Origin of the sequence: Acidovorax sp. JG5, assembly GCF_017939685.1 — a bacterium.
Classification (GTDB): Bacteria; Pseudomonadota; Gammaproteobacteria; order Burkholderiales; family Burkholderiaceae_C; genus Acidovorax.
In genome coordinates this window covers 56,916-112,425 of record NZ_JAGKSE010000011.1, presented here as the reverse complement: position 1 = coordinate 112,425, position 55,510 = coordinate 56,916, and the positions used below count along the sequence as shown (strand labels likewise).

Annotated in this window: 46 protein-coding genes and 1 riboswitch (1 of these 47 running past the window's edge); of the genes, 17 read left to right on the top strand and 29 right to left on the bottom strand. The window is 65.5% G+C overall.

The window, feature by feature from the left end; genetic code table 11:
* Positions 1–24 precede the first annotated feature (24 nt).
* Positions 25–312, top strand: coding sequence for a single-stranded DNA-binding protein (locus J8G26_RS12785; protein WP_210569347.1), 288 nt, complete (start codon positions 25–27; stop codon positions 310–312).
* Between the two features lie 75 nt (positions 313–387).
* Here the strand turns inward: J8G26_RS12785 and J8G26_RS12780 are convergent, their stop codons facing one another.
* Positions 388–2,979, bottom strand: coding sequence for a [protein-PII] uridylyltransferase (locus J8G26_RS12780; protein WP_210569333.1), 2,592 nt, complete (start codon positions 2,977–2,979; stop codon positions 388–390).
* A gap of 67 nt (positions 2,980–3,046) precedes the next feature.
* The gene (gene map, locus J8G26_RS12775; RefSeq protein WP_087745443.1) at positions 3,047–3,862 is read right to left on the bottom strand and encodes a type I methionyl aminopeptidase; all 816 of its coding nucleotides are present in this window, start codon (positions 3,860–3,862) and stop codon (positions 3,047–3,049) included.
* A 204-nt stretch (positions 3,863–4,066) separates the two neighbouring features.
* Here map and purL point away from each other — a divergent pair, with 204 nt between their 5' ends.
* Positions 4,067–8,107 carry a phosphoribosylformylglycinamidine synthase gene (gene purL / locus J8G26_RS12770; protein WP_210569331.1) on the top strand — a complete coding sequence of 1,347 codons (4,041 nt, stop codon included), beginning with the start codon at positions 4,067–4,069 and terminating at the stop codon, positions 8,105–8,107.
* A gap of 87 nt (positions 8,108–8,194) precedes the next feature.
* Here the strand turns inward: purL and J8G26_RS12765 are convergent, their stop codons facing one another.
* Positions 8,195–8,893 carry a methyltransferase domain-containing protein gene (locus tag J8G26_RS12765; protein ID WP_087745447.1) on the bottom strand — a complete coding sequence of 233 codons (699 nt, stop codon included), beginning with the start codon at positions 8,891–8,893 and terminating at the stop codon, positions 8,195–8,197.
* Between the two features lie 222 nt (positions 8,894–9,115).
* On the opposite strand from J8G26_RS12765, the gene J8G26_RS12760 reads away from it, so the two are divergent.
* The 4 genes from J8G26_RS12760 to egtB all read left to right on the top strand — a co-directional run bounded on the left by J8G26_RS12760 (position 9,116) and on the right by egtB (position 13,389).
* Entirely contained in the window at positions 9,116–10,105 is a 990-nt protein-coding gene (locus tag J8G26_RS12760) for a DUF808 domain-containing protein (protein ID WP_087745449.1), read from the top strand.
* Positions 10,106–10,238: 133 nt separating this feature from the next.
* Positions 10,239–10,829, top strand: a complete 591-nt coding sequence (locus J8G26_RS12755) for an OmpW family outer membrane protein (RefSeq protein WP_087745450.1) — start codon at positions 10,239–10,241, stop codon at positions 10,827–10,829.
* A 359-nt stretch (positions 10,830–11,188) separates the two neighbouring features.
* Positions 11,189–12,106: an L-histidine N(alpha)-methyltransferase gene (gene egtD, locus J8G26_RS12750; protein ID WP_210569329.1), complete on the top strand. Its 918-nt coding sequence runs from the start codon at positions 11,189–11,191 to the stop codon at positions 12,104–12,106.
* Between the two features lie 26 nt (positions 12,107–12,132).
* Positions 12,133–13,389, top strand: a complete 1,257-nt coding sequence (egtB, locus tag J8G26_RS12745) for an ergothioneine biosynthesis protein EgtB (RefSeq protein ID WP_210569327.1) — start codon at positions 12,133–12,135, stop codon at positions 13,387–13,389.
* A gap of 202 nt (positions 13,390–13,591) precedes the next feature.
* On the opposite strand, the gene J8G26_RS12740 is transcribed toward egtB, so the two are convergent.
* A complete protein-coding gene (locus J8G26_RS12740) occupies positions 13,592–15,067 on the bottom strand; it encodes an NYN domain-containing protein (RefSeq protein ID WP_087748246.1) in 1,476 nt (491 codons plus the stop codon).
* A gap of 174 nt (positions 15,068–15,241) precedes the next feature.
* On the opposite strand from J8G26_RS12740, the gene J8G26_RS12735 reads away from it, so the two are divergent.
* Entirely contained in the window at positions 15,242–15,775 is a 534-nt protein-coding gene (locus tag J8G26_RS12735; protein ID WP_210569325.1) for an anti-sigma factor, read from the top strand.
* Between the two features lie 220 nt (positions 15,776–15,995).
* On the opposite strand, the gene J8G26_RS12730 is transcribed toward J8G26_RS12735, so the two are convergent.
* Positions 15,996–18,722, bottom strand: coding sequence for a cation-translocating P-type ATPase (locus J8G26_RS12730; protein ID WP_210569322.1), 2,727 nt, complete (start codon positions 18,720–18,722; stop codon positions 15,996–15,998).
* A 262-nt stretch (positions 18,723–18,984) separates the two neighbouring features.
* Entirely contained in the window at positions 18,985–20,988 is a 2,004-nt protein-coding gene (locus J8G26_RS12725) for a U32 family peptidase (protein WP_210569320.1), read from the bottom strand.
* 225 nt (positions 20,989–21,213) lie between these two features.
* Here J8G26_RS12725 and J8G26_RS12720 point away from each other — a divergent pair, with 225 nt between their 5' ends.
* From J8G26_RS12720 to J8G26_RS12700, 5 genes are all read left to right on the top strand, one after another.
* Entirely contained in the window at positions 21,214–22,362 is a 1,149-nt protein-coding gene (locus J8G26_RS12720) for a branched-chain amino acid ABC transporter substrate-binding protein (protein ID WP_210569345.1), read from the top strand.
* 121 nt (positions 22,363–22,483) lie between these two features.
* Positions 22,484–23,125: an FMN-binding negative transcriptional regulator gene (locus tag J8G26_RS12715; protein ID WP_210569318.1), complete on the top strand. Its 642-nt coding sequence runs from the start codon at positions 22,484–22,486 to the stop codon at positions 23,123–23,125.
* 1 nt (position 23,126) lies between these two features.
* The gene (locus J8G26_RS12710) at positions 23,127–23,387 is read left to right on the top strand and encodes a hypothetical protein (protein WP_210569316.1); all 261 of its coding nucleotides are present in this window, start codon (positions 23,127–23,129) and stop codon (positions 23,385–23,387) included.
* A gap of 65 nt (positions 23,388–23,452) precedes the next feature.
* A complete protein-coding gene (gene tadA, locus J8G26_RS12705) occupies positions 23,453–24,547 on the top strand; it encodes a tRNA adenosine(34) deaminase TadA (protein WP_210569314.1) in 1,095 nt (364 codons plus the stop codon).
* Between the two features lie 20 nt (positions 24,548–24,567).
* On the top strand, positions 24,568–25,554 hold the full coding sequence (locus J8G26_RS12700) for an LD-carboxypeptidase (protein ID WP_246881384.1): 987 nt from the start codon (positions 24,568–24,570) through the stop codon (positions 25,552–25,554).
* Positions 25,555–25,561: 7 nt separating this feature from the next.
* Here J8G26_RS12700 and J8G26_RS12695 read toward each other — a convergent pair whose 3' ends face one another.
* Complete coding sequence (locus tag J8G26_RS12695) at positions 25,562–25,909, bottom strand: hypothetical protein (protein ID WP_087745468.1); 348 nt, start codon at positions 25,907–25,909, stop codon at positions 25,562–25,564.
* A 265-nt stretch (positions 25,910–26,174) separates the two neighbouring features.
* Here J8G26_RS12695 and J8G26_RS12690 point away from each other — a divergent pair, with 265 nt between their 5' ends.
* Positions 26,175–27,104: an adenylate/guanylate cyclase domain-containing protein gene (locus tag J8G26_RS12690; protein WP_087745470.1), complete on the top strand. Its 930-nt coding sequence runs from the start codon at positions 26,175–26,177 to the stop codon at positions 27,102–27,104.
* Positions 27,105–27,371: 267 nt separating this feature from the next.
* Here the strand turns inward: J8G26_RS12690 and J8G26_RS12685 are convergent, their stop codons facing one another.
* The 6 genes from J8G26_RS12685 to J8G26_RS12660 all read right to left on the bottom strand — a co-directional run bounded on the left by J8G26_RS12685 (position 27,372) and on the right by J8G26_RS12660 (position 33,777).
* Complete coding sequence (locus tag J8G26_RS12685; RefSeq protein ID WP_246881383.1) at positions 27,372–28,061, bottom strand: hypothetical protein; 690 nt, start codon at positions 28,059–28,061, stop codon at positions 27,372–27,374.
* A gap of 46 nt (positions 28,062–28,107) precedes the next feature.
* A complete protein-coding gene (locus J8G26_RS12680; RefSeq protein ID WP_087745472.1) occupies positions 28,108–29,382 on the bottom strand; it encodes an acyl-CoA dehydrogenase family protein in 1,275 nt (424 codons plus the stop codon).
* Positions 29,383–29,425: 43 nt separating this feature from the next.
* On the bottom strand, positions 29,426–30,511 hold the full coding sequence (locus J8G26_RS12675) for a phosphotransferase (protein ID WP_210569313.1): 1,086 nt from the start codon (positions 30,509–30,511) through the stop codon (positions 29,426–29,428).
* A 23-nt stretch (positions 30,512–30,534) separates the two neighbouring features.
* Positions 30,535–31,254 carry a Crp/Fnr family transcriptional regulator gene (locus tag J8G26_RS12670; RefSeq protein WP_087745476.1) on the bottom strand — a complete coding sequence of 240 codons (720 nt, stop codon included), beginning with the start codon at positions 31,252–31,254 and terminating at the stop codon, positions 30,535–30,537.
* 160 nt (positions 31,255–31,414) lie between these two features.
* Entirely contained in the window at positions 31,415–32,194 is a 780-nt protein-coding gene (locus tag J8G26_RS12665; protein WP_210569311.1) for an enoyl-CoA hydratase, read from the bottom strand.
* A 59-nt stretch (positions 32,195–32,253) separates the two neighbouring features.
* Positions 32,254–33,777 (bottom strand): 3-hydroxyacyl-CoA dehydrogenase, encoded by a 1,524-nt coding sequence (locus J8G26_RS12660; protein ID WP_210569310.1) that lies wholly within the window; start codon positions 33,775–33,777, stop codon positions 32,254–32,256.
* Between the two features lie 110 nt (positions 33,778–33,887).
* On the opposite strand from J8G26_RS12660, the gene J8G26_RS12655 reads away from it, so the two are divergent.
* Complete coding sequence (locus J8G26_RS12655; RefSeq protein ID WP_210569309.1) at positions 33,888–36,059, top strand: hypothetical protein; 2,172 nt, start codon at positions 33,888–33,890, stop codon at positions 36,057–36,059.
* Positions 36,060–36,175: 116 nt separating this feature from the next.
* On the opposite strand, the gene J8G26_RS12650 is transcribed toward J8G26_RS12655, so the two are convergent.
* The 4 genes from J8G26_RS12650 to J8G26_RS12635 all read right to left on the bottom strand — a co-directional run bounded on the left by J8G26_RS12650 (position 36,176) and on the right by J8G26_RS12635 (position 39,332).
* The gene (locus J8G26_RS12650) at positions 36,176–37,105 is read right to left on the bottom strand and encodes a thiamine phosphate synthase (RefSeq protein ID WP_210569308.1); all 930 of its coding nucleotides are present in this window, start codon (positions 37,103–37,105) and stop codon (positions 36,176–36,178) included.
* A 5-nt stretch (positions 37,106–37,110) separates the two neighbouring features.
* Entirely contained in the window at positions 37,111–37,920 is an 810-nt protein-coding gene (locus tag J8G26_RS12645) for a thiazole synthase (RefSeq protein WP_087745482.1), read from the bottom strand.
* 84 nt (positions 37,921–38,004) lie between these two features.
* A complete protein-coding gene (thiS, locus tag J8G26_RS12640) occupies positions 38,005–38,202 on the bottom strand; it encodes a sulfur carrier protein ThiS (protein WP_087745484.1) in 198 nt (65 codons plus the stop codon).
* The gene (locus tag J8G26_RS12635; RefSeq protein WP_210569300.1) at positions 38,199–39,332 is read right to left on the bottom strand and encodes an FAD-dependent oxidoreductase; all 1,134 of its coding nucleotides are present in this window, start codon (positions 39,330–39,332) and stop codon (positions 38,199–38,201) included. The genes thiS and J8G26_RS12635 overlap by 4 nt, the downstream gene beginning before the upstream one ends.
* Before the next feature lie 271 nt (positions 39,333–39,603).
* Between J8G26_RS12635 and thiD the strand changes: the two genes are divergently transcribed.
* A complete protein-coding gene (gene thiD, locus J8G26_RS12630; RefSeq protein ID WP_210569298.1) occupies positions 39,604–40,458 on the top strand; it encodes a bifunctional hydroxymethylpyrimidine kinase/phosphomethylpyrimidine kinase in 855 nt (284 codons plus the stop codon).
* A gap of 107 nt (positions 40,459–40,565) precedes the next feature.
* On the opposite strand, the gene J8G26_RS12625 is transcribed toward thiD, so the two are convergent.
* The 12 genes from J8G26_RS12625 to J8G26_RS12570 form a co-directional block, all read right to left on the bottom strand.
* Positions 40,566–41,840 carry a cytosine permease gene (locus tag J8G26_RS12625; protein WP_210569296.1) on the bottom strand — a complete coding sequence of 425 codons (1,275 nt, stop codon included), beginning with the start codon at positions 41,838–41,840 and terminating at the stop codon, positions 40,566–40,568.
* A 68-nt stretch (positions 41,841–41,908) separates the two neighbouring features.
* Positions 41,909–42,013, bottom strand: a riboswitch (TPP riboswitch).
* Positions 42,014–42,205: 192 nt separating this feature from the next.
* Entirely contained in the window at positions 42,206–43,675 is a 1,470-nt protein-coding gene (locus tag J8G26_RS12620; protein ID WP_349238322.1) for a GGDEF domain-containing protein, read from the bottom strand.
* Between the two features lie 112 nt (positions 43,676–43,787).
* On the bottom strand, positions 43,788–44,828 hold the full coding sequence (locus J8G26_RS12615; RefSeq protein WP_210569294.1) for an NAD(P)/FAD-dependent oxidoreductase: 1,041 nt from the start codon (positions 44,826–44,828) through the stop codon (positions 43,788–43,790).
* A gap of 133 nt (positions 44,829–44,961) precedes the next feature.
* A complete protein-coding gene (gene fdxA / locus J8G26_RS12610) occupies positions 44,962–45,291 on the bottom strand; it encodes a ferredoxin FdxA (RefSeq protein ID WP_210569292.1) in 330 nt (109 codons plus the stop codon).
* A 122-nt stretch (positions 45,292–45,413) separates the two neighbouring features.
* Positions 45,414–46,793 (bottom strand): GTP-binding protein, encoded by a 1,380-nt coding sequence (locus J8G26_RS12605; RefSeq protein WP_210569290.1) that lies wholly within the window; start codon positions 46,791–46,793, stop codon positions 45,414–45,416.
* Positions 46,793–47,755, bottom strand: a complete 963-nt coding sequence (cysD, locus tag J8G26_RS12600) for a sulfate adenylyltransferase subunit CysD (protein ID WP_087745499.1) — start codon at positions 47,753–47,755, stop codon at positions 46,793–46,795. The genes J8G26_RS12605 and cysD overlap by 1 nt, the downstream gene beginning before the upstream one ends.
* A 19-nt stretch (positions 47,756–47,774) precedes the next feature.
* Positions 47,775–48,398, bottom strand: a complete 624-nt coding sequence (locus J8G26_RS12595) for a phosphoadenosine phosphosulfate reductase family protein (RefSeq protein WP_210569288.1) — start codon at positions 48,396–48,398, stop codon at positions 47,775–47,777.
* A complete protein-coding gene (locus tag J8G26_RS12590; protein ID WP_210569338.1) occupies positions 48,395–48,787 on the bottom strand; it encodes a DUF934 domain-containing protein in 393 nt (130 codons plus the stop codon). The genes J8G26_RS12595 and J8G26_RS12590 overlap by 4 nt, the downstream gene beginning before the upstream one ends.
* Before the next feature lie 33 nt (positions 48,788–48,820).
* A complete protein-coding gene (locus tag J8G26_RS12585; protein WP_210569278.1) occupies positions 48,821–50,602 on the bottom strand; it encodes a nitrite/sulfite reductase in 1,782 nt (593 codons plus the stop codon).
* Positions 50,603–50,611: 9 nt separating this feature from the next.
* Entirely contained in the window at positions 50,612–51,415 is an 804-nt protein-coding gene (locus tag J8G26_RS12580; protein ID WP_210569336.1) for a sulfite exporter TauE/SafE family protein, read from the bottom strand.
* A gap of 145 nt (positions 51,416–51,560) precedes the next feature.
* Positions 51,561–53,561, bottom strand: coding sequence for a tRNA (5-methylaminomethyl-2-thiouridine)(34)-methyltransferase MnmD (gene mnmD, locus J8G26_RS12575; protein ID WP_087745507.1), 2,001 nt, complete (start codon positions 53,559–53,561; stop codon positions 51,561–51,563).
* 19 nt (positions 53,562–53,580) lie between these two features.
* Complete coding sequence (locus J8G26_RS12570) at positions 53,581–53,853, bottom strand: oxidative damage protection protein (protein WP_010461281.1); 273 nt, start codon at positions 53,851–53,853, stop codon at positions 53,581–53,583.
* Positions 53,854–54,009: 156 nt separating this feature from the next.
* Here J8G26_RS12570 and J8G26_RS12565 point away from each other — a divergent pair, with 156 nt between their 5' ends.
* Positions 54,010–55,032 (top strand): sulfate ABC transporter substrate-binding protein, encoded by a 1,023-nt coding sequence (locus J8G26_RS12565; protein WP_210569277.1) that lies wholly within the window; start codon positions 54,010–54,012, stop codon positions 55,030–55,032.
* 70 nt (positions 55,033–55,102) lie between these two features.
* Positions 55,103–55,510, top strand: partial view of an NADPH-dependent FMN reductase gene (gene ssuE / locus J8G26_RS12560; RefSeq protein ID WP_210569275.1) — the 5' portion only. 183 nt of this gene lie beyond the right edge of the window; only the first 408 of its 591 coding nucleotides appear in the window; it begins with the start codon at positions 55,103–55,105; its stop codon lies off the right edge, out of view.

Genomic DNA, 55,510 nt, shown 5'->3' with positions numbered 1-55,510 from the left:
AATTGCTCATTCGGGGTAGATGGGTTGGCCGGACGGATACTGCGCATCGACAAGGCCGGCAAACCCTTTGCCGTGGCCAAGGTGTTGGCCAGCAGTAGCGATGGCGAAACGCTGATCGTGAATGTGATCGGTTTTGAGCCCGCTGTGTGCTCGGCCCTGCAGGCGCTGGGAGAGGGCGAACCCATTGCCCTGGCCGGTGGGCTTACGCCACGGGTCTGGACAGACAAGCAGGGCAACACCCGGCCTGCTCTGGACATGGTGGCGCACCGTGTGCTGACCGCTTACGACGCCAGCGACAGCCACCCGGCGTGATCGCCTGGAGATGCCTGGGCCCACCCGTCAACACTGCGTCGGCGGGCGGACACCCAGGCACACATTCAGACTCGCTCAGGCCGAGAGCGCCTGCAGCAACTCGGTCTCGATCTCGATCTGCCGCGCGTTGCTTTGCAGCTCGGGTCCCTGGATCAGAAAGGTGTCTTCGACACGTTCCCCCAGCGTACTCACCTTGGCCAGTTGCACGCTGAGCTGGTGGCGTGCCAGCACGCGCGCCACCAGATAAAGCAAACCGGCGCGGTCGCTGGCCGAGATGCCCAGCAGCCAGCGCTGGGCTTTTTCGTCGGGGCGCAAGGTCACCCTTGGTGCCACCGGAAAGCTCTTGACGCGGCGTGACACGCGCCGCACGGCCGGCTCGGGCAGCGGGCCACCGGTTTCGATGGCGCGCATCAGGTCGCTTTCGACCATGTGCGTGAGTTCGCGGTAATGGCCTGGCTGGGCAGAGGCCACCACCTGGAAGGTGTCGAGCGCATGGCCGTTGTTGGCCGTGTGCACGCGTGCATCCAGAATGCTGAAGCCGGCACGGTCAAAGTAGCTGCAGATGCGGGCAAACAGGTCTGCCTGATCGGGCGCGTAAACCATCACCTGCAATCCCTCGCCCGCGAGCGACTGGCGCGCGCGCACCACGGGCTGGGGTGCGCCGACATGGCGAGAGAGGTGGCGGGTGTGCCATGCAATGTCGGCCGCCTCGTGGCGCATGAAATAGCTCACATCCAGCGTTGCCCACAGCGCCTTGTGCGCCTCGAAGGGCAGGGCGTTGAGTGCCAGCAACACCAGCGCCTCGCGCTTGCGGGCCTCGATCTCGGCGGCTGCGTCGGGGGCCCGGCCACCCAGCGTGCGCAGGGTGGCGCGGTACAGGTCTTCCAGCAGCTTGCCTTTCCAGGCGTTCCAGACCTTGGGGCTGGTGCCACGGATGTCTGCCACAGTGAGCAGGTACATGGCCGTGAGGTTGCGCTCATTGCCGACACGTTGGGCAAAGGCGGCAATCACGTCCGGATCACTCAGGTCCTGCTTTTGCGCCACCGTGCTCATGGTGAGGTGCTCGCGCACCAGGAACTCGATGAGCCGGGCGTCTTCGCGGTCCACGCCATGCTGTCGGCAAAAGCGCCGCACTTCCATGGCGCCGATCTGCGAATGGTCGCCGCCGCGGCCCTTGCCGATGTCGTGGAAAAGGGCCGCCACATAAAGAATCCATGGTTTGTCCCAGCCAGCGGCAAGCTGCGAGCAAAACGGGTACTCGTGCGTGTGCTCAGCCATGAAGAAGCGGCGCATGTTGCGCAACACCATCAGGATGTGCTGGTCCACCGTATACACATGGAACAGGTCGTGCTGCATCTGCCCCACGATGCCGCGAAACGCCCACAGATAGCGCCCCAGCACCGAGGTCTGGTTCATCAGCCGCATGGCATGCGTGATGCCCGAGGGTTGCTGCAGGATGCGCATGAAGGCGGCGCGGTTGACCGGGTCGCGCCGGAAGGCGCCATCCATCACGCCGCGCGCGTTGTAGAGCGCACGCAGAGTGCGGGCTGAAAGATCCTTGAGCCCGGCAGTCGTCTGGTGCAGTAAAAAGGTTTCCAGAATCGCGTGTGGATCGCGCTCGTACAGGTCATCGCTGGCCACCTCGATGAGCCCGGCTTTCTCGAAAAATCGTGCGTTGATGGGGCGCGGTGCGTGGATGGAGGGATTCAGGCGCTCTTCGATGTTGAGCAGCAGGATCTGGGTGAGCTGCGACACGGCCTTGGCCGCCCAGTAATAGCGGCGCATCAGGGCTTCGCTGGCGCGCATGGGCAGGCCCGTGCCATCCGGAGCTTGCGAGCGGTAGCCAAACGATTCGGCCACTGCTGTCTGCAGGTCGAACACCAGCCGGTCTTCATGGCGCCCGGCAATGGCGTGCAGGCGTGCCCGCACCAGGCACAGCAGGGCCTCGTTGCGCTCGATCTGCCGCACTTCGAACGCCGTGGCCAGGCCGCTGGCAGCCAGCTCTTTCCAGGTATGGCCCAGGCCGGCGGCACTGGCCACCCACAAAATCATCTGCAGGTCGCGCAGGCCCCCGGGCGACTCCTTGCAGTTGGGTTCCAGCGCGTACGGCGTGTTTTCGTATTTGGTGTGCCGCTGGCGCATCTCCAGTGTCTTGGCCACCAGAAATGCCTGCGGGTTCATCTGTGCGCGGTATTGCTGCTGGAACTGTGCAAACAGCGCCGGGCTGCCGCAGACCAAGCGAGCCTCCAGCAGCGAGGTCTGCACCGTCACATCCTGCGCCGCTTCGGCCAGGCATTCCGCCACGGTGCGCACGCTGGAGCCAATTTCCAGGCCCGCATCCCAGCAGCTGCCAATGAAGCTCTCCAGTTGGGCGCGCAACTCGCACCCCGACTCTGTTGTGCAACCTTCGGGCAGCAGCAGCAATACATCGACATCGGAATAAGGAAACAGCTCATCCCGCCCGAAGCCGCCCACGGCCACCAGGGCCAGGTCGGCGGGGAGCTGGGCGCGCAGCCATAGTGCCTGCAGCAGCCCGCCCGCCAGGGTGGAGAGCTTGCGCAGCATCAGGCGGATGCCGCGGGTCGAGGCGCCGGTAGCCTGCATGGAGGCGAGCAGGGCCGTCTTGTCGCGGCGGTAGGCGTTCCGCAGGGCGTGAATTTCGGTCATGGGCAAGGGCAATGAAGGAAGCGGTGGGCCATGACCTGTACAAGCAAGAGTCGTGCGCGCAGGCGCTTCAGGTTTTTGTGGCGGTCACAAAGGCCGGCAGCGGGGGAGATCCGGCCGAGAGCGTCATCACCTCGTAGCCCGTTTCGGTGACCAGCACCGTGTGCTCCCACTGGGCCGACAGGCTGTGGTCCTTGGTGACGATGGTCCAGCCGTCGTTGCCGAACTCCTTGATCTCGCGCCGGCCGGCATTGATCATGGGCTCGATGGTGAACACCATGCCGGGCTGGAGTTCTTCCAGCGTGCCGGGGCGGCCGTAGTGCAGCACCTGGGGCTCTTCGTGGAACACCTTGCCGATGCCGTGGCCGCAGAACTCGCGCACCACCGAAAAACCATGCCCTTCGGCAAATTTTTGAATGGCGTGGCCAATGTCGCCCAGGTGTGCACCGGGGCGCACCTGCTGGATGCCCAGCCACATCGCGTCATAGGTGAGCGCCGACAGGCGCTTGGCGGCAATCGAGCACTCGCCGATCAGGTACATGCGGCTGTTGTCGCCAAACCAGCCGTCCTTGGTGATCACGGTGACGTCCACATTGACGATGTCGCCCTTTTTCAGCGGCTTGTCATTGGGGATGCCATGGCACACCACATGGTTGACCGAGGTGCACAGCGAGCCAGGGTAGGGCGGATAGCCCGGCGGCTGGTAGCCCACGGTGGCAGAAATGGTGCCCTGCGCGGCCATGCATTCGGCGCCCAGGCGGTCGATTTCCTTGGTGGTGATGCCGGGTTTGATGTGCGGTGCGATGTAGTCCAGCACTTCAGAGGCCAGGCGGCAGGCTTCGCGCATGCCGGCGATGTCTTCTGCGGTTTTGATGGTGATGCTCATGCCGCAATTATCCCATCGCCCCCCAAGCCTTGCTGGTCAAGGGCATGGGCTGTGCCCCGCTCCCGGTAAAATGGCAGGCTGCGCTACAAGCATCCCTTGCGTCATCAGGCCGGGCAGCGACCACCTTTGCAGGAGGGGCGAGCCCGGTGATGCAGGAGGACCGGCGCGCCTTACCCCCTCTCACATTCCGAACAGGCCGCTACCGTGACCTTGCACATGACCACGCTGGCGGGCGGCAACGCCCTCAGCAACTTTCGCGCACAGCAGCTTCAGCCCGCCCTGGAGGCCATTCACCCCAAAATCAGCGGGATTGCGGCACGCTTCGTGCACCTGGTGGCGACCGATGCCGCGCCCACAGCCCCCGAGCGCGAGCGCCTGGCCGCCTTGCTGACTTATGGCGACCCGTATGCGGGATCCGAAGACGGCGCCGTGATCATCGTCACGCCCCGCCTGGGCACGCTGTCGCCCTGGGCGTCCAAGGCCACCGACATTGCGCGCAACTGCGGCCTGGCCATTCGCCGGGTCGAGCGCATCACCGAATACCGCATCAGCCTCAAGGCCGGTCTGCTGGGCAAGGCGCCCGAGCTGACCGCCGAGCAACTGGCTCAGGTGGCGGCCTTGCTGCATGACCGCATGACTGAATCCGTGGTGGCCGACCGTGCGGCTGCAGCCGCGTTGTTCACCGAACTGCAGCCGGTGCCCATGGAGCATGTCGATGTGCTGTCCGGTGGCCCTGAGCAAGGCAGGAAGGCCCTGGAGGCCGCCAACATCCGCTTTGGCCTGGCCCTGGCCGATGACGAAATCGACTACCTCGTGACCGCCTTCACGGGCCTGGCGCGCAACCCCACCGATGTGGAGCTGATGATGTTCGCGCAGGCCAACAGCGAGCACTGCCGCCACAAAATCTTCAATGCGCAGTTCACCATCGACGGCGTGGCGCAAGACAAGAGCCTGTTCGGCATGATCCGCCACACGCACCAGCTGGCGCCGCAGCACACGGTGGTGGCGTATTCCGACAACGCATCGGTCATGGAAGGCCATCAGGTGGAGCGGTTTGTAGCCAAAATGGCATCTAGCGCTTATCCATCAAGCGCTAGCAGCTATCAAAAAAGTAGCGCAACCCACCATGTGCTGATGAAGGTGGAGACGCACAATCACCCCACGGCGATATCGCCGTTTCCGGGCGCCTCCACCGGAGCGGGCGGTGAAATCCGTGACGAGGGCGCCACCGGCCGTGGCTCCAAGCCCAAGGCCGGCATGACGGGGTTCACGGTGTCCAAGCTCTGGGGCAGCACGCTGGGCAAGCCCGAGCACATCGCCAGCCCCTTGCAGATCATGGTGGAAGGCCCGCTGGGCGGCGCCGCGTTCAACAACGAGTTCGGCCGGCCCAACCTGCTGGGCTACTTCCGCGAGTACGAGCAGACCGTGGCGGGCGTGGACCGGGGCTACCACAAGCCCATCATGATCGCGGGCGGCCTGGGCGTCATCGACGCCGAGCTCACCCAAAAAATCGAATTCCCTGCGGGCTCGCTGCTGATCCAGCTGGGCGGCCCCGGCATGCGCATCGGCATGGGCGGCAGCGCGGCCAGCTCCATGGCCACCGGCACCAATGCCGCCGAACTGGACTTCGACTCGGTGCAGCGTGGCAACCCCGAGATCGAGCGCCGTGCGCAAGAGGTCATCAACCACTGCTGGGCGCAGGGCGCGGCCAACCCCATCCTCGCCATCCATGACGTGGGCGCGGGTGGCCTCTCGAACGCCTTCCCCGAGCTGACCAATGACGCAGGCCGTGGCGCACGCTTTGACCTGCGCGCGGTGCAGCTCGAAGAATCGGGCATGGCGCCCAAGGAAATCTGGAGCAACGAGTCGCAAGAGCGCTACGTGCTGGCGATTGCGCCCGAATCGCTGGAGCAGTTCAAGGCCTTTTGCGAGCGCGAGCGCTGCCCGTTTGCCGTGATCGGCACGGCTACTGAAGAACGCCAGCTGGTGCTGCACGACCCCGCCGCCACGGCCGACGACCAGAAGCTGCCCGTGGACATGCCCATGAACGTGCTGCTGGGCAAGCCGCCCAAGATGCACCGCGATGTGAAGACCGTGGAGCGCCAGTTCGCACCGATGGACTTGACCGGCGTGCCGCTGCAAAAGGCTGTGATTGACGTGCTGGCCCACCCCACGGTGGCGTCCAAGCGCTTTCTCATCACCATTGGCGACCGCACCGTGGGTGGCCTGAGCCACCGCGACCAGATGGTCGGCCCCTGGCAGGTGCCCGTGGCCGATTGCGCCGTCACGCTGGCCGATTTCAAGGGCTTCGCCGGTGAGGCCATGAGCATGGGCGAACGCACGCCGCTGGCCGCCATCAATGCGCCCGCATCGGGCCGCATGGCCGTGGCCGAGGCGCTGACCAACCTGCTGGCCGCGCCGATTGAGCTGCCGCGCGTGAAGCTCAGTGCCAACTGGATGGCCGCCTGTGGCGAACCCGGCGAGGATGCCGACCTGTACGCCACCGTCAAGGCCGTGGGCATGGAGCTGTGCCCGGCGTTGGGCATATCGATCCCTGTGGGCAAGGACAGCCTGTCGATGCGCACGCAGTGGACTGAGCCGCAAGGCGAATCCGGTTCGGGCGGCGAAAAGAAAAAGGTCACCTCACCCGTGAGCCTGATCGTGAGCGCCTTTGCCTCGCTGGCCGATGTGCGCGGCACGCTCACGCCCCAGCTCAACGCCACCGAAGACGACACCACGCTGGTGCTGGTGGACCTGGGCAAGGGCCAAAGCCGCATGGGCGGCAGCATCCTGGGCCAGACGCTCGACCAGAGCGGCGATGTGGCGCCCGATGTGGATGACCCGCAAGACCTGGTGAACCTCGTCAACGCCGTGAACGCGCTGCGCGCCAAGGGCCAGATCCTGGCCTACCACGACCGCAGCGATGGTGGCCTGCTGGCCGCCGTGGCCGAAATGGCCTTTGCCGGCCATGTGGGCGTGGCCCTGAATGTGGACATGCTCGTGACCGAGGGCGACGGCATCAGCGACAGCCGCATGGAAACCGGCGACGCCAAGAACTGGGCGCAGCAGGTGAGCGCGCGCCGCGAAGAGCTCACACTCAAGGCCCTGTTCAACGAAGAACTGGGCGTGGTGCTGCAGGTGCGCACGGCAGAGCGCAACGCGGTCATGCAGACGCTGCGCGAGCATGGTCTGTCGAAGTTCAGCCACTTTGTGGGCAAGACGCGTCCGGCATCGTCCAGCATCGAAGCCGGCAAGGGCCAGCTGCAGGTCTGGCGCGATGCCAAGGCCGTGTTCAGCGCGCCGCTGGCCGACCTGCACCAGGTGTGGGATGCCGTGAGCTGGAAGATCTGCCAGCAGCGCGACAACCCCGCCAATGCAGACGCCGAGCACGCCGCTGCAGGCGCGCCCACCGACCCCGGCATGCATCTGCACCTCACGTTCGATGCCGTTGACAACGTTGCCGCGCCGTTCCTGAAACTCGCGCGCCCCAAGGTCGCCATCCTGCGCGAGCAGGGAGTTAATTCGCATGTGGAGATGGCCTACGCCTTCACCGAGGCGGGTTTTGAGGCCTACGACGTGCACATGACCGACCTGCAGACCGGCCGCGTGAAGCTCGAAGACTTCCAGGGCGTGGTGGCCTGTGGCGGTTTCAGTTACGGCGACACGCTGGGCGCGGGCATTGGCTGGGCGCGCAGCATTACCTTCAACCCGGTGCTGGCTGCGCAGTTCCAGGGCTTCTTTGGTCGCACCGACACGTTTGGCCTCGGTGTGTGCAACGGCTGCCAGATGTTTGCCGAGCTGGCCGACATCATCCCCGGCGCGCAAGACTGGCCGCGCTTCACCACCAACCAGAGCGAGCGCTTCGAGGCCCGCCTGTCCATGGTGGAGGTGCTCGAATCGACCAGCCTGTTCTTTGCGGGCATGGCCGGCAGCCGCCTGCCGATCGCCGTGGCGCATGGCGAGGGCTATGCCAACTTCAAATACCGCGGCAACGCGGCGCAGGCCATTGCGGCCATGCGTTTTGTGGACAACCACGGCGCGGCCACCGAGCAGTACCCGTTCAACCCCAACGGCAGCGCGGGCGGCCTGACAGCGGTGACCACGGCCGACGGACGCTTCACGGCCATGATGCCGCACCCCGAGCGCGTGTTCCGCAACGTGCAGATGAGCTGGACCAGTGGCGACCCGAGTGCCCTGAGCCCCTGGATGCGCATCTGGCGCAACGCCCGCAAGTGGGTGGGGTGATCGTTTTCTGACCGGCCGGGCTGCGCGGCCCGCGCCATGCGAAAAGGCTGGGTCCTCGTGGCCTGGCCTTTTCGCTTTTGGGGCACCTCAACCCTTGCGTTGGTACACCAGCAGGCGCCCCTTGTAGGCTGGCAGATCGCCCCGCACCGGGTGGTCCAGCCGCTCCTCGACCACTTCGAAGCGGTGGGCTGCCATCTGCTTGTGGAATGCCGCGCGGTTGCCGCGGTTGGGGTCCACGATCCAGATTTGTGCACCCACGCCCGCGTGGCGGTCGATGAAACCCGCCAGCGTGGCGCGCGCATCGCGCTCATACAGCACATCGCTGCCCATGATCAGATCAAACTGCCCCTGCACGGCGCTGGCCTCTGGCGGCGCCTCGTCTTCAGATGCGGCTGGCGCGCCCCATTGCCCCGTGCGGTATTTCATGGGCGGCAAGGCGTTGAGCCGCAGGTTTTCCAGCAAGAAGGGATTGGCCAGCGGGTGGCAGTCGCTGGCCGTCACATCGATGCCGCGGCGGTGGCACACCAGGCTGGCCAGCCCCAGGCCGCAGCCGATTTCCAGCACCCGCTCGTTCGTGCGCAAGGGGCGCAGGGCCATGCGCGCCGCCAGCTGGGCGCCTGAGGGCCACAACAGGCCAAATATTGGCCAGGCCGCCGACGAGATGCCCAGGCGTTCTGCCGCGCCCAGAGGGTCAAAAAATTGCTGGTGATCGCGCAGCGAACGGATCAGCAGGTTGTCCACGCCCGCAATCGGGACGCTTTCCTGTTTGGTGAGATAGCCTGGCATGGCGGGGCGCGAAGCCCATGTCAGGGGACCCCGAAGTGGTGGGTGAGCCGCCGAGTATGCGCTTGCCGGCGCCCGCTGTGTCCCGGCCCGTTGGTGGGACATGCGGCAGCGGGCTGCATGGGTTGCCACGGTGCGTTGCTATAGTGCACGCCACGCAGCGGATCTGACGGTTGCCCTTGACCTGCTCCCGCTCGTTTTCACCTGTTTTTACAAGGAATTTCCATGGCCGCTGGCAGCCTTCTCGCATTGTTGGACGATATTGCGACCATCCTCGACGACGTGGCCCTCATGACCAAGGTGGCGGCCAAAAAAAGCGTTGCCATGGCCGATGACGTGTCGGTCATGACCAAGGTAGCGGTGCAAAAAACGGCGGGCGTGCTGGGCGACGATCTGGCGCTCAATGCCCAGCAGGTCACGGGTGTGCGTGCCGACCGCGAGATTCCGGTGGTCTGGGCCGTGGCCAAGGGGTCGCTGGTGAACAAGGCCATCTTGGTGCCGGCGGCGCTGCTCATTAGCGCCTTCGCGCCCTGGGCGGTGACGCCGCTGCTCATGGTGGGCGGCGCCTTCTTGTGCTTCGAGGGGTTTGAAAAGCTGGCGCACAAGTTTCTGCACAGCCCCCACCAGGACGAGGCCGCGCACGAAAGCCATGTCCAGGCCAACGCCAATCCGGCCGTGGACCTGGTGGCTTTCGAAAAAGACAAGATCAAGGGCGCCGTTCGCACCGACTTCATCCTGTCGGCGGAAATCATCGCCATCACCCTGGGCACGGTGGCGGGTGCGCCGTTTGTGCAGCAAGTGGCCGTGCTCGTGGGTATTGCGCTGGCGATGACGGCGGGGGTTTATGGCCTGGTGGCGGGCATCGTCAAGCTCGACGACCTGGGGCTGTGGCTCAACCAGAAGCCCGGCGCTGCAGCCCGTGCGCTGGGCGCGGGCATTGTGCGCTCCGCGCCCTGGCTGATGAAGGCCCTTTCGGTGGCGGGCACGGCGGCCATGTTTCTGGTGGGCGGCGGCATCCTGGTGCACGGGGTTCCCGCGGTGCACCATGCCGTGGAGGCCATGGGCGCCGCGGCGGCCCTGTGGCCTGTTGGCGGCCTGTGGGCGGTGCTGGTTCCCAACCTGCTGAACGCCGTGATCGGCATTGTGGCCGGTGGCCTGGTGCTGGCGGGTGTGACCCTGCTGACCCGGCTGCGCAAGGGTGCCACGGCGCATTGAGGCACGGGTGGAGGCCGGGCAACACCCTATCGGGTAAATACCGACCTTTTGACCTGAGGCAAGGTTGACCATTTTGCTAACAGGCTCAATGGCGGTACGGGGGTCGTCCCCGTTCAACCGCATCGAGTTCTGTATGAAAAAAAATCTGCTGGCTGTCGCCGTTCTGTGTGCAATGACCTCTGGCGCTGCCTTTGCGCAGCAAGCCGAAAGCCCCTGGCTGGTGCGCGTGCGCGCCGTTCATCTGGACAGCGCCAACAAGGACAGCACGGGCCTGGGCCTGTCGGTCAACAACAAAACGATTCCTGAAGTGGACATCACGTATTTCTTCAACAAGAACGTGGCCGCCGAGCTGATCCTCACAGTGCCGCAAAAGCACGACCTGCGTTCCAACGGCACCAACATTGGCAGCCTCAAGCACCTGCCACCCTCGCTGCTGCTGCAATACCACTTTGATGCCCCCGGCTTCAAGCCCTATGTGGGCGCCGGTGTCAACTACACGCGCTTTTCGAGCGTGAACCTGCCCGCCGGCGTGGACATCGACCGCAACAGCTGGGGCGGTGCCCTGCAGGTCGGCGTGGACATTCCGCTGACCAAGAACCTGTCTCTGAACTTTGATGTCAAGAAGGTCTACATCCAGACCGACGTGTTCGCGGGCGGCGCCAAGGCGGGCACCTTCAAGGTCGATCCCGTGCTGGTGGGCGTGGGCCTGGGCTGGCGCTTCTGATGCCAGGGCGCTGAGCGAGCGGCGCCTTGTCAAACGACCCCAAGGTGAACGGGCTGGCGCTTGCGCCGGCCTTTTTTTTGGGCGATTCCCGTTGGGCAGAAGCGGTGCAGCAGACTGCGCGTTTTGCGCAGCGGTGAAGGGTTTGCTACTTAAATAATAGCTACTAGCGCTTGATGGTATTGGGCTGAAGCCGAAAAATAATGGAATTTTTGGAGAGCCCTTGTGATGAAAGGCTGCCCGGTGCAATTCCGTTTCGGTGTATTTCTGCACTTTCCGTCGTTGCTGGCTGTCACCCAGGGTGGGCGCAGTGGGGGTAGCCTGTGGCATCCTTTCCCTCCTGTTGCCAGACGCCCACCGCCATGCCTCCCACCTGCCACAACGACATCACCGACGGCCTGAGCCAGCGCCCCGCACGCATCTCTCCCAAATATTTTTACGACCAGCGCGGCTCGCAACTGTTTGAAGTCATCACGCGCCTGCCCGAGTACTACCCCACGCGCACCGAGAACGCCCTGATGCAGGCGCATGCGGCCGACATGGCGCAGCAGCTGGGCACGGTGCGCACGGTGATCGAGCTGGGCGCCGGCAGTTGCGAAAAGGCCCGCGCGCTGTGCCACTGGGTGCGCCCCGCCTGCTTTGTGGGGGTGGACATTTCGGTTGATTATTTACAGGAGGCCGTGCTGCGCCTGCGCGCGGACATGCCAGGGCTTGACGCGCGCGCGGTGGGCGGCGACATGACCCAGGGCGTTGTGCTGCCCGCCGACATTCCCCGGGCCCAGCGCCTGGTGTTTTATCCGGGCTCGTCCATCGGCAACTTCGACCCGCCGCACGCGCTGGAGCTGTTGCGCCACATGCGCGCCCTGGTGGACGCCGATGGCGGCCTGCTGATCGGAATTGATTTGCCCAAGGACGTGCAAGTGCTGCAGGCCGCCTATGACGACGCCGCAGGGGTGACGGCGGCCTTCAACCGCAACGTGCTCACGCACATCAACCGCCTGATTGGCAGTGACTTTGTGGAGGACCAGTGGGGCCATCGTGCTTTCTTCAACCAGGAAGAATCGCGCATCGAGATGCACCTGGAGGCCCTGGCACCCATCCGCGTGCGCTGGCCGGCGGGTGAGCGCGGGTTTGCCGCGGGCGAGCGCATTCACACCGAAAACAGCTACAAATACCCCCTGGGGGTGTTCACCACCATGCTGGCCCAGGCGGGTTTTTCGCGTGCGCAGGCCTGGACGGACGCGCAGGGCTGGTTTGCTGTGGTCCATGCCCGCCCCTGAACCCTCTGCTTTTGCGTTGTATGGCCATGAATTCCCTGCTTTCCCGTTACCTCGACATTCGCCGCCACACCACCAGCCTGGCAGCGCCCCTGTCACCCGAAGACTGCACCGCCCAGTCCATGCCCGACGCCAGCCCGGCCAAATGGCATCTGGCCCACACCACCTGGTTTTTTGAAACCTTTGTGCTGCAGGCGCACGAGCGCGGGTTTGCGCCGTTTGAGCCCGCCTTCAGGGTCTTGTTCAACTCGTATTACAACGGTGTGGGCGCTCGCCACCCGCGGCCGCAGCGCGGCCTGCTCACGCGCCCCGCGCTGGCCGAGGTGCTGGCTTATCGCGCCGATGTGGATGCGCGCATGCTGCGCCTGTGGCCCACGCTGGCGCACGACGCGGCGCTGTGCGCGCTGGTGGAGCTGGGCCTGCAGCACGAGCAGCAGCACCAGGAGCTGCTGCTGACCGACATCAAGCACCTGCTGTCGTGCAACCCGATGCATCCTGCCTATCACTCTGCGCAGCCCGTGTCCGCCGAACGTGAAGCCGCACCGCCGCTGGTCTGGCATGCATTGGCCGGCGGGCTCTGTGAGATCGGCCATGCCGGCGATGGCTTTGCGTTTGACAACGAGAGCCCCCGCCACCCGGTGTATCTGCAGCCGTATGCGCTGGCATCGCGCCTTGCCACCAATGCCGAGTTTGCCGCCTTTGTGGACGATGGTGGCTACCGCAATCCGGCCCACTGGCTGGCCGAAGGCTGGGACTGGCGCGCTGCCCTGGCGCTGGAGCAGCCCCTGTATTGGCAGCGTGTTGATTCCGCCTGGCACGAGTTCACCCTTTCCGGGCTGCGCCCATTGCAGGGCGAGCAGCCCGTGGTGCACCTGTCGTATTTCGAGGCGGACGCCTATGCCCGCTGGGCGGGTGCGCGCCTGCCCACCGAGGCCGAGTGGGAGCATGCCGCGGCACCGCTTTTCTCAGACACCAGGGGCCGCGAGGCTCGAAGCGACATGCTGCACCCCTGCGCAGCGCGGGCAGCGGAGGGTGCAGGCCTGGAGCAGCTGGCGGGCACGGTGTGGCAATGGACGCAATCGAGCTACGCGCCCTATCCCGGCTTTCGCGCGGCGGAGGGCGCGGTGGGCGAATACAACGGCAAGTTCATGGTGAACCAGTACGTGCTGCGGGGCGGCTCGTGCGCCACGCCGCCCGGCCATGCGCGTGCCAGCTACCGCAATTTTTTCCCCGCCACGGCGCGCTGGCAGTTTGCGGGTGTGCGGCTGGCGAAAGACTTCGGCTGAGGCAGGGCCCACCCACGCGCGACAGGCGCCGTNAGAATCTTTTGCGCATGCCCGCTCATCACGCCAAAACGCACCCGCTCGTCGTTGCAAATGCGCGCCATAGCCCGAGCTATGGCTGTGCTTTGCGCCTAGATCGGCTGCGTTGTGGCGCGCTGCTCGGACCCGCGCAAAAAACTCTCAGCCTCTGAATCGCGGGCCGGTTTCACTGGGCCCCGGTGTCTGCCGGGGGCTTGCGCGTTCGGCGTGGCCGGGCTGGGGCTTTGGGGGGCTGCTCTACATCCGTTTCGGCGGGGGCCAAGGGCAATGCGCTGGCTGCGCTGGAGGCCGCTGGCGGCACAGCCTGCGCCTCGGGGGCTGCGGGTGGGGCGACCACGTCGACCGGTGGCGACACCGTCTTGCGGCTGCGGCCACGGCCGCGTGCAACAGGTGCAGGCTCGGCAGATTGCAGTCCGGCAGGGGGCACGGGCTCTGCCATCTGGGCGGGCAGCTCGGCAGGCAGCTCGGCGGCAGGTGGTTGCTGCCGGAAATAGCTGCCCAGCGGCCTTTCACGCGGCGCATCGGCCGGTTCGTAAAAGGCGTGTCGGGTGTCGTTGCCACGGTGCGGTTCGTTGACCACTGCGTCGTTGTTTGGGTGATTCTCAGCGCTGGCCTGAAGCGTTGGCGGCAGTTCGCGCGCAGCGGAGTCCGATGCCTGCCGCGACCGGCCACCGCGTCCCCGCTGGCGCGGCCCGTGGCTGTCAGCGCCGGGCTCTTTGGCGGGTTGGGGCGCGTCCTGCCGGAAGTAGCTGGTGGTGGGCCGCTCTGGTGCCGCGTCGGGCCGCGCAGGGGCAGCGCCGCCGCCACCTTCACCGCTATTGCCATGGCTGCGAAACACGTAGGCGCCTGATTTTTCGTCGCGGCCAAACTCCAGCAGGCCGCGCTCCTGGGCTTCTTCCAGCAGGTTGCCAAAGGCCCGGAAGCCGTAATAGGTCTCGCTGAAATCGGGTTTGCGGCGCTTGATGGCTTCCTTGAGCACCGACGCCCAGATCTTGCCGCTGTCGCCGCGCTCGGAGACCAGTGCATCGAAGGTTTCCACGGCCAGCTCGATGCCCTGGGTGTGGCGCGACTCCTGCGCCTCCTTGCGGTGGCGCTCTTCCTCGGGCGAGCGTCGGGCCACGGGCGCCGCATCGGCGGGCTGGCGCCGGGCGTGCGCACGCTGGCTCTCGCGCACCAGGTCGTCGTAAAAAATGAATTCGTCGCAATTGGCAATCAGCAGGTCCGAGGTGGACTGCTTGACGCCCACGCCAATCACCTGCTTGGCGTTTTCGCGCAGCTTGGAAACCAGCGGAGAGAAGTCCGAATCGCCGCTGATGATGACAAAGGTGTTGACGTGCGATTTGGTGTAGCACAGGTCCAGCGCGTCCACCACCAGGCGGATGTCGGCCGAGTTCTTGCCCGACTGGCGGACATGGGGAATCTCGATCAGCTCAAAATTGGCTTCATGCATGGTGGCCTTGAAGCCCTTGTAGCGATCCCAGTCGCAATAGGCTTTCTTGACCACGATGGAGCCCTTGAGCAGCAGGCGTTCAAGAACCGGCTTGATATCGAACTTTTCGTATTTGGCGTCGCGCACTCCGAGTGCGACATTCTCGAAGTCGCAAAAAAGTGCCATGCTGATGTTGTCGGTGGGGGATGCCATGGTGTTTCCATTCACGTTGCTGGCCGAATCATCACACGGAAACTGGGGTACACGGCGATAGCGCCCGAGGTCCCGAGCAGGCTTGCCGGTGCGTGCCGGTGCGTGCTGGTTCGTGGCGGCTGTTGATGCGCGCGGGCATACTCCCGATCCTTTGCTGCTCCCACGGATTCCGACATGCCCGACACCCCCTCCATCGCACCACCGCCCTCTGCAATTGCCCGCAGCGGGGTCAACGCCTGGTGGCGCGCACTGGCCATTGCTTTGATGGTGGCCCTGTTCATCGGCTGGGCAGCCAGTGCGAGCATGGTCGAACAACTCAAGGCCCAGATAGCGCACCTTCAGGCCAAGGTGAGCGTTGTGGCCCAGGTGCAGTACCTGTCGGTGCTGCTGGACGACAAACAAGTGCCGGCCCTGCTGGTGACGGCCGACGTGCAGGGCAGTGTGCTGCACCTGCAGCGCCTGAACGAGGTGCGTGAAGGGCGGGAGGACAGCATGCAGCTGTGGGCCCTGGAAGGCGACAAACCCCCACGCTCGCTGGGCGTGATCGCCAGTACCTACAAGACACTGCAACTGCCCACCTCTGCCGCCGCGCTGGCGGGTGTGCATGGGCTGGCCATCAGCGTGGAAGACAAGGGTGGCGCCGCCGAGGGGCGCGGGCCGCGACGGCCTTACCTGTTCAAAGGCGCGCTGGTCAAAAAGGCGCTCTGAGCGCGGGGGCCAAGGGGCGGTAAATGCCCCGTGGGCGCGTTACAAAGTGCCAACCTTCGGATGTTATGGTGGTAAATTGCTATAAATAATATAGCTATAAGCGCTTGTTGGTAAAGCGCTAGAGCCGAAAAGTATTCAATATTTTCTGGCATGGGTGGGGTGCCGGCGCACATTCTTGCGCTGGCGGCTGTGGCGCCCCATCGAATCGTTGGCTCTGTGCTTATGCGGCGGGGTCGTCGATGGCGCTGCCGCTGGCCCGGCGCTTGCGCCGCCACGCTTTCTCTAGCTCGACCACGGCATACACCACCAGCGCTGCTGCCACGCAGATGCCCAGCTCGCCCAGGTTCAGCGGCTCGGTTCTGAAAATGGGGTTGAGAAACGGCACGTAGATGGTGGCCATCTGCAGCGCAAACGTCAGCAGCACGGCGCCCAGCAGGGGCCGGTTGCTGGCCAGCCCCAGGCGCCACAGCGGCTCGCTTTCGGAGCGGATGGCCATCACATGGGCCATTTGCGCGAGCGTGAGCACGGTGAACACCATGGTCTGCCAGTGCGCGTGGCCGGTGTGCAAGGCCCAGGCCTGCACGGCCAGGCACAGGCCGGCGATCAGCAGGCCCATGCCCAGGATGTGCTGCCACATGCCCTGGGCGAACAGGCTCTCGTTCGGCGGGCGGGGCGGGCGCTGCATGATGCCACGCTCGGCCGGTTCGGCCGCCAGGGCCAGGCCGGGCAGGCCGTCGGTCACCAGGTTGACCCACAGGATGTGGATGGGCAGCAGCGGAATGGGCAGCAGCAGCAGCGGGGCCAGAAAGATGGTCCAGATCTCGCCCGAGTTGCCCGTCATGGCGTAGCGCACGAACTTGCGGATGTTGTCGTAGATGCGCCGGCCTTCGCGCACGGCCGCGACGATGGTGGCGAAGTTGTCGTCCAGCAACACCAGGCTGCTGGCCTCGCGTGCCACGTCGGTGCCGCCCTTGCCCATGGACACGCCGATGTCGGCGCGCTTCAGGGCCGGTGCGTCGTTCACGCCGTCGCCTGTCATGGCCACGAAATGGCCCTGGGCCTGCAGCGCCTCGACGATGCGGATTTTCTGCGCAGGGTCCACGCGGGCATACACATGCACCTGTTCCACGCGTGCGCGCAGGGCTGCGTCGTCCAGCTGGGCCAGGTCGGCGCCGGTGAGCACGGTGGCATCGGCATGGGCCACGATGCCCAGGCGGTGCGCAATGGCGCGCGCCGTGGCGGGGTGGTCGCCCGTGATCATCACGGGGGTGATGCCCGCGCTGATGCAGTCGCGCACGGCGGCCTGGGCTTCGGGGCGCGGTGGGTCGATGAGGGCGATCAGGCCCAGCAGCTCCAGCTGGCTTTCCACATCATCCAGGGCATTGGTGTCGGGCAGGCGAGCATGGTCGCGCCGTGCCAGGGCCAGCACCCGCAGGCCCTGCGCGGCCAGCTGGTTGGCCGTGGCCAGCACGGCGGCGGTGTCCAGCGGCTGCCCGCCTTCGGGTGTCCACTGCGCCGTGCAGCGCGGCAGCACCGACTCGGGGGCGCCCTTGGTGTAGGCCACGAAGCCACTGCCGCCGCGGTGGAAGGTGGTCATGCGTTTGCGGTCGGAGTCGAAGGGCTGTTCCTGCACGCGCGGGGTGGCGGCATCGAGCTGGGCTTTGTCGAGCCCGCCTGCGTGGGCGGCCAGCACCAGGGCGGTTTCGGTGGGGTCGCCCTGCCATTTGGTTGGGGTTGCGGGAGGGCTGGGGGAAATGGGGGTGCCATCGTCGTCGGTGCGTGCGTGGCGTGCGGCATCGTTGCACAGCGCAGCGGCGCGCAGGGCCTCTGCATGCACGGGGCCGGGCAACAGGTCGCCAGGTGCCCAGCGCTGGCCCTGGGCCAGCAGCAGTTCGGCGTGCATGTGGTTCTGGGTGAGGGTGCCGGTTTTGTCCGAGCAGATGGTGGTGACCGAGCCCAGCGTTTCCACCGAAGGCAGGCGGCGCACCAGCGCCTTGATCGCCACCATGCGGCGTGCGCCCAGTGCCAGCAGCACCGTGACCACGGCGGGCAGCGCCTCGGGGATGGCCGCCACGGCCAGGCTGATGGCGGTGAGTGCCATCAGCAGGGGGGATTCTCCGCGCAGCACGCCCACCGCAAAGATCACGATGCAGATGGCGATGACCCCCAGGGCCAGGCGCTTGCCGAAGGCCGCCAGGCGCAGCTGCAGCGGGGTGCTGCGGTCCTCGCCGCCCAGCAGGCGGGCGACCTTGCCCAGTTCGGTGTGCATGCCGGTGGCCACCACCAAGCCGCGCGCGCGGCCATGGGTGGCGGTGGTGCCCTTGAAGGCCATGTTGATGCGGTCGCCCAGGGCACTGGTGTCCTGGGCGGCCAGGGTGTCGGTCTGCTTGGCCACGGTGACCGATTCGCCGGTGAGGGCCGATTCGTCCACCTGCAGTTGGGCGATCTCGATCAGGCGCAGGTCGGCCGGAATCTGGTTGCCCGCCTCTAGCAGCACGATGTCGCCCGGCACCAGCACGCTGGCGGGTACCACCTGAACTTCGCCGCTGCGCAGCACGGTGGCATGGGCGGCGGATAGCTGGCGCAGCGCGGCCATGGCCTGGTCGGCCCGCCAAGCCTGCACGAAGCCGATGATTGCGTTGAGCACCACGATGACCAGGATGACCAGCGTGTCGGTGAGGTCGCCGATCACGCCCGAGATCACGGCCGCGCCCAGCAGCACCAGCACCATGAAGTCCTTGAACTGGTCGGCCAGCAGCGCCAGGGGGCCGCGCCGCGCGTGGTCCTGCAGTTCGTTGGCACCGTGCTGCAGTGCGCGCTGCGTGGCTTCGTCATCGTGCAGGCCGGTGCTGGGGTTGACACGGTACGCAGCGGTGAGCTCTTGGGCGCTGCGCAGGTGGGCGTCAGAGGCGGTGGCGCTGGCAGGGGAGATGGGATCGGTCGGCATGCAGTATTTCCGTTGGGTCCATGAACGATGCCTGAGGGCGCTCAGGCATGGTGCGGTGCATTGGCGGGGGATGCTGTTGAACCATAGCCCCATTGCATGACATGGAGCGCAGCGGTACTGTAGCGTTGCGCACGGAAATTTTGCTATACAAAATATAGCTTCTTGCGCTTTGCAGATAAGGGCTGCACCGCATTTTTATCAAAAATCATGGCCGGCCGCTCGCAACGTGTCATGCGATGGCAACGCGCGGCACTGGCCCGTGTCAGGAGGCCGTCTGGGGCCGAGCCTTGTAGAAGGCCACGGGGGCCTCAGGCACTTGCTGCAGCACGGCACGCTTGATCTTGCCCATGACATGCATTTCGCAGGGTTTGCAATCGAAGCGCAGGGTCAGCTTTTCCTTGCCATTGATGAGCTGCAAGGGCTCGGCCCGGATGGTGCCCTGCACGCCCGTCACGCCCTTGGCTTGCTTGGGGCACAGGCTCATGGAGTAGCGCACGCAGTGCTTGGTGATCATGAGGCTGACTTCGCCTTCCTCCTCATGCGCCTCGTAAGTCGCAGCGATCACCTTCACACCGTGGCGCGCATAAAAGTCGTGCGCCTTGTGGTTGAACACGTTGCCCAGAAAGCTCAGTGTGTCCTCGGGGTAGGGGGCTGGCGGCTCGACCGGCGTGGCGCGCGGCAGGCGGGCAAAGTTGCGGGTGCGGTTGGCCTCCAGGTCGGCCAGTGCGTCGCGGCGCAGCGCGTTGAGCACCGAGGCGGGTACGAACCAGGGCTGCGAGAGCTGCAGCGCAATGTCGTGCACCGCAAACACCGTGGCGCCAAAGCGGCCCAGCTGCTCGCGCAGGCTGGCCTCAGCTTTGGCCGCATCGGTGGCGCTTTGGTGAGGCTGCTGCACGCAGGCTGTGCCCACATTGCCGTCTTCGTCGGTCAGCGTCAGGCTGAAGCCGGTGGCGGTTTCGCTCAGGTGCGCCCACAGGCCGATGCGGCGGTCGCTGGACTTTTTCTCCAGCGTGCGCACCCAGTCCATGTCGCGGTTGCGGTTGACCTCGGTGCCCTTGCGCAGGTCCTTGAAGCCCTCCATCAGGTCCTTGGGATACACGCGCCACTGGCCCACGCTGCGCGCGGACACGGGCTCGGCCACGTTGATGGCCATGCCCACCAGTTCCTTGTGCAGGTCGTAGTAGCACAGGCCGTCGCCGTTGTGCAGCACGGTGGCGGGGTCGCTCACCTCCAGCTCGACAAAGTCGGGGCCCACCTTGGTCACCCAGCCGATGGCCTGGCCCGGGTTCTTGGGGGTGTCGAAGGCGCCGATGTCTTCCTTGCGGCCGGTGACGAAGTAGTCGGTGAACTCGCGGTTGAAGTTTTGCAGCGGGTCGGGCGTGAAGGTGAAGCTGGTGCTGCCGCTGGACGAGCGGGAGAGCGGCCGGCCCTGGGCCTCGCGCTCTTCGATGATTTCGTCGAGCAGGGTGCGGTAGTGGGCGGTGATGTTCTTCACATAGCCCATGTCTTTGTAGCGCCCTTCGATCTTGAAGCTGCGCACGCCTGCATCGATAAGCGCGCGCAGGTTGTCGCTCTGGTTGTTGTCCTTCATGCTCAGCACATGCTTGTCGTGCGCAATGAAGCGGCCCTGTGCATCGGTCACCTGGTAGGGCAGGCGGCAGGCCTGGCTGCAGTCGCCCCGGTTGGCGCTGCGGCCGGTTTGCGCATGGCTGATATTGCACTGGCCGCTGTAGGCCACGCACAGCGCGCCGTGGATGAAGAACTCGATGTTGGCGCGGCCCTGCGCATCCACCGGCCCCAGCGCCTTGTGCACGGCGGCAATCTGCTGCACCGTGAGCTCGCGCGCCAGTACGAGTTGCGACAGGCCCGCGTCCTGCAGAAACCGCGCTTTTTCGGGCGTGCGGATGTCGGTCTGGGTGCTGGCATGCAGCTGGATGGGCGGCAGGTCGATTTCGAGCAGGCCCATGTCCTGGATGATGAGCGCATCGGCCCCGGCCTCATACACCTGCCAGGCCATCTGGCGCGCGGCTTCCAGCTCGTCGTCGCGCAGGATGGTGTTGAGGGTGATGAAGATGCGGCTGTTGAAGCGGTGCGCATGCGCGATCAGGCGTTCCAGATCGCGGATATCGTTGCCCGCACCGGCCCGGGCGCCAAAGGCGGGGCCGCCGATGTACACGGCATCGGCGCCATGGTTCACGGCTTCGATGCCGATGTTGGCGTCGCGGGCGGGGGAGAGCAATTCGATCTGGTGGGGCAGCAAGGACATGGCTGTGATTATCCCAGCGCCAACCGCCGGGTGCGGTTTTCGCAGCAGATGGGGAGATGCAGGCCCTTATCCCAGTGGAGCTTTTCATTAGGCAAATTTATGCTTATGAAAAAACCATGCTTGCTGGCTAATGGGATGATTGCACCCGAACGCGGGCGTACGATGCGGGGCTTTTCGCAGTCTTGAAGGCTGCCTATTTTTTGTATGGATGGAGATGAAACCGTGATGTCTGCTTACCGCCTGCGTTTTTCCCTGCAATGGACGGCTGCCGCCGCCCTGACCGTGGCCTGTGGCGCCACGCTGGCCCAAGAGGTCCAAACCGTCAAGATCGGCCATGCCGGCCCGATTTCGGGCGGTATTGCCCACATCGGCAAGGACACCGAAAACGGTGTGCGCATGGCCGTGGATGAGCTGAACACGCAGGACCTGGTCATTGGTGGCAAAAAGATCAAGTTCGTGATCGCCGCCGAGGACGATGCCGGCGACCCGCGCCAGGCCACCGCCGTGGCACAAAAACTGTGCGACCAGAAGGTGGCGGGCGTGGTGGGGCACCTGCAGTCGGGCACCTCCATTCCGGCATCGTCGGTCTACAACAAATGCGATCTGCCGCACATCACGGCATCGGCATCCAACCCCGACCTGACCAAGCCCGGTTACAAGACGTCCTTCCGCCTTATCGCCAACGACAACGCCCTGGGCGCTGCGCTGGCCTTGTTTGCGGCAGATGCCCTCAAGCTCAAGACCGTGGCCATCATTGACGACCGCACGGCCTACGGCCAGGGCGTGGCCTCGGTGTTCAAGGCCACGGCCCTGCAAAAAGGCATGAAGGTGGTGGGCGAGGAGTTCACCAACGACAAGGCCACCGACTTCATGGCCATTCTCACGGGCATCAAGAACAAGAAGCCCGATGGCATCTTCTATGGTGGCCTGGATGCACAAGCCGGCCCCATGCTGCGCCAGATGGAGCAGTTGGGTCTGGGCGATGTGAAGTATTTCGGCGGCGACGCACTGTGCACGCCCAAGCTGCCCGAGCTGGCCGGCAAGTCGCCCGCTGTCAAGAACGTAACCTGCGCGACCGGTGGCGCATCCGTGGACAAGATGCAGGGCGGCGCTGAGTGGAAGAAGCGCTACGACGCCAAGTTCCCCGGCCAGTTCCAGATCTACAGCCCCTATGCCTACGACGCCGCCATGGTGCTGGTGGATGCCATGAAGCGCGCCAACTCGGTCGATCCCGTGGTGTATGGCCCCTTCCTGCACAAAACCCAGTACAAGGGTGTGACGGCCAACATCAGCTTCACGCCCAAGGGTGAACTGGTGACGCCTGCCGTTACGCTGTACACCTACAAGGATGGCAAACGCGTGCCGCTCAACTGATCGCGCGGTGGGTGGGATGTGCGCCTGTGCGTCCTGGTGCGGGCCTTGCCCTGCTGGGGTGCAGAGGGCGCAGGCAGGCGCTTGCAAATAAGGCCCAGGTTTTGCCACTACAGTGGGGCCCATGTATCTGCCGCCCCAGTTTCATTCCCACGACCCGGCCCATGCTCGCGCGCTGATGCGCGCGCACCCGCTGGCCAGCCTCGTCTCTACCGACGACGAAGGTTTTCCCTTCGTCACCCACCTGCCGCTGCATGTGCACGAGCGGGGCGACACGCTGGTGCTGCTGGGCCATTGCGCCCGGCCTAACCCGCACTGGCGCTACTTGCAGGCGCGGCGCGAGGCGCTGGTGACCTTCATGGGACCGCAGGCCTATCTTTCGCCGTCGGTGTACCCGGATCTGGCCCGGGTGCCCACCTGGAACTATCTGGCCGTGCACTGCCGCGTGCAGGCCAGCCTGGTGGAGGAGCCCACCGCCAAGGATGCACTGCTCAAGCAGTTGATTGGCGACCACGAGCCGCCCTATGCCGCGCAGTGGCGCGGGCTGGGTGAAGTGTTTGCCCACAAGATGCTGGCGGGCATCGTGGCGTTTGAGCTGCAGGTGGTAGCGCTGCAGTGCAAGCTCAAGCTCAACCAGCATCGGCCCGAATCCCATGCCGCCATGTACGCGCAGTACCTGCAGGGTGATCCCGATGCCCAGGCGCTGGCGCAATGGATGGAGCGGCTGGGCATGGTGCCCGAGTCCGCAAGCAACCCGGAGGTCTGAGATGCGTGCTGTTTTTGGATTGGTGGGCCTGGTGGTGGCGCTGGCCATTGTGGGCGTTCTGGCCAAGAAGCAACTGGCGGCCACCCGCACGCCGGTGCCCTCGCTGCAACTGCCGGCCGTGCCGGGCGGTGCTGCGCCCCCGGCGCCCCCGGCGCCCACGGGCACGGTGCGCGAGCAAAGCCAGCAGGTGCAGCAACAGGTCCGGCAGCAGGTGGAAGGCCTGATGCAGCAGGCCCGGCCCATGCCTGACGATTCCCAATAAATATTGAGTCAAAATGGCCTGTAGCGCTTATCCATAAAGCGCAAGAAGCTATTAAATATATAGCAATGCAGTTGCAGCAAGACGAGCACTGGATGCGCCAGGCACTGGCCCAAGCGCAGGCCGCAGCAGTGGCGGGCGAGGTGCCGGTGGGCGCAGTGGTGGTGAAGGACGGCCAGGTGATCGCCACCGGCCGCAACGCCCCGGTGCGGGGGCATGACCCCACCGCGCATGCCGAAATCGTGGCGCTGCGCGCCGCGGCGCAGCATTTGGGCAACTACCGGCTCGATGGTTGCACGCTCTACGTCACGCTGGAGCCTTGCGCCATGTGCAGCGGCGCCATGCTGCACGCGCGCCTGCAGCGCGTGGTGTTTGGCGCAACCGATCCCAAGACCGGTGCTGCGGGTTCGGTGCTCAACCTGTTCGGCCATGCCGAGCTCAACCACCACACCGAGGTGCAGGGCGGGGTGCTGGCACACGATTGTGGCGCGCTGCTGAGCGCTTTTTTCCGCGCCCGGCGCACCCGGCAGCGCGCCGAGGCCCTGGCGCGCCACCCGCTGCGCGACGACGCCCTGCGCACGCCCGACGCAGCCTTTGCCCATCTGCCCGGTTACCCCTGGGCGCCGCATTACATCAGCGACCTGCCCAGCCTGGCGGGTTTGCGCATGCACTATCTGGACGAGGGGCCACACGGCGCACCGCGTACCTGGCTGCTGTTGCACGCGAGCCCTGCCTGGAGCTACCTGTTTCGGCACGCAGTGCCCACCTTGCTGGCAGCGGGGCACAGGGTTGTGGCGCCCGACCTGATTGGTTTTGGCAAAAGCGACAAGCCCAAGAAGGAGATAGTGCATTGCCCGGATTGGCACGCACAGGTGCTGCAGGAGTTGCTCACGCGGCTGGATCTGCGCAATGCCGTGTTGCTAGAGCAAACCGGTGCGCCCGGCATGGTCATGTCCGCGCGCGCCGCCTTTGATGCCCCCGTGCCGCGGGGCAAGGCCTATGAAGTGCCGTTTGCCAGTGCAGGTTACCGCGCCGGACCGCGTGCATTTGAGCGCTTGGGAGCCAGCGCGGTGGCGGGGCCGCATTGGGGGGCTTTTGATCTTGATCGTCCCGAAGCGGCCCAGCAGCTTGTCGCGCGGGCCATGCAATACTTTGGCCATTGACCTCAACAACGCATACCATCTTGTCCATCTCGCACGACCACAGCACCGAAGACTGCCACGGCCACCACCACGGCCCTCAGCACATCTACATCTACTCGCCCGCCGGCTCCATCCGCGACAAGGCCGCCTTCAAGCGCGCCATTGCACGCCTCAAAGCCATGGGCCATGAAGTGGAAGTGGACCCCGACGCCCAGGCGGTGCACACGCGCTTTGCCGGCGACGATGCCACGCGCCTGGCCGCCATTCACCGCGCGGCAGCCAGCGGGGCGGATGTGGCGCTCATCACGCGCGGGGCCTACGGCCTCACGCGCATCCTGCCGGGCATTCGCTACAAGGCGGTGGCCAAGGCCATCGACGGCGGCATGAAGTTCGTCGGCCTGAGCGATTTCACGGCGTTCCAAAGTGCCGTGCTGGCGCAGACCGGTGCCGTGACCTGGGCAGGCCCCGGGTTGATCGGTGACTTTGGCGTAGAGGGCGAGCCCGACGACATCATGCTGGCCTGCTTTGATGACTTGCTGACGGGCCACGGCGAGGGCGCTGGCTGGCGCATGGCGAAAGAAAAACCGCAGGCCGACGGCAAGCCCGCCGTGCCCGATGTGTATGTGAAGAGCGCCACCCTCTGGGGCGGCAACCTGGCCGTGCTGACCGGCCTGGTGGGCACGCCCTATTTGCCGGCGGTGCGGGGCGGAATATTGTTTGTGGAAGACGTGGGCGAGCACCCGTACCGCATCGAACGCATGCTTACGCAACTGCTGCACGCCGGCATCCTGTCGCAGCAAAAAGCAGTGGTGCTGGGCCAGTTCACCAACTACAAGCTGGCGCCCCACGACAAGGGCTTCAAGCTGCAATCCGTGGTGGACTGGCTGCGCAGCCAGATCAAGGCGCCCGTGTTGACCAACCTGCCCTTCGGGCATGTGCAGACCAAGGTGGTGTTGCCGGTGGGGGCGAAGGTGTCGCTTTCGGTGGAAGACCGCGATGCGCTGCTGTACTGGGGCCACCAGCACTGATCGCAAATCAATGGTTAGCAGGCTGCGATGCACCGCCCAGCGCGCGTGGCAGCTGCCCCTGAAATAGCGGTGTCAGCTGGGCCAGCGTGGCATTGGCAAGGGCCTCACCCCGCAGCGGAACCAGCAGGGTGCGCAAATCAGTGCGCAGATACCACAGGGCTTCGATGTCGCTGGCGTAGCGCAGCCGCATGTTCATGCGGGCGACTTCACTGCCACTGAGGCCCACCAGGCACTGGATCATCGCGTAACGGACTTCTTCGAGGCCCTGGTTGTGCACCCATGCAGTCGACGCCGGTGCATCGCGGCCCAGAAGGCCGTGCAGGCTGCTGCGAAGATTGGGTTTGGTCCAGCGCATGAAGATTTGGCAGGCTTGTTTGCGAGTGGCAGGAGGGGTCAAGTTACGCGGGAGCAAGGCGGAGCACAAGGGGTGTGCTCCTTTTTTTGCATAAAGACAACACACCGCCGTCTTTTTTTGTTGCGTGCCGATAGCGGGGTAACGCACGATGGGCGTTGACCCCGTGTGCGCGAACGGCGCACACCGCGCAATGCCATTTAGGGCGTGCGCTGGCGCGCAGCATGCACTAGACTGGTTCGGGTAATGCAATGAAAGGCTTGTGTCCATGAGTGTTTTATCAACGGTCGTGTTTGCGGATATTTCAGGCAGCGCGTCGTTGTATGAAACCCTGGGCAATGAGCGCGCCACCGATGCCGTCACCCAGGTCACCCATTGGATCGGTGGCACCATCGCGGCCCACCACGGTCGCATCGTCAAAAACCTCGGAGATGGCGTGCTGGGCATTTTTGGCGATGCGGCCAGTGCCGTCTCTGCCGCAGCGGCAATGCTGCGCGGACACCAGGAACGGGTGAGCCGATGGCCACTGCCACTGCGCATGGGCATCCGGGTGGGCGTGGCCAGCGGCGAGGTGGTGGATGTGGATGGCGACTGCTATGGCGACGCCGTCAACGTGGCCTCTCGATTGTGCGAGCGCGCCGGGCCCGCAGAAATCTGGGCCACGGAAACCGCCGTGCTGCTGTCAGGCGTCGCGCCCTCGGTGTGGTATCGCAAGCTGGGGATGATGGAGATCCGCGGCAAGGCCGGGATGCAGATGCTCTATCAGGTGGAGTGGCGCGAGAACGAAGAGCCCGACTCGCTGACCATGCAGGCCACGCTGGCCAGCAACTTCGCGCCAGTGGACTCGATCCTGGGGCAGATCCAGTTTTCGTGGCACGGAATCGATTTGTCCTTCACCTCGACCGACGTTCCTGTTCATATCGGCCGCGCGACCGATGCCCGGTTGTGCATCAACGACCCGCGTGTTTCACGCCTGCATGCGCGCATCGATTGGCGCAACAGCGGCTTCGTGCTGACCGACATGAGCAGTTTTGGCACCTGGGTGCGCTTTGAGGGCAGCGATGTCCCGGTGCAATTGCGCCGCGACGCCTGCATCCTGCATGGCATCGGCGAGATGGCGCTGGGAGTTTCGTTCGCAGATTCGAGCGCGCCCGTCGTGAAATTCCAGGTGGCTGGAGGCAATGCGCACCTCGGTTGAGTGTTCACCTGCCCTGTGCTGTATGTGCAGCGTACTTTTGCGGCGCTGGATGGGCAGATCCTGGTGGGCGGGTTGCGCGATGCCGCCGATGTCACGCACATCCGGGAGCAGGCGGGCTACCGCCGCTTGCAGCATGGGTCTGCACGCATGCGCCACGACTTGCGGTTGGTGCCCGCGCCATGGCGTCTTGCATGGGATTGCGCGCATGCTCCGCTTGACAAGTGCGGTGCTGCAGCTCTATTTAGAGGTAAAAAGGCCGCTAGCGCTTTATGGATAAGCGCTTGCAGCTATGAATATCGAAGCAAAAGATTCCGTGTCCGGCAGCACGTAGGCCACGCCGCTGGAGCGGCCCAACAAGGGGGCAATCCACTGGTTGTAGAAAGCCACGGGCGCGTTGATGCAGCCGTAGCTGATGCGTTTGTCTTGCGTGCTGCTGCTGGCCAGGCGCTGCAGGCGCCGCTCTGTCGCGCTGACGCTGCGCACGCGGTGCAGCGAAACCGCAGCGTCGTAGTCAATCCACACGATGTCTTCGCCGCGCAGGTTGCGACCGGGCTCGGTCACAAAACGGCCGGCGGGGGTGGTGCGTTCTTCTGGCCGGACCTGGGCCAGCGGGCGCTGGCCGATGCCGGGCACCGAATGGTCGCCGCGTGCCGCACCCAGCAGCACGGGGGCGGTGCCCAGCCATTGGGCATGGGCCGAAAACACGTGGATGCGGGCGGCCAGCTTGTCCACCACCGCAAACGGCAGGCCCTGGTTGTCGCCCGTGCCTTCGATCCAGTGCACCAGCTGGCGGGCGTTCGGGCTGGTGCCGGCCGTAGGCCAGGCGCGCGTCAAAGCGCTTGCGTCCACCGTTTGGTTCGCCTGCGCCGCCGGCCATGCCGCACCGGCCAGCCACGCCCCTGCACCCCACAGCATGGTGCGGCAGCTCAGGGGCAGGGCGGTGCAAAAAGGGCGCATGGTGCTGGCAATCCTAATCGCATGCCCCGTGACGGGCCGCTTGCGCTCAGCAGCCGCGCGTGACGGGTGGCTGCACCTCGTGCTTTGGCGCTGCGTACTTGCCCAGCTCCCACTTGGCAATCGCATTGCGGTGCACTTCGTCCGGGCCGTCGGCAAAGCGCAGCGTGCGTGCGCCGGCGTAGGCGTAGGCCAGCGGGAAGTCGTCGCACATGCCACCGCCGCCGTGCACCTGCATGGCCCAGTCGATCACCTGGCAGGCCATGCTGGGGGCAACCACCTTGATCATGGCGATTTCGGTGCGCGCTACCTTGTTGCCTGCCGTGTCCATCAGCCAGGCAGCCTTGAGGGTGAGCAGGCGGGCCATGTCGATCTTGCAGCGGGCCTCGGCAATGCGTTCTTGCGTCACTGTTTGCTGGGACACGGTCTTGCCGAAGGCTGTGCGCGACGATGCGCGTTTGCACATCAGCTCCAGTGCGCGCTCGGCCAGTCCGATCAGGCGCATGCAGTGGTGGATGCGTCCAGGGCCCAGGCGGCCTTGGGCGATTTCGAAACCTCGGCCCTCGCCCAGCAGGATGTTGCTGACCGGCACACGCACGTTGTCGAAGGTCATCTCGACGTGGCCGTGTGGGGCATCGTCGTAGCCCAGTACGTTCAGCGGGCGAATGATCTTGATGCCGGGGGTGTCGGCGGGCACCAGCACCATGCTTTGCTGCGAGTGCTTGGGGGCGTCCGGGTCGGTCTTGCCCATGGTGACGAACACAGCGCAGCGGGGGTCGGCTGCGCCGGAAATCCACCATTTGCGGCCGTTGATGACGTATTCATCACCCTGGCGCTCGATGCGCGTCTCGATGTTGGTCGCGTCGCTCGATGCCACATCGGGCTCGGTCATGGCGAAGGCCGAGCGGATCTTGCCCTCCAGCAGGGGCTTGAGCCAGCGGGCCTTGTTGGTTTCATCGCCATAGCGGGCGATGGTTTCCATGTTGCCCGTGTCGGGTGCCGAGCAGTTGAATACCTCACTGGCCCATGGCACGCGGCCCATGATTTCGGCCAGGGGTGCGTACTCCTGGTTGGTCAGGCCAGCGCCTTCGTAGCCTGATGCTGCGGCGCTGTCCACCGGCAGAAAAAGATTCCAAAGGCCCGCGGCCTGGGCTTTGGGTTTGAGGTTTTCGATGGTGTTCAGGGCCGACCAGCGCTTGCCCGCTGCCGTGTTGGCGGCCAACTCATCCTTGTACGCGGACTCGTTCGGATAGATGTGGTCATCCATGAACTGGAGCAGCTTGGCCTGCAGTTCTTTGGTCTTGGGGGAGTAGTCAAAGTCCATGGGGGTCTCCGTGAAAAATTGGTGGGTGTCGTTTTGTGGGGGATCAGCCCCGTTGGGCGAAGGACCAGGCCAGTTGCGCCATGGGCCGGGCGGTGTCGCCCGAGGCCTTGGCCTGTGCGCTGGAGGCGGTACCCGCCTCGACCCGCTTGGCAATGCCCTGCAAGATGGCCGCGATGCGGAACATGTTGTAGGCGAGGTAGAAGTTCCAGTCGGCCCGCAGCGCCTCGGGTGTGGCGATGCCGGTGCGCTCGCAGTAGCTGCGGATGTAGCTGTCTTCATCCGGGATGCCCAGCGCGGTCAGGTCTTGCCCCGCAATGCCGCGCCCCAGCGCCGCCGGGATGTGCCAGCTCATGCAGTGGTAGCTGAAGTCGGCCAGCGGGTGGCCCAGGGTGGACAGTTCCCAGTCGAGCACGGCCACCACGCGGGGCTCGGTCGGGTGGAACATGAGGTTGTCCAGCCGGTAGTCGCCGTGCACGATGGAGACTTTGCTTTCATCGCGCGCGCTGGCCGGCATGTGCGCGGGCAGCCATTCCATCAGCCGGTCCATCTCTTCAATGGGCTGGGTGATGGAGGCGACGTATTGCTTGCTCCAGCGGCCAATCTGGCGGTCAAAGTAGTTGCCGGGCTTGCCGTAGCCTGCCAGTCCCCGGTCGGCAAACTGCACGGTGTGCAGCGCGGCAATCACGCGGTTCATCTCGTTGTAGATGGCGCCGCGCTCAGAAGGTGTCATGCCGGGCAGGGATTGGTCCCACAGCACGCGGCCCTGCATGCACTCCATGACATAAAAGGCGCGGCCAATTACCGATTCGTCCTCGCACAGCACATGCATGCGCGGCACGGGCACGTTGGTGCCATACAGGCCGCTCATCACGGCAAATTCACGCTCGATGGCATGGGCTGAGGGCAGCAGCTTGGCCACGGGGCCGGGCTTGGCGCGCATTACATAGCTGGTGCCGGGCGTGATGAGTTTGTAGGTCGGGTTGGACTGCCCCCCTTTGAACATCTCCACGGTCAAAGGACCGGAGAATCCTTTCATATTTTGGGTGAGCCACTGCGTCAGCGCGGCTGTGTCAAAAGCGTGCTGATCGGAAACAGGACGGGTGCCGACGAAATGATCAAAGTTGCTCATGAAAGATGGGGAGGTTCATTCAGTCAGTTGTCGGATTCGGCAATGCGCATGAGCGCTTCGCGGTCGCGAACCACCAGGCCGCCTGGCTCGATGCGGATGGCGTCCTCGCGCTCCATGGATTTCAGTTCCTGGTTCACCCGCTGGCGCGATGCGCCCAGCAGCTGCGCCAGTTCTTCCTGCGCCAGCTGCAGGCCAATGCGCATCTCGCTGCCGTCCGACAGGCTGGGAATGCCGTAGCTGCGAACCAAGTGCACCAACTGCTTGGCCAGCCGCGCGCGCAGCGGCAGGGTGTTGAGGTCTTCCACCAGGCCGTACAGCTGGCGAATGCGCCGCGCATGCAGGCGCAGCATGGCTTCGTAAAACTCCGTGTGTGCTGCAAGAATCTTTTTGAAATCGGCCTTGGCCACGCACAGGATGGTGGTGTCCCCATGGGCATAGGCATCGTGCGTGCGTCGGTCGCCGTCGAAAATCGCCACGTCGCCGAACCAGATGCCTGGCTCCACATAGGTCAGCGTGATCTGCTTGCCCGAGATGGAGGTCGAGCTCACCCGCACTGCACCGCGCGCGCAGGCAATCCACTCCTCGGGCGGGTCGCCGCGGGCGGCTATGAGGCCGCCATCCTTGAAGCGTTTGACGTATGCACATCGCAGGATGTCGTGTCGAAGGGATGGTGAGAGGGATGAAAACCAGCGACCTGAGTTGATCGCTTCACGTTCTTCGATAGTAAGAATCGGGTCGTCCATGGCCTGTCTTGTGTGTGACTAAAAACATGGCCATTGTCGCGGGAGGGACGGGGGCCAACGGTCAGGGTTGTCACCTGCGTGTCTGCCGTTCGTGCAGAACAAAAAACCCCGAGGCCTTGCGGGCGCCGGGGTTAACAGGGATGGGCAACGGGCGAGGGCGCTATTCGTAAAGCGGCGTGCGTTTGTCCAGAAATGCCGCAATGCCGGCCCCCGCGTTGGCATGGTGCAGGTTTTTCACGAAATGGTCCCGCTCGCTTGCCAGGTGCGTGGAGAGCAGGTTGTGGGGCGCATCGCCCACCAGCTCCTTGATGCTGACCAGCACGTTGGGCGCCCGTGCGTTGAGTTGCTCTGCCAGCGCCAGGGCCATCGCCAAGGCGTTGCCGGGTTCGGCCAGGCGGTTGACGATACCCAGGGCGTGCAGGCGCTCTGGCGCAATGCGGTCGCCGCACATGAGGATTTCGGTGGCCAGCTGGCGTGGCAATGCCTGCGCCAGGCTCCAGCTGGCGCCGCCATCGGGCGACAGGGCTACGTTGCTGTAAGCCATTACGAACACTGCATTGCGGGCCGCCACCACCAGGTCACAGGCCAGGGCCAGCGAAAACCCGGCCCCCGCCGCTGCGCCCTCAACCGCTGCAATGACCGGCTTGGGAAAGGTGCGAATGGTCTCGATCCAGCTGTGCAGGCCTTCGATGCTTTGCGCCTGCACTTGCGGGTCAGCCTGGCGGTTGGCTTGCAGGCGTAGCAGGTTGCCGCCCGAGCAGAACATGCCTGCGGCCCCAGTGATGACGACGCTGCGCACCTCGGTGCTGTTCTCGGCGACGTTGAGCGCTTCGATGCCCGCGGCGTACATGACAGGGTCGATGGCGTTGCGCAGCTCCGGGTTGCTGAGGGTCAGAACCAGGGTCTGGCCCTCGCGGGTGGCTTGAAGTTGTGCGGGCATGGGGTTTGGCTGGCGGTTGGGTTGGGCGGTGGAGCTAAGCCGTGGGGTGAAGTGCGTCCTCAACGCTCTTCAACATGTGCCAGGCTCAGGCCAATGGCCCCGCGCCGGCGCAACCAGGGGCTGGGGCGATACCGTGGGTCTCCATAGACCGTCTGCATGTTGAACAGCACTTCCAGGATGTTGGTGGGCCCCCAGCGGTCGCCCATGGCCAGCGGCCCGAGCGGGTAGCCCAGCCCCAGCGTGACTGCGGTTTCCAGGTCGCGCGGGCTGCAGATCTGCTGCTGGCAGATATCACTGGCAATGTTCACGATGGTGGCCACCACGCGCTGGGTGACAAAGCCGCCGCTGTCGCGGATCACGCTCACCGCCTTGCCGTCGCGGGCGAAGAGGGCGTGGGCTGCATCGCGAATATCCACGCGCGTGGCCGGGTTGGTGGCCAGCACGCGCCGCCGCGTTGCAGCGTCGTCGATCAGCATGTCGATGCCGATGGTGCGGGCAGGATCGAGCCGTTCCACCACAGCCACGGTGGTGATGTCGAAACCCAGCGGTGCCACCAGCGAGATGGCCGTTTGCGAGGGCGACGCGCCGGTTTCTATGGTGGCGCCCAGGTCCTTGAGCAACTGGTAGAGCTCGGCACGGCGCGCTGCGCGCGGCGAAACCCAGACCGGTGGGATGCTGGCCACCTCGGGAGTGGCCGGTTCGGCAGGCACCTGCGCCACGCCATCCTGGTAGCGATAAAAACCCTCGCCCACTTTCTTGCCCACCATGCCGCCCGCCAGCCGCTGCGCCGTGATGACGCTGGGGCGAAAGCGCGGCTCTTCGTAATACTGGTGGTAGATGGATTCCATCACGGGGTGGGACACGTCCAGCGCCGTCAGGTCCATGAGCTCGAACGGCCCCAGCTTGAAGCCCACCTGGTCGCGCAGGATGCGGTCGATGGTGGCGAAATCGGCCACGCCCTCGCTGACGATGCGCAAGGCCTCGGTGCCAAAGCCGCGCCCGGCGTGGTTGACGATGAATCCCGGGGTGTCTTGCGCCTGCACCGGGGTGTGCCCCATCTGGCGTGCGTACTGGGCAAGTGCCTCGCACACTGTCGGGGCAGTCTTGAGTCCGGCGATCACCTCGACCACCTTCATCAGCGGCACAGGGTTGAAGAAATGAAAGCCTGCCAGCCGCTCGGGCTGCTGCAACGCGGCACCAATGGCGGTAACCGCCAGCGACGAGGTGTTGGTTGCCAGCACGGCTTGCGGCCCCACCACGGCCTCCAGCTGCGTGAAGAGTGCCTGCTTGGCGTCCAGCCGCTCCACGATGGCTTCGATCACCAGGTCGCATGAAGCCAGGTCGGCGATGGCGGCAACCGGCTGAAGTCGACTGCCCCAGTCTGCGGCCTGTTCACCGGAAATGCGTCCTTTTTCCAGCAGGCGCTGCCATTGGGTTTGGATGCTGTTGCGCGCCGACTCTGCGGCATTCGGCTGCATATCCAGCAAAAGAATCTGGCTGCCAGCCTGGGCAGCGATCTGCGCGATGCCGCGACCCATGGCGCCTGCGCCTACGATGCCAACGATGGGGAACTGATTTTTCATGGCGGCATTATGGCGTTGGTGTCTCAATGCACTTGTGTGCAAAAATGACCACACCAAAAAAAGAAATTGTTGTGAATATACGTAACGTAATTTTTGGGGTCGGATGTTGGGTGGCCGTCGGCAGTGCCGCAGCCATCTCGCTGGGGCAGAGCCGGGGCGCGGTCATCCTTGGTGCACCGGTCGATCTCGTATTCGATGTGCAGCCCGATGCGGGTGCAGATATTGCTTCGTCCTGCGTTACGGCAGACGTGGCGTTTGGTGATGTTCCTGTCGGTGGCGCCAAGGTCCGGGTATCGCCATTGCCTGACTTGCCGGGGCGTTCTCCAGCCGTGCGCGTGCAGGTGGTCGGCTCGGTGAACGAGCCCGTTGTCACCGTCACGATGTCGGCTGGTTGCTCGGGAACGGTCACGCGCACCTACACGTTTTTGGCCGACCCGCCCGCAGCGCATGTGCCGGGCCGCGTCGTGAATATTGAGCAGTTGGCGTCGGTTCCCCCTGCCGTGGCTCGCGGTTCCGGGGTGGGCGCTGACCGCCCGGCATCTCCCCCCCCCGTGCGCCGCCGCATTGTGCAGGCACCTGCCGTAGCCCCGGAGCAGCGTGAAGCGGCTGCTTCAGCCCCCATCAAACCGCAGGCCGCCAAGCCGACAGCCCGCACGGCGCCACCGCGCGCGCCGCGGGAGGTTGTGCGCAAAGCCCCTGAACGCGAAGAGCGCACCGTCAAGGCGACCACGCCGCCGCTGCCGCCAGTATCAGAGCGCTCGCGGCTGGTCATGGAGCCACTGGACGCATTGGCTCAACCGTCAGTTGCCCTGCGGCCTTCGACCGACATGGGGGCCGTGCCTGCGCAGGCGGCGGCCTCACAGCGGCAGGAGGCGGCAGCAGCCTGGAAGGCGATGAACGCGCCCCTGGGCGGGGTGCCGCAAGACGACGAGCGTGTTCGTGCGCTGGAGACCGAGATGGCCGCGTTGCGTGCCAAATCGACCGCCGAGCGCGCCGCGATGGTCGAGCTCCAGCAGCGGCTTGCGTTGATCGAGGCTCAGCGCTTTTCCTCGGGACTGGTCTATGCATTGATGGCTGCGTTGGCGCTGGCGCTGGGCTTGCTCGCCTGGGTCTGGACCCGGGCGCGCCGTGATTCCCGGCTGGCCATGCAGGCATGGCGCGATTCGGTGGCGTTGAGCGCCAGGCACAGCGATGCCGCGCGGCACGACCCCCATGATCCCCGTGATCCCCATGACCTGACGCCACATCCCCATGACACCTGGGCGCCAGAAGACTCGTCTCCGTTGGGCGGAGATACCTACGGCCTTCATTCGGAAACTTCGCCTTTCCATTCCACGGTGGCTGCCGCAGCCTCCGCGCCAGAGCGCGCACCGCAGCCCGTACCCGTGCCAGAGACCGTTCCTCGCCTTGAAAACCCCTCGCAAATTGTCAACCCTGAAGAGCTTTTTGACATTCAGCAGCAGGCGGAGTTTTTTGTTTCTGTGGGAGAACACGATCAGGCCGTGGAAGTGTTGAAGAAGCACATCGCAGCCCACCAGGCAACTTCGCCGTCGGCTTATCGGGAGCTACTGGGGCTCTACCACAAGCTGGGTCGTTCGGACGACTTTGCGCAACTGCGCAAGCAGTTTTGCCACCACTTCAATGCGCAGATTCCGGAGTTTTCAGTGTTCAGTCATAAAGGCCGAACCCTGGAGGATTACATCGACGCACTGGCCGCTATCGAGGCAGAGTGGACCTCGTCCTCTGTGCTGCAGTTGCTGGAAAAGTTTCTGTTCCTGAAGGACGGTCGTGCCGCGGTCGCCCCGTTTGATCTGGCTGCGTTTGACGACCTGCTGCTGCTGCTGGCCATTGCCCAGACCACCCCGGCCAGCGCGCGCGGCGCCCCCCCTCCACGCATGCGCACAACACCGCTTGCGTTGCCGTTTGACCGGCCCGTGTCAACGCCTGCCAGCCGCAATCCTGCTCTTGCGGCGGCTGCTGTCGATCTGCCTCTGGATTCGCTGGCGGCCAGCCTGGAGTTTGATTTTGGCCAGCGTGTACCGCCGGCAGGTGTTCCCGGGAACGTGGTTTCGCAAGCCCCCGCACACCCGAACTCACCCGGGCTGGAGTTGGAACTGGACCTGGATCTGTCCGATCCTCCGCATCTGACGCTGAGCGATCTACCGCCCGCTCCGGTCACGGCGGCGCCGCGTCCTGACCAACCGATCGGTTTTGGCGTGGCCAACGATCTGCTGGAAGCGCGCCTCGAACTCGAACAACGCAAAACAGAACCCAAGGCGTGAGTTGAGCGGGCCCCCTGCGTGGCCCGGTCCGCTGGGTTGTTGTTGCCCTGCGTGGTGCATCCGCTGCCATCTGGCGTGGCAGCGCCCCTGATTTACTGCACTACCTTATGGTGCTGTTATGGCGCTGTTCCTGATTGAAAGCGTTGTGGTGCGGCCATGTGAGCCAGCAGCTGGCGTGCCGATGCTTCGGGGTCGGGCGCGTTCACCAGCGCCCGCACCACGGCGATGGAGCCCACGCCGGTGCCCAGCACTTCGCCAAACTGATCGGCGCCAATGCCGCCAATGGCCACCAGCGGATACCCCCGCATGAGGCGCGCGTAAGCCGCCAGTCGGCCCACGCCCTGGGGCGCCGTGGCCATCTTTTTGAGCGTGGTGGGAAACACCGCTCCCATGGCGATATAGCTGGGGCCCACGGCATCGGCGCGCAGCATTTCGGCGTAGCCGTGCGTGCTGACCCCCAGCCGCAGGCCGGAGGATTGCAGCGTCTGCAACTCGCTGGGTTGCAGGGCGTCGAGGTCTTCCTGCCCGAGGTGGGCGCCATAGGCGCCGGCCGCCATGGCCTGGCGCCAATGGTCGTTGATGAACAGCAGCGCTGGCGTGTCTTGCACCGCCTGCACGGCTGCCGCCACCTCGCGCGCCACGGCGGCAGGGTCGTCCGACTTGAAGCGCAGCTGCACGGTGGGCACGCCGGCCCGCGCCATGCGCCCCACCCACGCGGCATCGGGCAACACCGCATACAGCCCCAACTGCTGCGGACACGGCGCAAAGGTGCGAGCCCGGGGCAGGGCTTGCAGACCGAAATCCTGGGGTTCGTCGGGCCAGGGCGTTGGTGCGAAATGGCCTGTGCGCACGCTGCGGGCCTGCCAGGCGCGGGCCACGCACTCGGCATCATGGGCAATGAACCCGAGGGCGCTGCATGCCTGCAGGGCCGCCTGGTACACCGCATCTGGCGACGTGGGCGCTGGCGCGGGCTGGGCCGCAAAGCCGGGAAACGCGGCGGCATGGTGCTGCAAAATTTGTTGCAGCATGGTGTGCACATCACTCATGGGCGTCATTCGTGGGCGTGGTGCCAGAAGGGGGTGCCCAGCACGGGCGTGCTGGCCTGGGCGGTGTCCTGGGCGGCCATGGCGCCGGCCTTGCGGGCGGCTCGCCCCGCCTGCACGGCATCGGCAAAAGCCCCGGCCATGGTGACGGGGTCTTGCGCCAGTGCCACGGCGGTGTTTAGCAGTACGCCGTCGTAACCCCATTCCATGACCTGGCAGGCGTGCGATGGCAGGCCCAGGCCCGCGTCCACCAGCAGCGGCACGTCCAGGCGCTCGCGCAGCAGCTGCAGCGCATAGGGGTTGACGGGGCCGCGCCCGGTGCCAATGGGGGCGGCCCAGGGCATCACGGCCTGGCAGCCCACGTCCACCAGGCGCTGGCACAGCACGAGGTCTTCGGTGCAGTAGGGCAGCACCTGAAAGCCGTCCTTGATGAGCTGCGCGGCCGCTTCCACCAGGTTGAGCGTGTCGGGCTGCAGCGTGTAGTCGTCGCCAATCAGCTCCAGCTTGATCCAGGGGGTGTTGAACACCTCGCGCGCCATGTGCGCTGTGGTGATGGCCTCTTGCACGCTGTGGCAGCCGGCGGTGTTGGGCAGGATGGGCACATTCAGGCGGCGCAGCAGCTCCCAGAAGCTGCTGCCGCTTTCGGCCGGGTTGCTGCCCTGGCGGCGCAGCGATGCGGTGACCATGGCGGGCCGGGCGCGCACCACGGCGGCTTCAAGCACGGCGGGGGATGGGTAGCGCGAGGTGCCCAGCAGCAGGCGGCTGGCGAACTGCTGGCCATACAGCACCAGCGGGTCTTGAGGCGTTGAATTGGTCATGGTTGTTACTATGCTTTTAATAGCTGTTGGCGCTTATCCATCAAGCGCTAGGTGCCAATTTGGCTTCAATTTTCAGGCGGCGGATCATCCACCCGTCACGGGCGAGATGATCTCCACGCGGTCGCCGGGCTGCAGCATGTGGGCGGCGTAGCGGGTGTTGGGCACAAAGGTGGTGTTTACCGCCACGGCAAACGGTGGACGCGCGGCCATGGCAGCCACGGCATCGGCCACGGTGGCGCCTTCGGGCAGTTCGTGCGGGACTTGGTTGATCGAGATGTTCATGCAAATGCGGGGGCTGCAACGCCGGTCGGGGTTGGGGCGGTGGGCTCCAGTTCCACCCGGAGGTCAAAACGTTCGGACAAGGCCGATTGTCCCGTGTTCAGCACCTCCAGGGTCACGTCCAGCATGGCAGGCGAGATCATGAAGCCGTGGCGGTACAGACCATTGATCTGCAGCACGCCCGGGCGGGGCTGGCGGATGGCGGGCAGGTTGTCGGGCAGCGTGGGGCGGCACTGCGTGGCCAATTCCAGAATGCGGCCTTCCGCAAAGCCGGGGTGCACGGCATAGGCTGCGCTGAGCAGCTCCAGTGTGGATCGCACACTGGCGGGCGAGAGGTCGTTTGATTCGATCTCGGTCGCACCGATCACGAACAGATGGTCTTGCTTGGGTGCGATGTAGATGGGATAGCGGGGGTGCACCAGCCGTGTCGGGCGCTGCAGCGTGACATCCGGTGCATGGATGCGCGCAACTTCGCCCCGCACACCGCGCAATGCGCTCCACTGGCCCTTGGCGCCCAGGCCACGGCAGTCCAGCACCCAGTCGGGCTGGCCGGGGGCGCCGGGCGAAAAGGCCTCGGGCGACTGGGGCGTGTGCCAGTGCGTGCGCACGGCCAACTGCCCCATCTCCACCACCAGGGCCGCCAGCAACTGGCGGTTGTCGAGCTGGCCCTCGCCTGGCAGGAACAGGCCCTGGTTGAAGCGGTGCGCAAGGGCGGGCTCCACCTGTTCCAGGGCGCCGCTGTCGAGCTTTTGCAGGGCGGGCAGATCGGGCACCTGGTGCTGGTTGGCCTCCAGCTGGCGCGTGAGCCGTTGGGCTTCGGCCGCGTCCTGCCGGTGCCACACGATGAGCGTGCCGGCCTGCTGGAAGAACACGGGCTCGGCCAGCGCTGCCAGCAGCTGCGGCCAGCGGGTGAGGGCATGGTGGCCCATGCGCACCACGCCAGGCTCGGTGATGGCCGATTCGGCCAGCGGTGCCAGCATGGCGGCGGCCACGGTCGCGGCCGAATGTTCAGCGGCCGGGCCACCCGCGTCGTAGATGTCCACACGGTGACCCTGGCGGGCCAGTTCCACCGCAAGCAGGCGGCCCATGAGGCCCGCGCCCAAAATGGCAAAAGAAGAGGGTTGAAGTGGCATAGGTCCGTGGGTGTGTCCGTGTGCTGTCAGGCAACCATGGACAAAACGGGGCTGCGCCGTTGCTGGAAACTCCCCACGCCAGCATGACCTGGATCGGGTAGCGGAGCCCAGCGCCAAGAGGCACTGTGAGAACTTGTCGTTTCGTGGCTCCAGGGTCTTTCTCAGTCGCGCGCCACATTGGCGGGACACCCCTGTTTCGTCCGTAAGCTCAAATTACAGCATATCCCTCTGTGCGCCGAATTGACCTGGCGCATAGGCCATAATTTTTGCCATGACTATTCCAACCAGCTCCGCCGCGCCGCGGCCGCGTTACGTGCGCGTGCTGTCCATCGCCGGCTCCGACAGCGGCGGTGGCGCGGGCATCCAGGCCGACCTCAAGACCTTCAGCGCCCTGGGCTGCTACGGCATGACCGCCATCACGGCCATCACCGCGCAGAACACGCTGGGCGTGACCGGCATCCACGGCGTGCCGCCCGACATGCTGCGCGCGCAGATCGACGCCGTGGCGCAGGACATCGGCGTGGACGCGGTCAAGATCGGCATGCTGGCCTCGCCCGAAGTGGTGCGCGTGGTGGCGCAGGCCATCCGCACCCACCGCTTTGCCCATGTGGTGCTCGACCCGGTGATGGTGGCCACCAGCGGCGACCGGCTGATCGCCAGCGAAACCGTGCAGGTGCTGGTGAACGAGCTGTTTCCGCTGGCCACGGTGGTCACGCCCAATCTCGACGAAGCCGCGTTGCTGCTGGGCCGCCAGATCGACGGCATCGACGACCTCGACGCCGCCGCCAACGACCTGCTGCGCCTGGGGGCGCCCGCCGTGCTGCTCAAGGGCGGGCACCTGAAAGGCGAGCGCGTGGTGGACCTGCTGGCCATGCAAACGGGCCAGCGCCAGCGCCTCGAAAGCGCCCGCATCGCCACGCACAACGGCCACGGCACGGGCTGCACGCTGTCGTCGGCCATTGCGGCATTTTTGGCGCAGGGCCACGCGCTGCCACAGGCCGTGGAAAAAGCCCGCGCCTACATCCTGGGCGCCATTGCCGCCGGGGCCGACGTGCACACCGGCCAGGGCCACGGGCCGCTGAACCACGGGTATGCGCCGGTGGTGCAGGTGGTGGTGCGAGCTTGATGGCGAAAGTTTGATCGTTTTTGGCCTCTGGCGCTTATGTAGCAAGCGCAAGCAGCTATTAAAAATGTAGTGATCTGCATTGGCCAACGCAGGTGCCTTGGCGCGCTTCATGCCTGCCGTGGACGCGTCACCCAAGCCAACAAAAAGCTCAGCACCAGCGTCGGCAAGGCCGAACCCAGCCCGGGCACCACTTGGGGAGCCAGGTGATACACCGCAATGCCCAGCAGCCACAGCACCACGGGCGTCGCATGAACGGGGCGGGCGCCAGCCAGCAACGCCGGCGCATTGGCCCCAAAAGCCAGGCGCCCCAGGATGACGCCGAACAAGGGCACAAACACCGAGCTCAGCAGCAGCAAAAACGGCTCCAGGCTGTGCATGGGCAACACCAGCGCCAGGGCGGTGCACAGCGCGGTCATGGCCAGGCCCCAGCGGCGCACGCTCCAGCGCGGCAGCAGGCTATGGGCCGACACGGCGCCCGAATAGGTGTCGCCGTAGGCGTTGTCCACCTCGTCAATCAATATCAGCGACAGCGCAATCAGCCCGCCCTGGGCCAGCAGCAGCGCCTGCACCAGGTCCTTGCTGGGCAAGGTCAGCGCCACCAGCACACCGAGGGCATAGCACCACATGTTGGCCAGCGCATAGCCCAGCCAGGTGCCGCGCAGCGCAGAGCCACCGTTCTTGCCATGGCGCGCGTAGTCGGCCACCAGCGGCAGCCACGAGATCGGCATGGCAATCACCAGATCCAGCGCGGGCAGCACGCCCATGCCGCCGTCACCCTGGCGCTTCCACAGCGCCTCAAAACCCTGGGCCTGCGCCAGCGACACAAACTGCCAGCTCAGCCACAGCAGCGACAGCACCACCAGCGGCAGCGCCACCCGCGCAATCACCTTGCGCACCAGCTGCACCATCGAGCCGCTGATCAGCAGCATCACCACGCCGCCCCACAGCAGCGTGGCCGCTACCGGCCAATGTGCGCCCGCCATGCTGCCCGACTGCTGACCGATGGCCACCGTGGCATCGCGCATCACCACCAGCTCGAACGTGCCCCAGCCCACCAGCTGCACGATGTTCAGGATGATGGGCAGCCCCGCAAAGCGGCGGCCATACACCGCATGCATCAGGCCCGCGCTGGCCAGCCCGCTGTCGCAGCCCAGCTTGGCCACCCAGCCCAGCAAGCCAGCGCCCAGCATCGAGCCCGCCACGATGGCCCACAGGGCCTCTTGGGTTCCGAGCGCAGGCATCAGGTACGCGCCCACCTGCATCACCAGCAGGCCCACGCCCAGGCTGAACCACAGCGAGGCGTGGTCGTGCCAGCCAAACACGCGCCGCTCGCTGGAAACGGGTGTCAGCGCCTCATTGGCGGATGGTGTTTGGGCGCTCATGCGGGTTCCTTGGCAGTGCGGTGCGTTGCAGCGCAAGGAAGACATCGGCCACGCGCGGTCAAGGGCGTGCAATGGCGGACATGCTTCCCTGCGCGAGGACGATCTCAATCAGGTTCAAAGGGACACTCTCAGCCCGTGCAGCGTGGCGCTGCCGGGCACCCCCAGCGGTGCAACGCATTGCGGTGGTGCGGGACGGATTTTAGCGGGGGTGGGCAGGTTCGCAGGTTGGAGCGCGTGGTGGCCATCGAGAAACTGGTTACCGAGGCGGCTCATCCTGGCCTGCAGAGGGCGCTGCCATCAGGGGTGTGCGCCCCATCTGCCGGATACTGTGGAGTCCGAAAGAGGCCCATTCGAGCCAGGAAATCTCAGGCTGCGCCAGACCGTCGGTCCTGCTCTTTTGCCTGGTAAAAACGGCTCTTTTGTGCGTACATCTCCTGATCCGCGCGATGCACCACGGCTTCCATGAACGCGCCTTCCTGAGCGCAGGCAGATCCCATGGAAACCTGGATGGTGTGTCCGGGATAGTACTGGTTGTTCAGTTCCAACAGAGACAAAATTCGCTCTTGCATCGATTGGGCGCTGCGCTCGTCCGTAGCGGGTAGCAGCACCATGAATTCATCGCCGCCGATACGGGCCGCGCAAGCCGGAGCATCCACTGCCTTGGCAAGCACCTCGCCAAAGCTGCGCAGCAGGGCATCCCCGGCAGCATGGCCGTGCTCGTCGTTGACAGTCTTGAGGCCATTCATGTCGATGGCGATCACCGAAAGCGGCCATGGCCCTTTGCGCGACAGACGGTTGAGCTCTTCCATATAAAAAGCGCGGTTGCGCAACTGGGTCAGTACATCATGCTTGCCCAGGTATTCCAGATAGGCCTCGGCTTTCTTGCGCGCGGTAATGTCCACCAGGGAAAGCAGAACCAACCCCCAGTTCTCGGCATGGCTGGTCATGACGGCGAACTCGAGGTGGATGTGCAGTACGTCGCCCGAAAGGGCATGGTTCACTACTTCTCGCTGCTGCACCAGCTTGCCATCCCACAAGTCCTGCAACTGCTCGGCGAAGGATTCGTACATTTCTCCCCGGAAAATCCGGGAGAGGTTCTGCAGCAGTTCTGGCTTGCCGTTTGCGCCAAACATCTCCAAGGTGCGGCGATTGACGTCAATCACGCGGATTTCCTGCATGCAGCGCGTGACAAATTCCGGGTGCACTTTCAGAAAGGTTCTGAAGTCGCGGATGCCCCGCGTGCGCACTTCATCCAGCAGACGCTTCACCTCGCTGAAGTCTTCTACCCAAAGCGATACCGGCGAATGTTCGAACAGATCCCGGGAATATTGCTCACTGCGCTGCAGCTGTTCCGTGCCCCGAACCTCGGTTGTCACATCCTCAAGTGAGACCAACACCCGGCTCCAGTTGTCCTCATAGCCGGGTAGCACGCGGGCGCGGACCTGAACGTCCAGCCGCCGCCCGTCCAGGGCGTAGTTCACGGACCGGGTCTCGAAACCCTGCTGGCCTTCCCACAGCGCAAGCAGCTCGGCCACGATGCTTTCGAGCATGTCCCCACGGAAAACCTCATGCAGCCGACTCTGCAGGGTTTGCTGGTCCGCAGCCTTGAACAAGTCGAGGGTGTACTGATTGACCTGCACCACCTTGTAGGACTGGCTGCAGCGCTGGAGCCGCTGCGGATCTTCTCGCAAGAAGGCGAGCAGATCGGTGACGCCGTCAGCACGCCACTGGTCAAACAATTGTTTCAGCCCACTGTAATCCTCCATCCACAGCGACACAGGGGCAAGGTTGAACATGTCTTCAAAGTCCAGACCTGTTGCAAGAGATTGGGTTATCACGGACACCTCCAGCGGCCATTATTGCCGACGCCAATCCCGCAAAATGCGCTCTCTCTGCCGGCCTCAGAAAATCGAGGCAGACTCAAATGCAAGGCACTGATCCGCGTGATCAGTGCCCCTCGACTCCCAGCAACTTTTGCAACCTCTCGCTGCTGGTCGTGTACTCCAGCGGCAGCTTGTGCCCGGCCAGCCACTCGGCCGCGGCGAAGGCGGCGAGGGTGGCTTCGTGAAAACCGATCAGGATGAGCTTGCGCTTGCCGGGATAGGTGATGGCGTCGCCCACTGCGTGGATGCCGGGCATGCTGGTGGCGAAGGTGGCGGGGTCCACCACGAGCTGTTTGCGCTCCAGTTGTAGGCCCCATTCGGTAATGGGGCCCAGGCGCGGCACCAGGCCCAGGCGGACGAGCAGCAGGTCCAGCGGCAGGCGCAGCGGCTGGCCTTCGGGCGTGGTCAGCTCCAGCGCGGCCAGGCGCCCCTGTTCTTCGACGATGCCGCTGGCCACGCCGATGGCGACTTCGATGCGGCCCGCGGCGCGCAGGGTTTGCAGTTGCTCCAGCAGGGCGGGCGGTGCGTCGAACACGTCGCGGCGGTGCTGCAGCGTGGTGCGGGCGGGGCGCAGCGCTTCGGGGGCTGTGGCGCAGGCAATGGCTTGCTGCACGGCGGGTTCGTCGCCGCCATGCACCACCACGCGCTGGCCGGCAAGCTGCGTGCCTTCGTCCAGGCGGTAGCGCAGCTGGGTGCCCTCATAAGCCTCCAGGCCAGGCAGCTTGAGGGCGCGTGGCATGAAGGCGCCCACGCCGGCGGCGATGAACACGGTGCGCGCCAGCAGCTGGGTGCCCTGCGCCGTGCCGACGAGGAAACCGCCACCGGGCTGGGCCTGCACGGTGCTTATCTGCTGGCCGAGGTGGAACGCGGGGGCAAAGGGCTCGATCTGCGCGCACAGCCGTTGCACCAGTTCGTGCCCGGTGCAGGCTTGAATGGCGGGAATGTCGTAAATGGGTTTGTCGCCGTACAGCTCAACGCACTGGCCGCCGGGGTGGGGCAGCGTGTCGATGACGTGGGCGCGCAGGCCATGCAGGCCCAGCTGGAACACCTGAAAAAGCCCGACAGGCCCCGCGCCGATGACGACGGCGTCGGTTGCTTGAGCCATTTCCGAGCCACTCATTGCGCTTCAGCGCTCGATACCGGTGCGCGCCCGAGCCAGTGCCACCGTGGAACTGGCTTTGCCAGGCCACTGGCGGCGTCCCCCTTGGGGGAAGACGCGAAGCGGCTCCGGGGGGATTTCACTTGACCAGGTCGTTGACCTTGCCCGGCTTGCCGTTCCATTCGTCGGCGTCGGGCAGCGCGGGCTTGCGCTTGGTGATGCTCTTCCAGCCGTCGGCAAAGGCCAGTTCGGCGTTGAGCTTGATGAAAGCGATCTGGTCGGCCGGCAGGTCTTCTTCGGCAAAGATGGCGTTGGCCGGGCACTCGGGGATGCAGACGGCGCAGTCGATGCACTCATCGGGGTCGATGACGAGCATGTTCGGGCCTTCGCGGAAGCAGTCCACGGGGCACACGTCCACACAATCGGTGTACTTGCACTTGATGCAGTTTTCGGAGACGACGTGGGTCATGACAGGAGTTGTGTGGGTCGGTGAAAACCCTCTATTTTAGAAGCTTTCACCGACCGGGTTGAAGGGGGCCCTGCGGCCAATGGGGGTTCCAGGCGTTCAGGGGTTCAGCGGGTTGATGCAGGTCAGTTGACCAGCACGGCACCGGCGGTTTTGTGGCTGGCCGTGTCCACCAAAATCAGCGACCCCAGCACGCGGGCCTGGTTGAATGCGGCGGCGGGAATCGCCTCCTGCAGCAGCAGGTCCACATGGCCGATGGCGTTGGGGTCGAGCTGCGTGGCGGCCTCTTCGGCCAGCGTGTGGATGTTGAGCTTGTGCACCACGGCTTTCACCTTGGCCTTGACCCAGCGGTGGCCGTGCAGCGCCCAGTACACGCGGCCTGCGACCAGCGGCTCGTCGTCCATCCAGGCAATGGTGGTGCGCAGCTCGCGGCGGGCAGGCCAGGCGGGTGTGGCGGCGGGGGTGTCGCCAAAGTCGTCTTCGGCAGGCGCTGCTGCAGCGGCGGTGGGCGCGGCCAGGATCCAGTCGCCCCGCGAGACATCCACCTCGCGGTCCAGGATGATGCCGGCGCTGGTGCCTGCGGGCACATCGCTGGGGCGGCGGGCGTGGTCCAGCACCTGGGCCACGGTGGCGAGCTGGCCGCTGGGGAAAATCTGCACGGCGGTGCCAGGCGCCACGGCGCCTGCGGCCACGCGGCCCCAGAACACGCGGCGGCCTTGGGAGGTGTCGGACGACGAGGACGAGGATTTTTCGACCCACTGCACCGGAAAAGCCAGCGGCAGGCCGGTGTCGGCAGGCGTGTTGGGCAATGCTTCAAGCACCTGCAGCAGCGTGGGGCCTTCGTAGCCACCCCAGCCGGGATGGGCGTCCACCACGTTCCAGCCCTTGAGGGCGGACACGGGCACCATGGCGCGCACGGTAATGCCAGCCGCCTGGGCGAAGGACTGCAGTGCGCCCTGGATGTGCTTCCAGGCCAGCGCGGGGTCTTCCACCGCGTCGAGCTTGTTCACGGCAAACACCAGCGAGTGCACGCGCAGCAGATGCGCCAGCAGGCTGTGGCGGCGGGTTTGGGGCAGCAGGGCGAGTTGCGGATTCTTCCAGTCGAGCTTGGTGGCATCGACCAGCACCACGGCGGCGTCGGCGCTGCTGGCGGCGGTGACCATGTTGCGGGTGTACTGCTCGTGGCCGGGCGCGTCGCCGATGATGAACTTGCGCGTTTCGGTGGCGAAGTAGCGGTAGGCCACGTCGATGGTGATGCCTTGCTCGCGCTCGGCGGAGAGGCCGTCGGTCAGCAGGGCCAGGTCGGTTTCGCCGCCGCGCTGCACGCCGGCCAGGTGGTCTTGCAGCACCGCGCGGCTGTCCACCAGCAGGCGGCCGATCAGTGTGCTCTTGCCGTCATCGACCGAGCCGCAGGTGATGAACTTGAGGGCGGAAATATGGTCATTTGTGCCGCTAGCGCTTGTCTGGATTGCGCTTGTAGCTATCGAATTAATAGTGTTTGTCATCAGAAATAACCGTCTTTCTTGCGCTTTTCCATCGAGGCGTCGCTGGTCTTGTCGTCCATGCGGGTGGCGCCGCGCTCGCTCACGTCGGCGGCCAGGGTCTCGATCACGATCTCGGCCGGGGTGGCGGCGGTGCTTTCCACCGGTGCGGTGCAGGTGATGTCGCCCACGGTGCGAAAGCGCACGTCGCGCGTCTGCACCGTCTCGCCATCGCGCGGCGGTGTCAGTTCGGTCACGGGCATCAGCATGCCCCGGCGGTCCACCACCTGGCGCTTGTGCGTGTAGTAAATGCTGGGCAGGCCGATCTGCTCGCGGTCGATGTACTGCCACACATCGAGCTCGGTCCAGTTGCTGATGGGGAACACGCGAAAGTGCTCGCCGGGCTGCAGGCGGGTGTTGAACAGCGTCCACAGCTCGGGGCGCTGGGCCTTGGGCTGCCATTGGCCAAAGCTGTCGCGGTGGCTGAAGATGCGCTCCTTGGCGCGGGCTTTTTCTTCGTCGCGGCGGGCGCCGCCAATCAGCGCGTCAAAGCGGAATTCTTCAATCGCTTCGAGCAGCGTGACCGACTGGTGCACGTTGCGCGACTCGCCCGGGTGGGCCAGGCGCACGGTGCCGCGCGCCATCGAGTCCTCGACGCTGCGCACGATCAGTTCAGCCCCCAGTTCCTTCGCGCGGAAGTCACGGAAATCCGTCACTTCGGGGAAGTTGTGGCCGGTGTCGATCATGAGCAGCGGGTAGGGAATGCCGCCGCCGCTGGCCTTGGTGCCAAAGGCTTTTTCGGCGCACTTGAGCATGACCAGCGAATCCTTGCCGCCCGAAAACAGCAGGGCGGGGCGTTCAAAGGCGGCGGCCACCTCGCGCAGGATGAAGATGGTTTCTTCTTCCAGGGCGTCGAGGTGCGAGTTGTTGAGGTGGTAGCTCATGGGGTTGTTCTGCAGCCGTGCTGCATCGGTACGGGCGTTCATGGTGGGATCTGTGGTGGGTTCAGTGGGCCAGGTGCAGGCCGCACTCGCGGTTGTCCTCGCCCTTGGTGGGGTCCACGTAATCAAAGTTGTTGGGCAGGCCGTGCTGCACGCAGTATTCGTGCAGGTCTTTGGACGACCAGTGCAGCAGCGGCGCCACCTTGATCAGGCCATCGGGGTTGATGCTCACGGGGTCCATCTGTGCGCGCACGGCGGTGTCGGTGGCGCGCAGCGCCGTGAACCACACGTTCGGTGCGGTCTCGCGCAGGGCCCGGGCGAAGGGTTCCAGCTTCACTTCTGCGGTGAAGGCCGCATGGCGCGGGTCGTCCAGCGCGGGCGTGGCGCCGTCCACCGCCTCGCGGTGCGCGCGCGAGCGGCGTGGCAGGTAGATTTGCAGGTTCAGGCCCAGCTGCTTGGTCACTTCGTCGGCAAAGCGGTAGGTGGCCTCGGTGTTGTAGCCGTTGTCCATCCAGACCACCGGCACATCGCGCTGCACTTGCGTGACCATGTGCAGGATCACGGCCTCGAAGGGGCGAAAGTTGGTGGTGACGATGGCCCGCTGGCCCAGGCCCAAGGCCCATTTCACCAAGCCTGGGGCGTCGCGGCCGAGTTCGGCGTTCACGCGTGCGAGATCCAGCTGGCTCATACGGCTGCCTTGTCGTTCATGAAGTGGGGTTGGGGGTTCACGGCGTCGCCCTGGTAGAAGCCAGGAAACAGCTCGAACTGGCGCTGTGCATCGGCCACGTCCACGCCTTCGCGCAGCACGGCCGAACTGAAGCCCGTGCGCTGCATCTGCACCAGCTGGTCGATCAGCACGTCGCCCGTGGCGCGGATGTCGCCCGCAAAGCCACGGCGGCGGCGCAGCAAAAAGGCCTGGCTGAAGGCGCGGCCATCGGTGAAGTTGGGAAAGTGCAGGTCCACACGGTCCACGTTGTCCAGTGGCAGCGCCATGGCATCTGCATCGTTGGGCAGGGCCACGGTGCGGGCGTCACCCTCTGCGGGCGGCTGGTGGTCTTGGGCGGCGAGTAGTTTCAACATCATGGGCATGGGGCGGTGCGCTGGGCCGGGTCAGGCGGCTGCGAGTTCTTCTTTGTGGCGTGCCTGCTTGGCGGCTTCCTTGAACGGGTCCAGGCCCGTGCGGCGCACGGCCGCCTGGAAGGTTTCGCCCGGTTGGCGCAGGTCGCGGTAGGTGGTGAGCACGGCCTCGATCACATCCGGCACTTCGGCGGCCGAGAACGAGGGGCCGATCACCTTGCCGGCCATCGCCGGGCCCGACAGGTCAGAGCCATCGGAGCCGCCCAGCGTGACCTGGTACCACTCCTTGCCATCCTTGTCCACGCCCAGGATGCCGATGTGGCCACTGTGGTGGTGACCGCAGCTGTTGATGCAGCCGCTGATGTGCAGGTCGATCTCGCCGATGTCGTCGAGTTCGTCCAGGTCTTGATAACGCTGGGTGATGGCTTCGGCAATCGGCAGCGAGCGGGCATTGGCCAGCGCGCAAAAGTCGCCGCCGGGGCAGGCGATCATGTCGGTGAGCAACTGCACGTTGGCGCTGGCCAGGCCCAGGGCCTTGGCTTCTTGCCACAGGCTGAACAGCTGGCTGCCATGCACCCAGGGCAGCAGTACGTTCTGGTCGTGCGTCACGCGGGCTTCGCCGGCGGAGTATTTGTCCACCAGGTCGGCCAATGCGATGAGCTGTTCGCTGGTGGCGTCGCCGGGCGACTGGCCGGGGCGCTTGAACGACAGCGTGACGGCGCGCAGCTGCGGGTTCTGGTGCGCATGTACGTTGCGCTGGAGCCACCGGCCAAAGGCCACATGCTCCGCGGCCTGGGCCTTGAGCGAGGCTTCGAGCGCTGCGGGCTCTACGTCAGGAACCTTGGTCAGCTGGGGCGCCACAAAGCAGGCGGCCACGCGGTCAAACTCGGCCTGCGAAATGGTGTGCGGGCCGCCGTCGATCTCCAGGATCTGGCGGTACTCTTCTTCCACATCGTCGATGTATTGCTTGCCTTCGGCCTTGACCAGGATCTTGATGCGGGCCTTGTACTTGTTGTCGCGGCGGCCATGCTCGTTGTACACGCGCACGATGGCCTCGATGTAATTCATGATCTGGTTCCAGGGCAGGAACTCGCGGATCACCGTGCCAATCACCGGCGTGCGGCCCATGCCACCGCCCACGAACACCTTGAAACCGATCTCGCCCGCCTCGTTTTTGACGAGGTGCAGGCCCACGTCGTGCCAGCCGGTGGCGGCGCGGTCGTCCTTGGCGCCGCTGATCGCAATCTTGAACTTGCGCGGCAAAAAGGCGAACTCGGGGTGCAGTGTGGTCCACTGGCGCAGGATTTCTGCGTAGGGGCGGGGGTCCACGATTTCATCGACCGCCACACCCGCCAGCGCATCGGTGGTGGTGTTGCGAATGCAGTTGCCGCTGGTCTGGATGCCATGCAGATCCACGCTGGCCAGCAGGTCCATCACATCGGCACTTTTGGACAGCGGAATCCAGTTGAACTGCACATTGGTGCGGGTGGTGAAGTGGGCGCAGTTCTTGGGCAAGAAGGTGGTGCCCAGCAGGCCCTGGCCATCCATGGCGGCCTTGAACACTGCGGCTTCGGGTTCGTCGTATTCGCGGGCGATCTGCGCCAGCACGCGCAGCTGGCGGCTGGCAATTTCGCCGTAGGGCACGGCCACGCGCAGCATGGGGGCGTAGCGCTGCACATACCAGCCGTTTTGCAGGCGCAGCGGGCGGAAATCGTCCTCGCTCAACTTGCCGGTCTGCCAGCGTGTGAGCTGGTCACGGAACTGCGCCGCGCGCTGGTGCACGAACTGTTTGTCGAAGGCTGTGTATTGGTACATCGTAAAAACTCAGATCAGAACCAGTTTGGCGCCCGCCCAGGCGAGCAGCACGGAAAGGGCCGAGCGGATCAGGCGCTCCGGCGTGCGGGAAACCAGGCGCGAGCCCAGCCAGATGCCGGGCAGCGAGCCGGCCAGCAGTTGCAGCAGCAGGGGCCAATCGACCGAGCCCAGTGACGCGTGGCCCAGCCCGGCCACCAGCGTGAGCGGCACGGCGTAGGCGATGTCGGCGGCGATGATACGCGGCAGCGGCAGGTGCGGAAACACCAGCAGCAGCACCGTGACACCAATGGCCCCCGCGCCCACCGAGGTGAAGGTGACCAGCGTACCGATCACCGCCCCCAGCAGCACCGGCAGGCTCCAGTGGCGCGGCTCGGCAGCATTGGCGGCGTTGGCTTGGCGGGCGGCCAGTTCGGCAGCTTGGCGTTGGGGCGAGAACGCCAGCACCTTGTAGGCCGTGGCAGCGGCGGTGAGCAGCAGGGCGATGCCCAGCGTGCTGGTCATGAGATTTTGTGCCTGCGCCGTGGCCGGCCCCATGCGGTGCAGCAGCCACAGCGCCGCCAGTGCCGCCGGAATGCTGCCAGCGCACAGCAGGCCCACCACGCGCCAGGGCACCAGGCGCTGGCGCGCCATGCTCACGGTGCCGCCCATCTTGGTGAAGGCGGCGAAGAGCAGGTCGGTGCCAATGGCCAGGTGGGGCTTGACGCCAAAGAAGAAAATCAGCACGGGCGTCATCAGCGAGCCGCCACCCACGCCGGTCAGGCCCACGATGAGCCCGACGGCAAAGCCCGCAAAAACAAACGCGAAATCATGCATGGCGGTGAATGTAGAGGCCATGCTTATGGAAACAAACGATTGTTTCGTGCTTCCAATATGCTTATATAAATATAAGCAAGTTCTGGTGCGGGTTTGCGAGGGTTTGGGACGGTGCGGGCAGAGGGGCTGCAGGCCGGATGCCCACCTATTGCAGGCGCTCGGTGCCCAGCGCTTTGGCCAGTTTGGCGTCCAGCGGCAGGGGCTCGCCCTGCAGGCGGGCCGCCAGCAATTCGCCGCACAAAAGGGCCAGGCTCAGCCCCCGCGCACCCATGGCGGTGCAGACCCACAGGCCCGGAAGGCCTGCGGCATCGACGGGGCCCACGATGGGCAAGCGGTCCGGCGCCGTGCAGCGCACTGCGGCCCAGGTCTGCAAAGCGGGCGCTGCCGCAGTCGAATCTCCAAGGTCTGAATCTTTTCCCGGCGTGGCGAGCGCTGGGGTGGAGAGGGCCGGCGTGGCGAGGGCGGGGGTGAGGGCGAAGGCAGGCGCCAGCTGCGGCGCCATCCGGGGCAGCAGGGCCTGCAGCTTGGCCCAGTTGGTGGTGTGGGCTGCCTCGACATCGCTGGCGGATGGCGGCAGGGCCTGTACGTCTCGCTCAAAGGTGGAACCCATCACCCAGGCGTGGGGACCGTCGGGGCTGTTGTCCAGCGGAAACCGGGGAACCAGGTTGCCATGGCCATTGGCCGGGAACGGCAGCAGGGGCGCGGCCGGGCCGGTATGGATGCCCCAGGACACCTGCCCGCGCACCGGCTGCAGGGGCCAGCGGTGGTTCAGCAGCTGCAGACTGCCCGCGCCTGCGGCAATGACGAGCGTGGGCGCCTCCGCCATCGGTTGGCCCTGCGCGTCCAGTGCCTGCCAGACCGAGGCCGCGGCACCGTCCTCGGCGCCAGGGCGCTCCACGCGGCGCAGTTGGGCCACCTGGCAATGGCCCTGCCAGCGGATACCGGGCTGTGCCAGCAAGGCCTTGGCCAAGCGCGCCGGGCGCACCCAGCCGGCCTGGTGGTGCCAGCAGGCGGTGGCGTCGGGTGGCAATTGGGCCTCGGCCAGGGCTGCGGGCGGTGCGGGCTGGCTCCAGGCGGCGCCCGGTCCGTCCGGCCAGTCGGGCGGCAGGCCAGGGGTGCCGTCGGTGCGGTGCTCCAGCACGCCGCAACGGGACCAGTCCACGCCTTCGCGCAGCAGCCAGTCGGCCTGCTGCAGCGTGGTGCGTATGCCGCTGCGCGACAAGCGCGACAGCACGCTGTCGTCGGGCGACACATGGGGGGCAAACACCCCGGCGGGCAGAGCCGATGCGCCCGCTGCAGGCTCGGCAGCCTGGTCCAGCACCACCACCTGCCAGCCGCGTCGGGCCAGGCTGGCGGCGGTGGCAGCGCCGGCGATTCCGCCGCCGATCACGATGCAGGGGCCGGGCAGGGCGGGCTCCGGGGTGGCCTCGGGCTGGCGCGTGGTGCGCGGCTCCCAGCGCGGGTTGTAGGTGGCATGCAGGTTGTCGCGCTGGGGCGGCACGCCGGGCACGCGCGTCACCTCGAACCCGCATTGCGCCAGGGCATCGCGCACGGCGCGGGCAATGGTCCAGGTGGCCAGCCGCGTGCCACGGCGGCAGCAGCGCGCCACGGCCTTCAAGGTGTGCAGGTCCCAGATCTCGGGGTTGCGCTGGGGGCTGAAGCCGTCGAGGTAGACCGCATCCACGGTCAGGCTCTGCTGGCGCAGCAGGGTTTGCGTATCGCCCACATACAGCGTGAGCAGCACCCGGCCTTCGTCAAACCGCAGCCGATGCACGCCCGGCAGCAGGCCCCACCATTGGCGGTGCAACTCTTCGGCCAGCGGCGCGAGTTCGGGGTGGGCGCTGGTCGCGCGCAGCAGATCGGCCGCGCTGACGGGCCAGGCATCGGTCGAGACAAAGTGCAGCAGCGTGGGCCGCTGCGGGTCGGCCCGCCAGGCAGCCCAGGTCACCAGAAAGTTCAGGCCGAAGCCAAACCCGGTTTCCAGAATGCGCCACTGCGGCAGCCCGGCCCAGGCCTCGGGCAGGCCGCAGCCGTGCAGAAAAACGCGGCGGGCCTGGGTGAGGCCGCCGTTTTCGCTGTGGTAGCGGTCGCCGAAGCGGGGGCTGTAGGGGGTGCCGTCCGGCAGCCAATCGATCGGCTCGGACATGGAGAAGAGAAGGGGAAGATCAGGCGCTGGGAGGTACGTAACCGGCTGCAGCGTCTGCGCCGCCGCCAAAAAAGTGGTTCTCCATCTGCCGCGCCAGGTACTGGCGGGCACGCGCATCGGCCAGGTTCAGGCGGTTTTCATTGACCAGCATGGTCTGGTGCTTGAGCCAGCCCGCCCAGGCTTCCTTGCTCACGCTTTCCCAGATGCGCTTGCCCAGCTCGCCGGGGTAGGGCGGAAAGTCGAGGCCTTCGGCTTCCTTGCCGAGCTTGATGCATTGAACGGTGCGTGCCATGGGGTTTCCTTGTGATGGGTGTGAGCAAAAAGGCTTGCTCAGATGATTTGGATATAAAGAACTGAAATCTTAGTAGTTCCAGTTTTGAAGAGGGCCTTCCAGAATGCGTTTCATCGGTGTTTTGCACCGCAACACATTCACAAAAGAGGCCCTCCAATGAACTTTCGCCGCGACTTTATCAAGTTTCCCTTCGCTGTTGCCCTGACCGGCGCTTTGGCCCTGACGGCGCTGCCGTCGTTTGCGCAGTCTGTGACCTTGCTCAACGTGTCGTACGACCCCACCCGCGAGCTGTATGTCGAGTTCAACCAGGCTTTCGCCAAGCACTGGAAGGCCAAGACCGGCCAGGACGTAACCATCAAGCAAAGCCACGGCGGCTCGGGCAAGCAGGCGCGCTCCATCATCGACGGGCTCGATGCCGACGTGGCCACGCTGGCCCTGGCCGGTGACACTGACGCGCTGCACACCAACGGCGGCTGGATTCCGAAAGACTGGCAAAAGCGCCTGCCGCACAACAGCTCGCCCTACACCTCCACCATCGTGCTGGTGGTGCGCCAGGGCAACCCCAAGGGCATCAAGGACTGGGACGACCTCATCAAGCCCGGCATCAGCGTGATCACGCCCAACCCCAAGACCTCGGGCGGCGCGCGCTGGAATTACCTGGCCGCCTGGGAATTCGCCAAGCGCAAGCTGGGCAGCGATGCCAAGGCCAAGGATTTTGTCGCCAAGCTTTACGGTAATGTGCCCGTGCTCGACACCGGTGCCCGGGGCTCCACCATCACCTTTGCCCAGCGCAACCAGGGGGATGTGCTGATTGCCTGGGAAAACGAGGCCTACTTGCTCGAAAAGGAATTCGGCACCAAGTTCGACGTGATTGCCCCCTCCATCTCCATCCTGGCCGAGCCCGCAGTGACCGTGGTGGACAAGAACGTGGACAAAAAGGGCACCCGCGCCGTGGCCGAGGAATACCTCAAGTTCCTCTACACCGAGGAAGGCCAGGACATCGCGGGCAAGAATTTCTACCGCCCCGCCGTGTCTGAAAAAGCCAAGGCCAAGTACGCCAGGCAGTTCCCCCATCTGAACCTGTTCACCATCAACGATGCGTTTGGTGGCTGGGACAAGGCGGCCAAGGACCACTTTGCGGACAACGCGAGCTTTGACCAGATTTACACGCGCAAATAAATGCCAAATTGGCCTCTAGCCCTTATAAATAAAGCGCTAGCAGCTATCAAAATTGAATTGAAAGAACGCCATGTCCGCCTTGTTGATCGCCGGTAGCCCCTCGGAGCGCTCACGCTCCGCCGCATTGCTCGATGCCGTGGCCCAGCGCCTGTCGGTGCGCGGCGCGCTGGTGGACCGCATCCATATCCGCGACCTGTCGCCCCAGGCGCTGCTGCTGGCCGATTTTGGCCACCCCACCGTGGTGAAAGCCATCGACCAGGTGGCCGATGCCAGCGTGCTGGTGGTGGCCACACCGGTCTATAAGGCGGCCTACAGCGGCGTGCTCAAGGTGTTTCTGGATCTGCTGCCGCAAACAGCCCTCAAAGGCAAGACCGTGCTGCCCCTGGCCACGGGCGGCAGCCCGCACCACATGCTGGCGCTTGACTATGCGCTGCGCCCCGTGCTGCAGTCGCTCGGCGCCAAGCACATCCTGCCGGGC

Coding starts and splice junctions, on each gene's coding strand:
- J8G26_RS12780 (WP_210569333.1), bottom strand. CDS start 2,979: ATGACCGAAATTCACGCCCTGCGGAACGCCTACCGCCGCGACAAGACG.
- egtB (WP_210569327.1), top strand. CDS start 12,133: ATGAATTCCCTGCTTTCCCGTTACCTCGACATTCGCCGCCACACCACC.
- J8G26_RS12730 (WP_210569322.1), bottom strand. CDS start 18,722: ATGCCGACCGATCCCATCTCCCCTGCCAGCGCCACCGCCTCTGACGCC.
- J8G26_RS12615 (WP_210569294.1), bottom strand. CDS start 44,828: ATGGCTCAAGCAACCGACGCCGTCGTCATCGGCGCGGGGCCTGTCGGG.
- tadA (WP_210569314.1), top strand. CDS start 23,453: ATGCAGTTGCAGCAAGACGAGCACTGGATGCGCCAGGCACTGGCCCAA.
- J8G26_RS12570 (WP_010461281.1), bottom strand. CDS start 53,853: ATGGCACGCACCGTTCAATGCATCAAGCTCGGCAAGGAAGCCGAAGGC.
- J8G26_RS12605 (WP_210569290.1), bottom strand. CDS start 46,793: ATGACAAACACTATTAATTCGATAGCTACAAGCGCAATCCAGACAAGC.
- J8G26_RS12740 (WP_087748246.1), bottom strand. CDS start 15,067: ATGGCATCCCCCACCGACAACATCAGCATGGCACTTTTTTGCGACTTC.
- J8G26_RS12735 (WP_210569325.1), top strand. CDS start 15,242: ATGCCCGACACCCCCTCCATCGCACCACCGCCCTCTGCAATTGCCCGC.
- thiD (WP_210569298.1), top strand. CDS start 39,604: ATGACTATTCCAACCAGCTCCGCCGCGCCGCGGCCGCGTTACGTGCGC.
- thiS (WP_087745484.1), bottom strand. CDS start 38,202: ATGAACATCTCGATCAACCAAGTCCCGCACGAACTGCCCGAAGGCGCC.
- J8G26_RS12580 (WP_210569336.1), bottom strand. CDS start 51,415: ATGCATGATTTCGCGTTTGTTTTTGCGGGCTTTGCCGTCGGGCTCATC.
- J8G26_RS12710 (WP_210569316.1), top strand. CDS start 23,127: ATGCGTGCTGTTTTTGGATTGGTGGGCCTGGTGGTGGCGCTGGCCATT.
- J8G26_RS12660 (WP_210569310.1), bottom strand. CDS start 33,777: ATGAAAAATCAGTTCCCCATCGTTGGCATCGTAGGCGCAGGCGCCATG.
- mnmD (WP_087745507.1), bottom strand. CDS start 53,561: ATGTCCGAGCCGATCGATTGGCTGCCGGACGGCACCCCCTACAGCCCC.
- J8G26_RS12715 (WP_210569318.1), top strand. CDS start 22,484: ATGTATCTGCCGCCCCAGTTTCATTCCCACGACCCGGCCCATGCTCGC.
- J8G26_RS12685 (WP_246881383.1), bottom strand. CDS start 28,061: ATGCGCCCTTTTTGCACCGCCCTGCCCCTGAGCTGCCGCACCATGCTG.
- J8G26_RS12670 (WP_087745476.1), bottom strand. CDS start 31,254: ATGGACGACCCGATTCTTACTATCGAAGAACGTGAAGCGATCAACTCA.
- J8G26_RS12585 (WP_210569278.1), bottom strand. CDS start 50,602: ATGTACCAATACACAGCCTTCGACAAACAGTTCGTGCACCAGCGCGCG.
- J8G26_RS12680 (WP_087745472.1), bottom strand. CDS start 29,382: ATGGACTTTGACTACTCCCCCAAGACCAAAGAACTGCAGGCCAAGCTG.
- J8G26_RS12565 (WP_210569277.1), top strand. CDS start 54,010: ATGAACTTTCGCCGCGACTTTATCAAGTTTCCCTTCGCTGTTGCCCTG.
- J8G26_RS12720 (WP_210569345.1), top strand. CDS start 21,214: ATGTCTGCTTACCGCCTGCGTTTTTCCCTGCAATGGACGGCTGCCGCC.
- J8G26_RS12725 (WP_210569320.1), bottom strand. CDS start 20,988: ATGTCCTTGCTGCCCCACCAGATCGAATTGCTCTCCCCCGCCCGCGAC.
- J8G26_RS12650 (WP_210569308.1), bottom strand. CDS start 37,105: ATGAGTGATGTGCACACCATGCTGCAACAAATTTTGCAGCACCATGCC.
- fdxA (WP_210569292.1), bottom strand. CDS start 45,291: ATGACCCACGTCGTCTCCGAAAACTGCATCAAGTGCAAGTACACCGAT.
- J8G26_RS12635 (WP_210569300.1), bottom strand. CDS start 39,332: ATGCCACTTCAACCCTCTTCTTTTGCCATTTTGGGCGCGGGCCTCATG.
- J8G26_RS12665 (WP_210569311.1), bottom strand. CDS start 32,194: ATGCCCGCACAACTTCAAGCCACCCGCGAGGGCCAGACCCTGGTTCTG.
- J8G26_RS12765 (WP_087745447.1), bottom strand. CDS start 8,893: ATGCCAGGCTATCTCACCAAACAGGAAAGCGTCCCGATTGCGGGCGTG.
- J8G26_RS12595 (WP_210569288.1), bottom strand. CDS start 48,398: ATGAGCCAGCTGGATCTCGCACGCGTGAACGCCGAACTCGGCCGCGAC.
- J8G26_RS12755 (WP_087745450.1), top strand. CDS start 10,239: ATGAAAAAAAATCTGCTGGCTGTCGCCGTTCTGTGTGCAATGACCTCT.
- J8G26_RS12625 (WP_210569296.1), bottom strand. CDS start 41,840: ATGAGCGCCCAAACACCATCCGCCAATGAGGCGCTGACACCCGTTTCC.
- J8G26_RS12645 (WP_087745482.1), bottom strand. CDS start 37,920: ATGACCAATTCAACGCCTCAAGACCCGCTGGTGCTGTATGGCCAGCAG.
- map (WP_087745443.1), bottom strand. CDS start 3,862: ATGAGCATCACCATCAAAACCGCAGAAGACATCGCCGGCATGCGCGAA.
- J8G26_RS12760 (WP_087745449.1), top strand. CDS start 9,116: ATGGCCGCTGGCAGCCTTCTCGCATTGTTGGACGATATTGCGACCATC.
- J8G26_RS12675 (WP_210569313.1), bottom strand. CDS start 30,511: ATGAGCAACTTTGATCATTTCGTCGGCACCCGTCCTGTTTCCGATCAG.
- egtD (WP_210569329.1), top strand. CDS start 11,189: ATGCCTCCCACCTGCCACAACGACATCACCGACGGCCTGAGCCAGCGC.
- cysD (WP_087745499.1), bottom strand. CDS start 47,755: ATGAACGCCCGTACCGATGCAGCACGGCTGCAGAACAACCCCATGAGC.
- J8G26_RS12690 (WP_087745470.1), top strand. CDS start 26,175: ATGAGTGTTTTATCAACGGTCGTGTTTGCGGATATTTCAGGCAGCGCG.
- J8G26_RS12695 (WP_087745468.1), bottom strand. CDS start 25,909: ATGCGCTGGACCAAACCCAATCTTCGCAGCAGCCTGCACGGCCTTCTG.